The sequence below is a fragment of the Terriglobus albidus genome (assembly GCF_025685425.1).
Taxonomy (GTDB): domain Bacteria; phylum Acidobacteriota; class Terriglobia; order Terriglobales; family Acidobacteriaceae; genus Terriglobus; species Terriglobus albidus.
The window spans coordinates 1-57,671 of the sequence record NZ_JAGTAS010000051.1 but is presented as its reverse complement, the minus strand read 5'-3'; the positions used below and the strand labels follow the sequence as shown (position 1 = coordinate 57,671).

The following is a 57,671-nucleotide window of genomic DNA, read 5'->3' as shown; positions in this document are numbered from 1 at the left end:
ATAGGAACGAACGCGTGCTTCCCCGGTGGTCTGTGAGATGGAGCTTCCCGCAAAGGCAAGCCTGGAGGGATAGAGTTTGTGGTACAAGCCCTCATAAAACGCCTGATAGGCATCGGCTGTCGGTCTTGGATTCAGAAACAGCAGACCGCAGGAGTTGCAGATGACGGTCTTCAGGCCGAGGCCATGCTGGTCCTGATCAAGGATCTGCTCGTTCCTGCTTGATCCACAAAGGCCGCAAACGACCGTCTCACGCCGGGAGAGCAGTTGGGAGGCCGAGGTCATGAGCGATCCTTCCGTTCTTGGCCGATCTTTTCAAAGATGGGATAGGTCGAAGTGGGGAAGCGTGCCCGCAGGACATCGCGCCACAATAATGGCAATACGCGAGGGCACTCCAGGAGGTATCGTCGCCAGAGCCGCGAGGGCTCCAGTAAGAGACGCCAGAACCATTCCATGCCAATCTTCTGAAGCGGCACCGGGGCACGGCTTACACGGCCGGCCTCGACATCAAGAGTGCCTCCGATTGCGAGGGCGATGCGGCAGTGTAGCCGTGGCGCATACTTGGCAATCCAAGCTTCTTGTTTCGGGGAGCCGAGAGCGACGAAGAGGATGGCCGGGTGAGCTTCTTCGATGAGGCGCAATACGGCTTCATCATCATGAAAATATCCATTGCATTGACCGCTTAGTATGAGCGATGGATATTTCGTTTGCAGCGAAACTGCGGCCTCTTCCAGAACGGCCTGGGTCGCTCCGAGCAGGAAACATGGCAGTTTGCGCTCGGACGCTTTCTCGCAGAGGCTATGGAAAAGGTCGATGCCAGTCACGCGGGCCGGTAGAGGCTGGCCCATCAGGTGGGATGTCCAGATCAGAGGCATGCCGTCGGCAAAGATGGCATCGGCGGCCTGATAAGCACGGCGAAACGCTTCGTCCCGTTGTATCCGAACCGCATGATCGGCATTCGCGGTGAACACCGCAACACACTGGCCCGGACTTTCTGCTTCATGAATCAATGTAGCGGTTGCCGCTTTGTGGCTGATGCGGCAGATTGGAATATCGAAGATGGAAATCCGTTCTACGGTACGAAGCAAGGCAACATGCTCATCGGGGGACATCAGGTCCTATCCTCACTGGGCACAACACTATTCATTACAAAATTCTTCCAGGTACCACGCAGCCCGCCGGCGCTTTTCGTAAAGAACCTGAGTGTAAGGTACGCGATGCCGAGAATAATGCCGAAAAGTATTCCGGTCAACGCCCATTGTTTGCGCATCGGTCCTGACTTGCGATCAGGAACCACAGCTTGATCGACTGTCTGCAGCACCACTGCTTCATTCGCTTCGTCCAGCCGTGCGGCTTCGACCTGGCGCATCAATGCTTCGAGCAGCGCTTCATAATACTTCACCTCGCGCTGCTTGCGATAGAAGGCCAGACCGGCGCCGGGCAGATCTTTGATCCCGGTTCCCCCGGTAGCCTGAGCAACGCTCAACTGTGCCTGGAGCGCGGCGAGATCATGCTGTGCCTGCAGGACGTCGGGGTTATCGGGAGTGCGGAAATTCAACAGGTGTTGAATCTCTATCTGCTTCGTCGCAATGCGGGAACGCAGCTCCGCTTCTCCCGCAATCAGGACACGTACCTGCTGTTCAGGGGCTAACAGGTGCTTGTTCTCCTGTAGGAGCTGCAAGTCATGCTCGCTGTCGGCCAGGTTGTTGCCCGCCTTTGCTGCCTGTTTTTCGAAGAACACGCGGCGTTGTGAGGCGCCAGAGATTGCCATGCGGTCACAGAGCTTACTTAGCTCTTCGATATAGGCGTTCGCGATAGCGGCGGCCCGTTTCGGATCATGATCCTTAACGGTAATGGTGATTACGCCTTCTTTAGCGAGATCGATGACGGTATGATTCTCCAACTCGGAGATGGCCAACGATCGCAGTTTGCTGCGATAGACCTGCTGCAGCTGGAAATGGTCGACAATGGCATCGGCGATACTGCGGCTGCGCAGCAGAGCTGTGTAGAGAGCCCCAGGATTACGAAGCAGATCACGGGCTCCGGCCAGACTGGCTACATCTCCCAGCCGCCCGACCAATGCCGTCAGGGCCGGTTGGTTTTGCTGCGGCGGCAGAAGCGACGCGGTCGCGGTATAGGTGTTGTGGACAAAGAGCGAAATAACTGCCGTGAGGGCCCCGCAGATAAGCCCTGAAAGCAGGATCTGCCGTTTTTGCTGCAGCAGGTGCAGCAACAGACTACGCAGAGTATGTTTCGACGGTGAGGTTCTGGGGCGCGGGGAAGGATTGCTGTCCGAAACGACAATCCAACGGCGGCGCGGATTGGAAGCTTCTTCCGGATTGGCGCTTGTATGTGTAACCGTTTCGGGTTCTGCCGAATTCATAGAGGTGCGGAAATTATAAAGTGACTTTTCGGTGTGCAGAAAACGGAAGGCGCAGAGCATAGGCCAGCCGTTGCCGCGGAGTGAGGAGATGCCCCTGCTTATCTCCTATAGGAAGGGCCCGGCGCCAGAGTTCCCACAACCGGTATTGCAAGTCAGGTTTGAGTAGAAGTGCGTTCCACAACATGCCGATCTTTCCGCGAACGGTTGCTTCAGGATGAAGGAGGCCTCCATCCCGTGTCACGCTCCGGAGGCTTGCGGAGGTTAAAGAGTTCCCTATCCGGCTGGAAGACGGTTTGGGAAGGTCAGTCAGCAGCAGTGTGCTGATAAGTTCGTAGGTCTGTGAGACCGCACGGTTGACGCGATGCTTTGTGGCCAGCTCGAAAAGCTCCTGATGTTCCGCTGGCTCCATCCGGCGAAGGAGAGCGCCAGTGTCGGCAAGCCATTTCAAGCGGCCCCAGCGGTGCACGCTTCCATGCACACAAAGGTACAGCAGCTCTTCGAGCCTTGTGAGTGTAGGAATAGGGTGTGGCAGACCGGGAATCGTTACGCGGTCAGGCCGCAAGGAAAGCAGGTCCAGCATGTAGGGGCTCTCTACCAGACGTGTATGCAATTCAACGGCGATCTTTCGCTGGGGATGAACGTAGGTGACGTCTTTATAGGCTACAGCACGCCGCTTCCGGCCTTCAGGGGTAAGGCTTTGCCAGGCTGGAAATTTTGTTCGGTATCCCATCTCCAGCAAGATAGCTTCGACTGCAGGCGCTGCGTCAGGCGGAACAAGGACGTCGATATCTTTAAGGACACGCAACATGCCGTCCCCGTAGGCCCGTTGGGCCAGGCTTTGTCCTTTGAGGAAGAGGTGCGGAATACCTTCGGTCTGGAATCTCTCAACCAGGCACATGGTTTCGCCGGCATAAAGCAGGTTGCGCTGCGTATTGTGGAGTGACTTTGCCTGCAAAGAAGCGGCGAACTCCGAGCTCAAATGGTGTTGATGGGGGCGCAGAGCTCTCCATGCGACCGGTTCAATACCATGCTGCCGAAGCAGGTTTGCCAATTCCCTCTCGTCCCATGGCCTGTCTAGCAGGAAACTCAGGCGGTGGCGCACTTCTGTATCCTGAGGCCACGTGCAACAGGCAAGGGTAATCTGCAGCGGTATTGTCAACGCGGGAAGGATGTTGGCATCGCCGATCATGCAGAGGAGCCCTCGCGCGCGGGTAGAAGTGCACGCAGTCCATGTGGTACTTGACGAAAACCCCAAAACACCAGGATGACGCAAGATACCAGGCACCATATCCCTACTTTTGACTGGGTGGCGAGCCGGTGCAGGAGTACGGCGACGATACTCCACACCAACACTGTAGCTAGAGGGCCGGTGACGGGGGGCAGACGGAAGGTTCTGCGAAACAGGAGAAATAACGGTAAAAGACTTGCGAGTTGTCCCAGGGTGTAGCCGAGGGCTCCCGAAGCCGCGCCCCAGCGATGAGCCGTGAGCAGGATGGTTAAAGCAAGAACAATTGCCTGAATCAGCGGTACGAAGAGAAGGGCTTGCCGTGGATCCTTCGCCAGTAGAGCTCCGCTCATCACCGGCCACACGGTGGCAGCCAGAAGGTATCCCGGTACGGCAAGCAAGAGTAAGGGAGGGATATCGATCCACTTTGCGCCGAAGAGGGCGGGAATCAGCCAGGAGGAACCTCCGAGGACAACACATATGGGAGGGCCGAGTAACTGCGGCAAGATCCTCATCTTTTCAGCAACGTCGTTGTGAATGTGGTCCAGGTGCTCCATCCGTGCATAGGTTGAAAGGCTCAGGCGCAATAGCGCCGATGCGGCGAAGAAGAGATTTCCCAGAATGCTGAACGTCAGTTGCAGCAGCCCCAGGGCGCGTGGGCCGGCCAGAGGAGCAAGGATCAGGGGGGGCATTGCCATGGCGCCAACCGAGATGAGGCTGATACCCGACATCACCGTACCGAAATGTGTAATCTCCCGAAGGTGATGGAGGTCGGGCCAGGCGCCCACGGGAAACGGCTGCAACGCGAAGGCGAGTAATGCCGGCGCTATGCCGCGTAGCGCGAGTGCCGCCGCGAGTGCCTGCCAGACCGGCAGCAGATGAATAAGAAGTACTCCTGATAAGGCGAAGAGGGCGGTATCCAGTACTTCGATCGCAAGTACGCGCCGGTACGATAATCGCCGTTCGAGCATGGCGATCGAAGGAGCTCTCCATGCCGTCGCCCAGCAGGCCACGCCTCCTGCGAGCAGGAGCATGTAGATTCCGGGCACAGGATAGAAACGGGTGGCAAAAGGGCGAGAGAGGACGCACAGCAGCAGGACGAAAAGGCCGGCCAGATTGCAGAGAGCAAAGGTGCTGCGGATCTCAAATCTGGAGGGCTCTTCCGGCATGCGGATCAGATGCCCCGCGAGACCGCGGACCAGAACCTCCTGTGCCATCAGATAGAGGAATAGGGCTGCGGAAAAGGCGCCCCATAGTTGCGGCCCGGCGGCTCTTGTCAGCAGGATGGTGCCGAGGAGATTGAGTGCGATGGTGATTCCGTTGCGGGTCAGAAGCAGGGCCAAACCTTCAGCCGATCGCCTGCGCAGCTGGGCAATCCCATCACCGGATACCGAGGTCGTCGCCTGGTACGTTGGCATAAGTAAGAATGTTAGTCTACATTTCGATCACGTTTCCCCGCGCTGTTGTGTGAACATCTTTAGTTTTTTGAGGCGATTGTTGCATGCATTTCCGGTTTTGTTCCCGTGCGTTGCTTTGTGTTATCTCATTGTTGACGGTTCGTTTGGCAATCGCCCAGTCCGATTGTTCCGACCCAGCTTCGGCGGACAGCGCGGCGTGCATGGCGCGCAGCAATCCAAGTGGTAATGCCGGCGGCAATACGGGCGCGGGAGCAGCGAGCGTGCAGCGACCCTCGGTGTATGTGGACTCCGCGGGATTGCCACAGACGGACGAGCGTACTCCAGCGCGAAACCAGGATCCGCGAAACCAGGACCCGCGAAACCAGGATCCTCGGAACCAGGATCCTCGGAACCAGGATCTTCGAAACCTGGATCCGCGGAATCAGGATCGCAACCAGGACCAAATACAGGACCGATCCTTCGATCGCATTCCGAAGGGGACGTTGTTTCAGCGAGCATCCGATGGAACCGTGTTGTTTGCGGGGCAACCTTTGAGTGCGATGCAACAGATGGTGCGAGAGTCGACCGGAGAGCTGATTCCGGTATATGGGCGAGAGCTCTTCTATGGAGTTCCTTCCACCTTTGCACCTGGCCCGACTGCGCAGGTTACCGGCGACTATGTGATTGGCCCTGGGGACGAAATCCTTCTGCGGTTATGGGGAGCCGAGTCGCGGAATGAGCAGCTCACGGTCGACCGCGGCGGAAACATCTACGTTCCGCAATTTGGATCGGTACGGGTGGCGGGGCTCCGGTTCAGCGAACTACAGCAATTTCTTGAAAGCACGCTTCGGAAGAGCTTCCGCAACTTCTCGCTGTCTGTCGACCTCGGACATCTCCGTTCGATCTCTATTGTCGTTCTTGGAGACGCGGTACGGCCAGGAACATATACCGTCAGTGCCCTGAGCACACTGGTGGATGCGGTGATGGCGTCTGGCGGGCCATCGGTCCATGGTTCTCTGCGGAGTATCGAACTGCGGCGCGACGGTAAGACTGCCGCTATTTTTGACTTCTATGATCTTCTGCAGCGTGGAGATCGTCTTAAGGATCTTCGCCTTCTGCCCGGGGATATCATCTTCATCCCCACCGTCGGGCCACAGGTAGCGTTGGTGGGCGGTGTGGAGCGTCCTGCAATTTATGAGATCCGCGAGGGAGAGACGCTTTCGGCGGCAGTGGCATTGGCGGGTGGCTACTCCGCCGCGGCCGCGGGGGATGGGCGTGTCTCTTTGGAACGGGTGGAAAAGGGCAAAGGACGTACTACTACCGAGATCGCTGTGAACGATGTCGCGATGGCGAATCAGCCGTTGCGGAACGGCGATTTGCTGCGCGTCGGCGTTCTTCGCCACGAATACGACAACACCGTAACGCTGCGCGGAAACGTCGCAGAGCCCGGGCGCTTCGGATGGAAACCGGGCATGAGGCTCTCAGACATTCTTCCTGAGAAACCGGCGTTGCTTACACCGGGATATTGGGAACATCGCAATGAATTGGGTGTACCCATTCTCAGTTTTCAACGGCAATCAACCCCTGCGGCAACGGAGGCGGGCAGGGTGTCTTCCCAGCGCTCTACGAGCAACTCCCCTTCGCCTCTCGGGATCCAGACCGCAGATCCATCGGAGCGGCGTACTACAGTGACGATCGCGGCCCCGGAGATCAATTGGAACTACGCGGTAATTGAGCGTCTGAATCCTCAGACGTTGCATAGTGAACTGCTGCCGTTCAATTTAGGGAAGCTGGTTGACGAGCATGACGCAACTCAGAATCTACCTCTTCTACCGGGCGATGTGGTGACTATCTTTTCGCAGCTGGATGTGGTCGCCAGCCGGGAACAACAGACACGTTATATCCGGTTGGAAGGAGAGTTCGTCAGCTCCGGCGTTTATAGTGTGCAACCCAATGAGACACTGACCGATGTCATCAGGAGAGCGGGCGGCTTCACGCGGAGCGCTTATCTTTATGGCGCCTCTTTCACACGCGAATCGACGCGGATAATGCAACAGCAGCGGCTTGACGAATATCTGACATCGGTTGCCCTGGAGTTGGATCGCGCTTCGGCCCGTGAGCAGATGAAAGCAGCTTCTTCCGAAGAGGCGGGTCTCCGTTCCAGTGCGGTGGATGCGCAGAAAAACCAGATCGCGCGCTTGCAGGCGGTACATGCGACAGGACGGATCGTGCTTGGGCTGGAGCCGTCCGCATCGTTGCCCGATGATTTAGGAGCGGTTGAGCTGGAGAACGGAGATGTGCTGCGGGTCCCGTCGCGGCCGATGGTGGTGAACGTCGTCGGCGCGGTGTTTGCACAGACCTCGCTTCGCTATTCATCTTCATGGAAGCTCAGGGACTATCTGGAAGCCGCAGGCGATCTGCGCCCGGGTGCAGACCCGAAACATTCTTTTCTGATTCGAGCGGATGGCTCAGTTATCGGGCGTACGTCGGCGAAACGAAGGGAACACGCGTCTTTCGAAAAGCTGCCTATTTATCCCGGAGATACGATTGTGATTCCCGACAAACCGATCAAGATTTCGGGTTTCCGTACGGTCCTCGACTACTCACAACTTTTCTCGCAGTTCGCATTAGGCGCGGCGACAGTGAGTGTTCTGGCAAGCCGCTAGAGCATTCTCCCTGTAGTCCAAGGTATTCGTATCTGTGGGCGTTTTCCGCAATGAAAACGCCCTGCACTCCTCTTCCGGGATACCCAGTGAAAATGGTCCAAACAGTGTTGGAACAGGGGCGACAGTGCAGGCGCAGTTTTGGACGCCGGGCCGACTATGAGTTTGGGTTTTATCGTTGACCAACGTCTTCAGCAGGCGGCGCCGAATCCCTGTCGGAGCGGTAGAGGTACTAGTGTCCTGTCCCTGAAGTTCACGGCCTAAATCATTAAGAGTTTTTGCCGTCCGGAGCGTCGAAAAAGCAGGTCTTTCACTACGTTCAGGACGACAACATCTATGACAAGAACTTCTGAGACACCTCACTAGAAACGTTCGAGGGAAGCTCGAATTGGGTGGGAGCAGCGGGCTTTTAGCCCGCTGATTTGAGGCACAAAAATGAATGGCTTTAGCCTCCGGCTTTCGCTTATGGAATAAGAAAGCCTAGGGCTAAAGCCCAATTTTTTTAGGCCGCTGATCCGTGGGCTGAAGCCCACGGCTCCCACCGGATCGAGCTTGCGCTCGATACTTGGCTGTTCTCACGCCATGGCAGCTAGTGTCCTGTCCCTGAAGTTCACGGCATAAATCATTAAGGGTTTTTGCCGTCCGGAGCGTCGAAAAAGCAGGTCTTTCACTAAGTTCAGGACATTTATGACAAGAACTTCTGAGACACCACCCTAGGCATATACCTCCAATTCGGTCTCTGTGCTTTCTTCCACGAGAACGCTCTCCGGCTCGAATGAAATACGGTTCACGGTGCTCAGTGCGGCTCCAGCCAGAAAGAACATGTTTGCCATTGGAATCAGCGCAAAAAAAGAGGGTGAGAATACCGCGAAGATAAGTCGCGCAATCAGGGAGGTGCTGATGGCGAGGAACATACCCTTCCAGACAGGATCGTCGCAACGTCTCGCCGTCATCCAGAGCCAGCGGGAGAGCCCGATCAGGAAAGCGAGAAACACTACTAGCGTCGCGGCACCGCCTTGTGCAGCCAGTTCAAGGTATGAACTTTCCCCGATGTCGGTCAATTCATGTACTCCCAAGGAAGTGGCCCAGGCGCCGGTAGTTCCGACACCATGTCCGACCAACAGCGTGGATAGATCTTGAAGCCCCGTGGAAAGAAGGTTGAGATGCGCGATAGCACTCGACTCCTGAAAGGTGACGGTATCAACGATGAATTTAGTGACGGACGGATTAATCAGGATTGAGAGAAAAGCCAGAACACCAAGGGCGCGCAGGAAACGTGTCTCTCCGAGGGCGATGCAGAGCACCAGGATCGCAACGCAGGCTACTCCAATCGATTCGCGACCGATTGTCAGCAGCAAGGCAATCGCGATCAGGGTTGCGGCCCAGAGATAGTAAGGGATCCATTTCATCCTATCTGGATCCCGCTCCCGCCTCAGGCAAAGCATAATTGCGATTGCTGCTACCAAGGGGAAAACACAGGCGGTTCCCATGCCAAGAGGATCGGCATAAACGGAAAGTAGCCGCCGGAGACCGAAGTGAAAGAGATTCGAAGGCAAGCCATCCTGAACATTCAGGTTGCTGTCGAGCTTTTTCACGTCGAGGAGGTAGTCGCTTACGCCGATGGTTCTACTCCAGAATGAAAGTGGCAGCATGAACCGTTCGAAAATGCCAAAAACCGAAGCGGCTGCCAGCATCACGATCTGGAAGATGGCGATGGATTTCCATTGGGACCAGCGAAGCCGGGTGAAGCGTCCCCAGAGATAGAACATCACCAGCGCTGTCTGCGCGCGATAAGTGATCAGCCTGACTGGGAAAGGAACGTCGAGATGGAGCCAGTCGGGGACGAAAACATAGACTGCGAGAAGAGCCATGTAGCCGCAGGCGCAGGTGTCGATCCAATGCCACTTAAAATCTTTTCGGAAGACGCGGACGGATAGCAGCAGAATGGCGACGAACAGGATAGCGTCCTTTGCCGCCATCAGGACGTAGGTCTGTTCCAGGGAAAGCAGACCGGCGTGGTAGACATACGGCGCGACGATGTTCTGTAATGCGAGCCACGCAAAATATGTGCAGTACCACCACACAATCACAGTTGCCTTACCTCATTCCCGTCGTCATTAGAGCATTTTCCCTTTTGCTGGGTATTCCGGAAGGGGCGTGAAGCGGCATTTTCATTGCGGAAGACGCCCATGGATGCGGAAGCCCTACTCTACACCTAACAGGGAAAATGCTCTAGGTCACCCCGTATAAACGGAGAACAAAAACAGGGTATACAGGATTCCATGGATGCGTCACCCACGTGTGGGGCAGGCTTCGTATCGGTCAGTTTAATACTGGATGATGTGTGGGGTTGGGTAGGTCAATGTGCCGTCGCTGCGCTGGACCCAGAGGAACAGTCGCTTCTTCCCGTTGATGGTTGAGCCGACGATGGTGCCCGAGCCCCAGAAGCCTTCTCCGTCGGTGCGCGAGATGTCCACGTGATGACTGTGGATCTCACCTACCGGTGAGTACTGCGTCCAGTCCTCGGTGAACCGCTTCAGGGGATAGCCGCTGTATTTGCCGGGATTCGCCTTCCAGTTCTCGTCGTTGACGTAGACGCCATATGCGGTGTCGAAGTCTTTCTTCTCGATTGCGGTCAGAAAGCGGTCGACCTTGTGTTCGGCGGGAAGGTTCGAGAAGAACCAGCCATGTCCGGCGATGAAGCCGGCGACAAAGAGGATGGCCAAAAGTAACACCAGCACCCCTGCCGCGATCAGCAGGGCTGTCTTGCGCCTCTCTCTTTGCTCATCGTAGACCGGTGCATCCATCAATCCGCTCATGGCTCAAATCCCTTTCCTCTCACTAGATTAGACACCCGCGGGGCAAAATTGTTCACTCCGGAAGAATCTGCAGCAGGTGGTGGCCCATGTGGGCGATATAGTCCTCGATCAGGAAGCCAAGAGTCCAGGCACGGTCCGGGGTGATCCACTCATGGCGCAGGTGCGGCTTCTGGATGTGCGCGATGACGTGCACGAGATGCCGGTTGAGTCCTTCCCAGAGATTCAAGAGATCTTTCCAGGGACGTTCGTCATAGTGCTGCACGGCGACCCACTCGGTCTGCTTGTAGCCAGGCAGATGAATCTCGGGATCGATCTGCAGGCGGACGAAACGTTGGTGGTTGTTGCAGGCGGAGTCGATCAGGTGTCCGATGATCTGGCGCGGCGACCACTTGCCTGGCCCGCGCGGCTGCTGCGACTCCAGATCGGTCATCTGCCGCAGACGCGGCAGGGCGCTGTCGAGAGCCTGGGCAAGGTCGTCAGCCAGCCTTTCCGGCTCCAGCAGCACGACATCGGTGGGGGGCGTGTAGGTGGACATGGTTAGAAGGCTCCTTCCATCAGCTCGCAGGCGGTGTCGTTAAGGTATACCGAGACGACATCGAAGCGAATGGCGATGCTATCGCGTACCTTGTCTGGGAAATGCCGTACGTAGGCCGATGCCAGGCGGCGCAGCATTCGTTGTTTGGCGTCATCGACGGCGAACTCCGCCGGTACCAGGTCGCGCTTGCTGCGTGTCTTTACCTCGATGAAGCAGAGTATCGGTCCTTGCCAGGCGATGAGGTCCACGTCGCCGCCGGGAACACCGGCCCAGCGCCACCGCCGGGCTACGACGGTATAACCGTGCCGCCGCAGATGCCAGAAGGCAGCGTCTTCGCCACGTTCACCAACACGGAGATGCTTCGGTTGTGAGGGCCGGCGGCCCAGCGCCGTGGCAAGCCGTTCCATCCAGAGCAACGTCCGTTGTTGAAGTGCGGGCATCGTGTGAAATCATAAGGTACCGCCGATGCCTACCTCCCGGAAATTTACGGCCCAGATCATCGTGTGTTTTGCCTGCATTTATCTGATCTGGGGATCGACGTTTCTGGCGATTCATTATGCGGTAATCGATCTGGCGCCGCCGATCATCAGCGGCCTGCGGTACTTCCTGTCGGCGCCGTTCATCTTTCTGCTGTGCCGCTTCAACAAGCAATCGATCCGGATTACTTCAAGCGAGGTGTGGCGCTGTGGAATCCTGGGCGCAATCTTGCTGGTGGGCAATAACTGCCTGCTGGTATGGGCGGAGAAAACGGTCGACTCCGGTTTTGCCGCCATGGTGCTGGCTGCGATTCCGATCTTTATCGCGCTACTGGATACGCTGGTGCCCGGCGGTGATGGGCTTACCCGGCGCGGTTGGGCGGGGTTGTTCCTTGGATTCGCCGGCTTGATGACGCTGCTATGGCCGACTGTCCGTCACATCTCGTTCAGTGGTACGGGTAAGGTCTTCGGTAGTGTGTTGTTGTTGGGGGCGGCGTTGAGCTGGGCGATCGGCTCGGTGATGTCGAAGCGGTTCAAGATGCAGCGGGATCCCATGGTGCTGGCCGGTTGGCAACTGCTGCTTGGCGGTGGATTGAACCTGTTGATTGCTACAGGAATGGGTTCATGGGCAGAGGCTCGGTGGACGCGGCCCGCGGTGTTAGGGCTGGCGTATCTGACGGTCTTTGGAGCGCTGATCGGATTTACGGCGTATGTGTGGCTGCTGCATCACGTCTCGGTGGCGAAGGTGGCGACGTATGCGTATGTGAATCCGATTGTGGCGTCGATCCTGGGGATCTGGCTGCTGCATGAGGGGATGGGTGTGTATGAGTGGACGGGGATGTTCGTGATTCTGGCTGCTGTGGCGCTGGTGAATCTGTCGAAGGTGAAGAAGACGGCGTAGTAGGCGGAGTTGGGAAATTCGGCGCGGTGGTAGAGAAGCAGATTTCTTCGTTCCCGTTGGTCACTACGAAATGACAAACAAAAAGCGGTTTGCGCGTAGCGCGAATGTTTTGCTTAAGGGCACGGCCTTCAGCCGTCCCCTTAGACACGACATTCGCACCTGCTGTGCGAAACGGGATGCGCTGTGCGGGTGGGCAACGACAGTAGCGTCACACGCTGCCTCAATCTGTAAAGGATCTTTGGAGACATCGGCCGATCAAGGCGAAGGAATAGCCAACGTGGCTATCCCTGACGATAAACGCGAGCTTTTGGTTTATTTACGCTTCCAGCGGACGCCGTCTTTTGAGTCTTCGATGATGATGCCCTTTTCCAGGAGCTCGTTGCGGATGGCGTCGGCGCGGGCGAAGTTGCGTTGTTTCTTGGCCAGTGTGCGTTCGGCGACCAGCTTGTCTACCTCTTCGTCGCTGAGCGACATGGTGGCGAGCAGCTCGGGAGATGCCTGGTCGAGCTTGCCTTCCTTTTCTGCCCAAGCGAGCGCGGCCTTGGTCAGCTCGGCGTCGCGGTCGGTGAGGACGGCGAAGATGCCGTCGAAGGAGGCGAGTACGGCTTCGATCTCCGGGACATTGCCGGCGAGCAGCTTGCCGCTATCCATGGCGGAGTTGGCGGCGCGGATCAGGTCAAAGACTGCGGCACGGGCTACCGCGGTGTTCAGATCGTCGGCCATCGCTGCGGCAAAGCCTTCAGCGGCCTTCTTCGTAGCGGCCGAGATCTCTTCGTTGATGCCTTCGGCGAAGGTTCCCTTGCGCAGGCGATCGACGAAGGTGCGCAGGCGGTCGATGGCATTGGTCGATTCCGTCAGGCCATCAAAGGTGAAGTTCATCTGGTTGCGGTAGGGGACGCTCAGCAGCAGGAAGCGAATGGCCGAGGCGCGATAGCCCTTCAGCAAGAGGTCGCGCAGAGTGAAGAAGTTTCCTTCACTCTTGGACATCTTCTTGCCTTCCACCAGAAGGAAACGGACGTGCATCCAGTGCTGGGCGAAGGGCTTGCCGGTGGCGGCCTCGCTCTGGGCTATTTCGTTTTCATGGTGGGGGAACATCAGGTCTTCGCCGCCAGCGTGCAGGTCGAGAGTTTCGCCAAGGTACTTCATCGCCATGGCCGAACACTCAATGTGCCAGCCTGGGCGGCCGCAGCCGATGGCCGTATTCCACTGCGCTTCGCCCGGCTTCGGCGCCTTCCAAAGAGCGAAGTCGCGGGCGGCGTCCTTCTCGTACTCGTCGACATCGACACGGGCACCGTCTTCGATGCCGTCAAAGTCTTTTTTCGAAAGCTTGCCGTAGGCCGGGAAGCGGGCGATGCGGAAGTACCAGCTTCCGTCCTCAGTCTTGTAGGCGATGTCTTCGCTGGCCAGCTTCTCGATCAGCGAGACCATCTCCGGAATGTTCTCGGTGGCTTTGGCCACGAACTCCGGCTTCTCGATGCCAAGAGCTTCCAGGTCTTCAAAGAAGGCCTGAGTGTACTTGGCGGTGTAGTCCTGGATGGGCATCTGCGCGGCGGCGGCGTTGCGGATGATCTTGTCGTCGACGTCCGTCACGTTCATGACGTGCTCGACCTTCATGCCCGACTGGCGGGCGAAGCGGCGCAGCGCGTCGACGTGCAGGAAGGTGCGGAAGTTGCCGATGTGTCCGTAGTCATACACCGTGGGTCCGCAGGCATACATCCGCAGGGTGTTGTCCCGCTGGGGCATCAGGGGCTCAACGGTGGTGGTCAGAGTATTAAAGAGCTTGATCTCAGGCATTCCGGAGGGCACTTTCCTTGTAGATTCTACCCGTCCGGTCAACGGATGTCTTAACCAAGGCGCAACTGCGGTACGGCGTTCAGATCGTCCGAGGCGAAGAGTCCGGCGGCGAACTTGGGCCAGGCGGCAGCAGCGATCATGGCGGCATTGTCGGTGGCAAGCGCGAGCGACGGGAAGGCGATCTGGAGGTGACGGGTTGCGGCTTCGGCTGACATCCGCTCGCGCAGCGCACGGTTAGCGGCGACACCGCCGGAGACGATGATGCTGCCGGCGCCGAACTCCTCAGCCGCACGCATGGTCTGTTTGACCAGATAGCCGGCAACGGCCTTCTGGAATGAGGCGATCAAATCCAGGGTTTCGCGATCGCAGAGAGCAAGGGCAACTTCGCGGCGGTTCCCTTCTACCTGCATCAGGGCATTGTGGCGGGCGGCGGCACGCTCACGCATGCTGTGCAGCTCGGTATAGCGCAGGACGGCGGTTTTGATGCCGCTGAAGGAGAAGTCGAACTCGCCGCCGCGCGAGGCTCCGTCGCGGTGCAGCTTGGGCTTGATGCCGCCGAGCTTGAACTCCACGGCATTAGGATCGCCGTGGCTGGCGAGGAAGTCCATCAGCGGGCCTCCGGGGTAGCCCAGGCCGAGCAGCTTGGCGCTCTTATCGTAGGCTTCGCCGGCGGCGTCATCGATGGTGCGGCCGACGTTGCGGTAGTTCCACAGGCCGTCGCGCTCTTCGGCGAGGTAGAGATGCGTATGTCCGCCGGAGACGACCAGAGCGAGGACGGGAACGCCAGAGGCAAGGGAGAGGGTCTCCTTCGCCTCCATCAGGACGGCATGGATGTGGCCTTCGAGATGATTCACCGCGATGAGCGGCGTGCCGAGACCGTAGGCCAGCGCTTTGGCGTAGGTGATGCCGACCAGGAGCGCTCCGGCGAGTCCGGGACCTTCGGTGACGGCGACGGCATCGAGATCGGCGAGCGTGATGCCGGCTTCGGCGACGGCGGTGCGGACGACCGGGACGATGTTGGTGAGGTGTTCGCGCGAGGCAAGCTCCGGCACGACGCCGCCGTAGAGGGCGTGGGTGGCGATCTGTGAGGCGACGACATTGGAGAGCACTTCGCTGCCGCTGCGGACGACGGCGGCTGCCGTCTCATCGCAGGAGCTCTCAATGCCAAGAATCAGACCGGAAGCCATCTCTTTATTGTAGATAGCTTGTCGGTTGAGGGCTGTTCTCGTCCTGCTTAAGGGCATGGCTTGTAGCCGTGCCGTATAAAGTGGTTGTAATGCGCGGCTTAAGCCGCTGAGGCCTCTGTGTCGGGTGCCCTCAGGGGCTGAAGCCCCATAGTTTTGCGCCTTTGACGGCACGTGCCCTTAACTACCCCAGCCAGCAGAGCTGGCTGGGGTCCCCTTAAGCAAAAACGCAATGCAAATGAGAGGGGACCGGTTTCATCCTAAGCGGAAGACGATGCAGGAACCCAAGTTTCAGGCCGCTCTTCAGATTGCCCAGGCTCTTCATACTGCCGGGCACCAGGCGTACTTTGCCGGTGGATGTGTGCGCGATCTGCTGCTGGGGGTCTCGCCGAAGGATTATGACGTGGCCACCTCGGCGACGCCGCAACAGGTACAGGCCATCTTTCCGAAGACCGTTGCGGTTGGGGCGCACTTCGGGGTGATCCTGGTGTTGCAGCCGGGACCGGAGTATCCCGGGCCGGAAGCAGCGGATATTGCCACCGAGGTTGCTACCTTCCGTAATGACGGTTCCTACTCGGATGGACGTAGACCCGACCAGGTGACCTTTTCGACTTCGCCGCAGGAGGATGTCCGGCGGAGAGACTTCACTATCAACGGCATGTTGCTCGATCCGGCGAAGTTTGTGAATGGAGCTACGGCTGAGGAGGCAACGCTCGACTTCGTCGGTGGCCGTGAAGATTTGCGTGCGCATGTGGTGCGCGCTGTTGGTGATGCCCGGCGGCGTTTTACGGAAGACAAGCTGCGCATGTTGCGGGCGGTGCGCTTCGCTGCACGGCTGGGTTACAGCATTGAGCTGTCGACGCATGCGGCGATTCGTGAGCTAGCGCCGCAGATTCATCAGGTCTCGCCGGAGCGTGTGCGCGATGAGTTGACACGCATGCTGACCCAGGGGAATGCCGATGTCGCGTTGAAGCTGCTGGACGAGACCGGTCTGCTGACCCAGGTATTGCCGGAAGCGAAGAAGCTGCAGGGTGTGGAGCAGCCGCCGCAATATCACCCGGAGGGCGATGTGTGGGTGCATACGCTGCTTTTGCTCAAGAGGCTTCCACCCATGCCGCCGGCAACACTGGCGTGGGGAGCGTTGCTGCACGATATCGGCAAACCCGCGACCTTTCGCCGTGCTCCCGACCGCATTCGTTTTGATGGCCATGTGGAGGTAGGCGAACGGATCGCCGTAGAGATCCTGAACCGGCTGCGTTTCTCCAATGAGGAGAAGGAGCAGATCCTGGCGCTGATTCACAATCACATGAGGTTTGCGGATGTGATGCATATGAAGCAGTCGACGCTGAAGCGCTTCCTGCGTATGCCTCGCTTTGAGGAGCATCTGGAACTTCACTATCTGGATGCGTCTTCGGCGAGCGGCAACCTGGAGCTCTACGAGTTTGCGAAGAGGCACTACGAAGAGACGCCGGAAGACGAGATCAAGCCGGCTCTGCTGGTGAATGGCAGAACACTGATTGATGCCGGCTACAAACCAGGTCCGAAATTTACGGAGATGTTGCGGGCGGCGGAAGATGCACAGCTCGAAGGGCAGATTCACTCCACGGAAGAAGGGCTGGCGTTGGTGATGGCAGAGTTTGGTCCGCCGCAATAAGGGTATCCATATTCGAGCTTCGCTCGAATCGTTGGGAGCCCGCTGCTCCCAACGAAAAGCGCATGGAGATGCGAATCACATTCCGATAATTCCAAGAGCCTGAGATTTATTTATGCAAGTCGTAGAAGCTCATTTCCTCCGCAACCGCGCACAGTGTTCGGGTGTCTTTCCGGATGTAGCCTTCCATCACATCATGCGTCGTCTTCTGCTTGTCCCCGCCTTTGCTGTCACGCTTCATGCTGCTGTGCTTGGCCACATGCAGCCTGCCGAACCTCTTACGGAGGCGCGGATTCATACGCTTCCAGCCGGGGAGCAGCCGGTGTGGCTGGACTATCTCGCACGCTCGCAGAAACAGCGTCTGGCTGATAAGGCTGCGTTGGCCGCGGAGGTCAAAGCTGCGGGACTGACGGAGTCGATTCACTCCAAGGCGGGCCATGGAGCCAATTCCATGCCGTTGAATCGCGAGGCAGGATTTTATAGCTCGGCCGAGGCACATACCATCGCGGAAAACATCGTCAGCTTCCAGACTCCTGCCGGGGGATGGAGCAAGAACATCGAGGTCGATAAACATCACCGCCAGCCTGGCGAGGACTACGCCCCGGACAACACCTCGCAGCATCTTGCTCCTGACGATGCGGACAGGCCGATGGAGCCGACGTGGAACTATGTCGGCACGCTGGACAACGATGCCACCACAAGCGAGATCCGTTTTCTTGCCCTGGTGCTACCGCATGCGTCGGCTGCTGATCGTACTCGCTACCAGCAGTCCATCGAACGCGGCATCCGCTACATCCTGAGTGCGCAGTATCCCAACGGCGGTTGGCCTCAGGTCTGGCCGCTGGAGGGCGGGTACCACGATGCCATCACTTTCAATGACAACGCGATGATCAACGCCATCGAGACATTGAACCTGGCCGTGACCGATCCGCACTACGGTTTTCTTCCGGCCACTCTGCGGCAGCAGGCCGCGCAGGCGATCGCGCATGGATTGGAGTGCATCCTGAAGTCGCAGGTGACGATCGGCGGCCGGCTCACCATCTGGCCGCAGCAGGTTGATGCGCTGACGCTGGCGCCGGCGGGTGCACGCAACTACGAAATGATCTCGCTCTCGAGCTCGGAGTCGGCGGCGCTGGTGAACTACCTGATGACCCTGCCTTCACCTTCGCCCGCGGTGGTACGGTCTGTCTATGCTGCCTCTGCCTGGTTTCAGCAGCACGCGATCTCCGGCTACATCTACACCGGTGGGAAGGAGACTCCCGGCGGCCGGCGTCTCTTTGAAAAGGCCGGAGCGCCGCCGTTGTGGTCGCGCTACTATTCCCTCGATCGGGAGAACCCGATCTTTGGCGATCGTGACCGGACGATCCACGATGATCTGCTCGAAATCTCTGACGAGCGCCGCAATGGATATGGCTGGTACAACACCGCTGCGAACCAGACACTGGTAGCCTTTGCATCATGGAAGCAAAAGCATCCGATGCCGCAGGTAAACCACTAGGCGAGACGCAACATCCAGCTAGTGTGGAGACTGACGTACTGATCATTGGCGCCGGAATGGCGGGGCTTACCGCGGCCCGCACCCTGGCGGAGGCCGGCGTGCAGGTGATGTTGCTGGAGGCTGCGTCGCGTGCTGGCGGCCGCATCCTGACGGTACGCGAAAGCGACGAGGTCGTCGAGCTGGGGGCGGAGTTTATCCACGGCAAGGCGCCCGAGCTTTGGCGGTTGATCGAAGAGGCTGGCCTGGAGACCTATGAGATCGACGGCGATAACTACAGCTTCGAAGACAATCACCTTCGCAAGAACGATGAGGTTGGCGAAGGGTTCACCTTCCTGGAGAAGTGCGAAGACTGGCAACAGCCGGATCTCTCGTTCGCAGCATTCCTCGAGCAGCATCCGCAGCTCGACGAGGGGACGCGCAGGCATCTCATCAACTTTGTAGAGGGCTTCAACGCTGCCGACCATCACAAGATCTCGGTGGTGTCGCTCGGTATCCAGCAGAAGGCCGAAGGGCAGATCGAAGGCGAGCGCGCTTTCCGGGTTCGTGCCGGGTACGATCTGTTGCCGCAGCACCAGCTCGATCGCGCTCGTGCTGCGGGTGCGAAGCTTTCTCTGAATACGAAGGTCGAGAGTGTGGGCTGGAACTACCATCGGGTCCGTGTGCAGGCATTGCAGGATGGCCGTTCTGTGCATTTTCTTGCACGGCGCGTGATCGTGGCGGTCCCGCTGGGCGTGCTGCAGGCGGGACGTATTGCTTTTTCGCCGAGTCCTCCGGCGTTACGGCACGCACACGGGCTGTGTATGGGGCAGGCGCGCCGCTTCACGCTCGTCTTCCGCGATCGCTTCTGGGCTACTGATACGGAGCTGGAGAAGCTGAGCTTTCTCTTCGCCTTTGACGGAATGCCACCGGTCTGGTGGACGCCACATCCGGCGTCGAGCTGTACTTTGACCGGATGGGTCGGCGGTCCGCGCTCGCAACAGATGGCGGGATTGACGGAAGCGAAACTTGCGGAGCTTGCCTGTGTGCAGCTTGCCACGATCTTCTCGCGGCCGGTGGAGCAGATTCGCTCGCAACTGCTGCAATGCCGGACCCATGACTGGCATGACGATCCCCTCGCTGCCGGGGCATATAGCTATGTCGCGGTGGGTGGAGCAGAGTCCTCCCGCCTTATGAGTGAGCCTGCGGAGGGAACACTCTTTTTTGCCGGCGAGCATACAGATACTACCGGGCATTGGGGGACGGTCCATGCCGCGATGCGCAGCGGCCTGCGTGCGGCACAGCAGGTACTCGAGGATCGTCAAAGCGCTGACTAAGCTGCGTGTTGCTGATCGTTATCGCGATGGAGGCACTTCGGCAGTAGCTGGTTGACACGCTCCTGTAGCGCCAGGGCATCGAAGGGAGCGCGTACCTTCATGTCATTGTCGAAGTAGACATAGACATCGCGCTGCGGCCTCTTGGGTGCTTGCTCCGCACAGGCAAAGCGGCCGTTGTGGGATTCCTGTCCTGTCGCCCAGCGCACCACCCGGTCGGCCCATTGCGCGATGGCTTTCTCTTCGTAGCCGCTGGCGTATAACTGTTCGGAGCCATGCAGGCGGCAATAGACAAAGTCGCTGGTGACGTCCATCAGCAGCGGCCACTCGACCGTGTCGGCGACGACGAGGCCGATGTTGTGTCTGCGGAGCAGATCGACGAACTCGGGTACCGCGAAGCTTTCGTGACGAATCTCGATGCAGTGGCGAAGCGGCATCTTTGCCGTTCCTCGCGGAGCCTGGGTTACGGCTCGTCCCTGCAGCCGGGGCCCATGGAAGCAGGCCAGCTTTGCGGCCTGACCCAGGGTGCGCGGCAAAATCCTGAAGAAGCTGTCGAAACGATCCCGATCAAATGGGAGCTGTGGTGGGAACTGCCAGAGAATGGGTCCCAGTTTGCGGCCAAGTGCGAGCATTCCCTGGGCGAAGAAGTTTGCCAGCGCATCTTCAACGTCGCGCAGCTTCTTCATGTGGGTGATGAAGCGAGATCCTTTGATCGAAAAGACGAAGTCGTCCGGGGTCTCGGCGGCCCACTGCAGGAAGTGGTTTGGACGTTGCAGCGAATAGTGGGTGCCATTGATCTCGATGGAGCGGAAACGTTCGGCGGCAAACGCCAGCTCGCGCCGCTGTACCAGCTTCGGTGGATAAAAAACTCCGCGCCAGCCGGCGTACCTCCAGCCCGAGATGCCGATTCTTATGTCACCAGTCATGCGAAGCTCTCCAGCAGGCTAGATGCGCAATTAAGATGAGTGGCTGCCCGCCCTCTTTGCGACGGTCTTTGGTGTGAATACCACCAACCTAAGATCGGTATCATCCAAAGGAGTATGCCTGCCAAGCGCCTGCTCAATACCGAAGCCGTTCTGCCTCTCGACACTACAATCCAACTGGACGGCGCCCCGGTGCTCGCTGCGACGGGCGAGTTGCTGGTGGAGCGTATCAACCATGCGCTTCCGGACCGCAAGTTGGCACAGGTCTGCTATCACCACTCGATGGGGCCGATCGAGACCTGTGATACCTGCTTGGTTGAAGTTAATGGCAAGCTGGTGCGCGCCTGCGCAACGCCGGTTACTCCGGGGATGGAGGTCGCTACCCGTTCTCAGCGCGCGGACGCGGCACAGCGAGATGCCTTCGATCGCATTCTGCACAATCATGATCTTTATTGCACGGTCTGCGACAACTCCAATCACAACTGCACGGTGCACAACACGGCGATGAACCTGGATGTAAAGCACCAGGTTCGGGAGTTCGAGCACAAGCCCTATCCGCAGGACCACTCCAATCCGTTCTATCGTTACGATCCATCGCAATGCATTCTCTGCGGGCGCTGTGTTGAGGCGTGCCAGAACGTGCAGGTGAACGAGACGCTGACCATCAACTGGGAGTCGGAGCATCCGCGGGTTCTTTGGGATGGCGGAACGCAGATCGCCGGCTCGTCGTGCGTCTCCTGCGGACACTGTGTGACGGTGTGTCCGTGCAATGCACTGATGGAGAAATCCATGCTCGGCCGCGCCGGATATCTGACAGCGCTTCCGCAGCCGGTGCTGAACGGCATGATTGCCGCGGTGAAGGCGGTGGAACCTGCGACTGGATTCCCGCCCATTATGGCGATCTCGAACGGAGAGGCTGCCGCGCGCGAGCTGCGGAACAAACGCACGAAGACGGTTTGCACCTACTGCGGTGTCGGCTGCAGCTTCGATGTCTGGACACAGGGACGTCACATCCTGAAGATCGAGCCGGCAGATGGGCCGGCGAATGGTATCTCGACCTGTGTGAAGGGAAAGTTCGGCTGGGACTTCGTGAACTCGAAGGAGCGGATCCGTCATCCCATGGTCCGCGATGAGAAGACCAACGAGCTTCGCAAGACGACATGGAAAGAGGCTCTGGACCTGATCGAGCAGCGATTCAAACAGATCAAGCAGAATCATGGACCGGATGCCTTCGCGTTTATTGCATCCTCGAAGTGCACCAACGAAGAGAGCTACCTGATGCAGAAGCTGGCGCGTCAGGTGATCGGCACGAATAACATCGACAACTGCTCGCGCTACTGTCAGACCCCGGCAACCATGGGCCTGAGCCGCACCGTCGGTTACGGAGGAGATGCGGGATCGATTGCTGATATCGAGCAGGCTGAGCTTGTGATTATCGTCGGTTCGAATACCTGTGAGTCGCATCCAGTGTTGGCGACGCGTATTAAACGGAGCCAGAAGCATCGCGGGCAGAAGGTGATTGTTGCCGACCTTCGCCGGCACGAGATGGCAGAGCGTGCCGATCTCTTCCTGCATCCCAAGCCGTCGACCGATCCGATCTGGATCAATGCCGTTGCGAACTACATCCTGCAACAGGGATGGCATAAGCAGGAGTTCATCGACCGGTGGGTCGACAACTTCGATGCGCAACGTGAGTCGCTGGCGCAGTACACGCTGGAGTTTGCAGAACAGCGCACCGGCATTGCACAGGAGACCCTGATCCAGGTTGCCAACTGGATCGCACAGTCAAAGACGGTCTGCATTCTGTGGGCGATGGGGGTGACGCAGCACTGCGGCGGGTCCGATACCTCCACAGCCATCTCGAATCTGCTGCTGTTGACCGGCAATTACATGCGTCCGGCTACCGGAGCATATCCGTTGCGTGGACATAACAATGTGCAGGGCGCCTCTGATTTCGGGTCCATGCCAAACGTATACTCCGGCTATCAAAAGGTGGCCGACGAACAGGTACGCGCCAAGTTTGAAGCGGCCTGGCAGTGCACACTGCCGACAAAGGATGGCCTGGATAATCACGAGATGATCCGTGCCATTCACGATGGCACGTTGAAGTGTCTTTACCTCAAAGGCGAAGACACTATTACCTCCGATGCCAACGCCAACGATGTCAAGGTGGCACTCGAGCAGGTTGAGTTTCTGGTGGTGCAGGATATCTCTCTGTCAGAGACAGCGAAGTTCGCCGACGTGGTGTTGCCGGCATCGCCTTCGCTGGAGAAAGAAGGTACCTTCACCAATACCGAACGCCGTATTCAGCGGCTCTATCGGGCAATCAAGCCGCTTGGATTTTCGAAACCGGATTGGGAGATCATCCAACTGATCGCGAACCGTATGGGCGGCAAGTGGAAGTATAAGCATCCGTCGGAGGTGATGGATGAGGTTGCGGCGTTGACACCTCTCTTTGCCGGTGTGAGTTATGAGCGGCTTGAGGGATACAAGTCCCTACAATGGCCGGTGGCTAAGGACGGCACTGATTCGCCCTATCTCTTCAAGGACGGGTTCCCTTTCCCAGATGGCAAAGCGCGCTTCCATCCGGTGAATTGGGTTGAGCCGAGTGAAGAGCAGCGTGATGGCGAGTTCACGTTGCATCTGAACAATGGCCGCCTGCTGGAACACTTCGAGCAGGGAGCGATGACGTACCAGTCTGAGGGAATTCGCGCGCTGACACCGACGAACTTTGTAGAAGTCTCGCCGGAGCTGGCGGCGGAACATGGATTATCGGATGGCACGCTGGTCGAGTTGCGCAGCCCCTACGGCAACGCAAGGGTGCCTGTGGTGGTGACCAGCCGTGTTCAGGGACGTGAGCTTTATATGCCGCTGAACTCTGTCGATCAACCCGTCAATCGGCTGACCGGTGCTCACGTCGACCGTGCGACGCATACGCCGGCGTACAAGGAGCTTTCGGTCAGCCTGACGAAGCTTGGGGAGCAGAGGCCGAATCCGTTGCCGCCTGGAAATTTCCGTCATGGACATCGCACGCCGCAGCCGGGTGTCGAGGTGGAGCGCAAATGGGCCCGGCCGGATTACACGTTGCCGGGAAGCACGCTGGTTCAGATTAAGACGACTACGGTGTAGCGGTGTGGTGGCAACAATTCGAGATAGCGATTCGAGCGAAGCTCGAATCGGGTGGGAGCCGTGGACTTTCAGCCCACGGTTTATCGGCTCAATATCGAAATGGGCTTTTAGCCCTGGGCTCTTTCTGTCCGTCGAAAGAAGGCCCAGGCTAAAAGCCCATTTATTTTTTTAATCCTTTATCAGCGGGCTGAAGCCCGCTGCTCCCACCCGGTTCGCGCGTAGCGCGAATCTCCCACATCTCGGCTATGCCGAGATATGGGGCACCCGGCCTCTTAAAGGCGGAATTTCCAGCGCGTTTCCATTGGTTGCTGCGCGGCGTAAATACCTACAGGACCTGAGCAGAGGTACGCAACGATGCAAGCTGCACCGGCCAGCAGGCCGGTGTGTGGTCCGAAGAGTTCAATCGCCATGATCAGGCCGGCGATGGGTGTGTTTGCCGCCGCCGCGAAGACTGCTGCAAAGCCCATGGCTGCAAGCGCGCCGGTGCTGAGGGGAATTACCGCGGAGATGGCGCTGCCGGCGGCTGCGCCGATGAAGAAGAGCGGTGTGACTTCGCCGCCTTTAAAGCCGGCCCCCAGAGTCAATGCTGTAAGGCCGAGTTTTGCTGCCCATACCCACCATGGTTGCTGCCCGGCGAAGGAGGCAATGATCGAGGGTATGCCGAGCCCGGCGAACTGCCACGCATGCAGGCTCCAGATCAGCAGGGCTACCAGGGCACCGCCTGCAAGCGGCCGGAACGGCGGATAAGCAAACATCCTCTTGAACCATGCAGTCAGGCCATGTTCGAGCATGGAGAAGAGCCGTGCGATCGTCCCGAAGACCATGCCCGCCAGTGCCGCCCATACCCAGCTCATGAGCTGGAGCGATGGCTGAGCGCCTACGGGATACTGCGTGTGGTGAACTCCGATCAGGCGTACGGTCAGATCACCTGCAAAAGAGGCGATGAGGCACGGGCCTATTCCTTCGAGGACGGAGGACCAGCCTACCCAGCCCACAGCCAACACCTCGACGCCGAAGATGGCGCCTGCCCATGGCGTTCCAAAGACGCCGCCAAAGCCACCGGCGATACCGGCCATCAGCACGGCACGGCGCATCTGATGCTCGGTGAACAGCTCGGCAAGCCATTCCGCCAACGACGCGCCCATCTGCACGGCAGTGCCTTCGCGGCCTGCGCTGCCGCCGAAGAGATGCGTCAGCACGGTGCCGAGTAGCACCAGCGGTGCCATACGCAACGGTACTGTCTCCTGAGGGTCGTGGATCTCTTCGAGCAGGAGATTGTTGCCGCCGGCGGCACGGCCTCCGTAGCGCCAGTACACCCAGCCCACGGCGAAGCCGGAGAGCGGTAGCAGCGCCAGCAGCCAGCGATGATGCTCGCGTGTAGTATTGGCCCAATTCAGCGCGGCGATCAGAAGCGCCGATGCGGCGCCGGCGACAATACCGATGCCGGCAGATAACAGAATCGAAGGGAATAGTTTTTTTTCAGCCGATTGACGAACTCGGGACACACGATCTCCTACGGGTCGTTCTCGTAGGAGTCATCAGCTCCCCGGACTTATCGTCCGGGGGCGGTTTCAGGCGGAACCCCATCGCCTTGCAGCTTATTGAAAGCCTCGATTTAGAGCATTTTCCCTGTTGCTGGGTAGCCCGAAAAAAGTACAAGCGGAGCTTTCATTGCCTACTCTACACCTATAGGGAAATGCTCTACTGACGTGGAGCGAAGTATCCCTTACGGGCGCGCACCTTATATCGAGGATCGAGAGCCTGTAGATAAATTGTACGAAACGATCCGTCTGCCTTGAAGTCCGAAGGTACGTATTCCAGCGAATACTGGCTGCGCAGCTCTTCTTCAATGGAGCGGAATCCGTTGGCGACCTCTTCGATGCGTGTTGGGTAGAAGGCTCGTCCGCCGGTTGCCTCGCTGATGGCCTTCAGGATGTCGTCGCCCTTGTCCTTGGTGGGGCTCACGTTGGTGCTGATGCCGTAGACCATGGTCTCGGCGCGCTGGCACATCTTGATGGCGTCGGTCATGAGCGCGTGGCTGTAGTTGTCATCGCCGTCGGTGACCATGATGATGGCTTTGCGATATCCGGAACCCTGCATCAGCATCTGATCGCGGCAAGTGGTGTACAGCGCATCAAATAACGCGGTACCGCCGCCGGGACGAAGCTTGTGAATACCCTGGTTCAACAGGTCGACGTTGTTGCTAAAGCCCTGCTCGAGGTCGATCTGCACATCGAAGCCTTCCACGAAGGCCATATCCTGGCGATGCAACACCTGTAGCAGAAACTCGACGGCCGCCTGCTGCTCGAACTCGAAGCGTTGGCGGATGGAGCTTGACGTGTCCAGCATGATGCCGACACGCAACGGGAGATTGGTCTGCTGCGTGAAGCGGATGACGCGCTCCGGGCGCTTTCCGTCGTCGAGAAGGCCGAAGTCCTGTTGCCGCAGGCCGGTGATGAACTTCCCCTTCTTGTCCGTGACGGTAAAGATCTGGTTAACTTCGCGAGCACCGATACCTTTGATGGTGGTTACATCAAGCGGCGACTCCTGACCCGGTTGGCCGGGCAGCACAGGTTGCGGTTGCGCAGGCTGTTGCAGCGTAGGCTGTTGCTGCGCAGGCTGTTGCTGGGCCTGTTGGGGCGCCGGGGTCTGTTGCTGGGCCGCGGTCTGTTGCTGCGGTTGCGGCGTTTGCTGTTGGGCCTGCTGCGTCGGCTGTGTGGGGGTGGGAGAAGGCTGCTGAGCGGCGATAAAGGCGCAGCAGGCGAGCAAAAGAAACGCAATCGAAGTACCGCGTTGAATATTTTTGAACATCGTCGGAGTCACTGGCCCAAATTCTACCGGAGACCTACCAGATTGGACGCTGAAACACGCCAATATGTCTGCCTGTAGTCCTGTTACGGGCTTTTTGCCTTAAGAGCATTTTTCCTGTTGCTGGGTATCCCGGAAGAGGAGCGCAGTGGCGTTTTCATTGTGGAAAAACGCCCATAGATGCCAAAGCCCTATACAACACCTACAGGAAAAATGCTCTAGCGGCTTTTTACCCGCTCCTTCACGATATTCAAGATATTTACCAGCTCGGCAGGCAACTCCGCCGTGAGCTCCAGCTTTTTCCTGGTGGAAGGATGAGAGAAGTGCAGCTTCCAGGCGTGCAGGAAATTCCGTTCGAGCGGAATCCGCTCTTCCCCATCACGCAAAGAGCCAGAAGCGCCGTAGAGCGTGTCGCCGACGACGGGATGTCCAAGTGCTTGCAGGTGGACACGAATCTGGTGGGTGCGTCCGGTTTCGATTTTGACTTCGACCAGGGTGAACTTGCCGTAGCGGCCTTCGATACGCTCCACGACCTTGATGTGACTGACGGCGGCTCTTCCGTCGGGACGCTGGGTGGTCATGCGGGTGCGGTGTACCAGGTCACGGGCGATCGGCAAGTCGAGCATGACCGCATCTTTCTTGAGCCAGCCCTGCACGAGTGCCAGGTAGGTCTTATCCAGTTTGCGGTCGACGAAGAGCTGGGCCAGCTTGCGATGCATGACGTCGTTCTTCGCAACGACGATCAGGCCGCTGGTCATCTTATCGAGACGGTGGACGATGCCGGGGCGCTCCTCGCCGCCGACGCCGCTCAGCTTACCAAAGTGGCCAAGCAGAGCGTTCACCAGCGTGCCGCGGTTGCGAGCGTCATCGGTAGCGCCTGCCCCGGCGTGGACCATCATGCCGGCAGGCTTGTCGATGACGGCGATGTCTTTGTCTTCATAGACGATGGTGAGCGGGATATCTTCGGCAAAGGCGCGCAGCGGCTCCGGCCGGGGTTCGCCTTCGATGGAGATCTGATCGCCGCCCTTGAGCTTAAGACTGCTCTTGGCCCTTTGGCCATTGACGGAGATCTGGCCATTATCGGCAAGAAGCTGGATGCGCGAGCGTGAGATATCCGGAATGGCTTTGGCGAGATATGCATCCAGGCGCATGCCGTTTGCGGCTGCATCGGCGGCGAAGCTGCGAACGCCATCTTCTGCTTCCAGGTCTTCTTCTTCGAGTTGTGGAATCACGCGTTCCGCGATGGGAATCTCGTGCTCTGGAGCAAGGACATGTTCAGGGTCGATGCCTTCTTCCAGACCGGCGGCGCGCGCGGCATCGCGGGCGATGCGGTAGTCATGCTTGACGGTGCGGCGGCGCTGACCTTTGGGCAGCATGTGCTTAGAGGGCATGCGCGTTCTCCTTATTAATAGGCCACTTCAGCCAGAAGGCTGCCGCTGCAAGCATGACAACGACCATGACGACCTGGTCCGGATCGAGGCCGAAGGGCGTTGCGATCTCAAAGATGGTCTCCATGCGGTAGCAGTCCACCCAGAAGCGTGCGACGGCGGCAAGCCCAAGGGCAAGGCCGAAGACCTCTCCCTCCTGTCCACGTCGTGGAAGAAACCACAGCAGCGTGAAGAAGATCAGCAGCGATGCAAGCGCCGCATAGAGTGCCACCGGATGCAGGCCAACGTGAGCGAAGACACCTTGGCCGCGCTGCAGGCGCCCCGGAAGGCTCAAAGTAGCAAGACCGATGTCGTCGCCGGAGAAGAAATCGCCGAGATGTACAAAGACCAGAAGCAAGGTTGCGCAGATGCCCGCGGCGTCGAGTGTCTTCAGTATCGGCATGCCGTTACGGCGCATGTACAACAGGCAGATCAGACCGGTGAGCAGTAGGCCAAGGGTGCTGACGGTGGGCAGCGCGAGAACGATTGCCGGCGATTGCAGAAAGACCTTCCAGTTCACCAGCACCAGCTCCAGGCGCGAGAGCACGAAGACCGTGATGACGGCGAAAAAGCCGAGATCCCAGAACTTTTCAGGATCGACACCTGAGCGGCGAGCAACACGCTGCCCCAGCGCCAGGGCCGCAATGATGCCAATGGCCGCGCACGCGCCGCGCGTCGGCAGACCGAACTTTCCCCACCGAAACAGCCACGGGTGCATGCTTAACAGTTTAATGCAGTGCGAACATGGGCGTTCCCAGGAGAGACAGGAAAGAGACGTTTGCCGCTTAAAAAATGAAAACCGACCCACGTGGCCGTGCAGCGAAGCGCCGGTGAACCCGTCCTAAGACGTTCGGAGATCAGCCGTGGCTCTTTAGGCTTTCCGGACTGGCGGACTTAGCGCACCGAGCCATATATACGAGCCGAACCCCTGGTTCAATGAATGTTGGTTCAACCAGCGTAGATCGCCGCACCTGCTTAGCAGGCCGGTCTCATTCTTGGATGCTATCGCCCGGCCCGCCTGTTGGCAAGTTGACTAACAGTGGAGAACTCTGCTCCAGGTTTTATGGAAATTTCTCTTGCCCGCTCGCATGGGCGGCGTTAGAACAGACACTTCACGAAAGTAAGAGACTTTCCCAACTCAACCGGGTCGCACGAAGACCCGGGTTCCCCACGTCTGTTGCCAAAACAATTTCGTAGAGGTCCATGGCATTGAAGAAACTTCTGTCTCGATTCATCGCTGTCTTTGTGTGTCTATTTGCCGCGGCTCATCTTGCGGCTCAGGACAAACTCGTTATTTCTCAGGTATACGGCGGAGGTGGAGGTTCAACGGCGACCGTTCCCTATAAGAGTGACTTCATTGAGATTTTCAATGCGGGCACCACGTCTGTGGATTTGAGCTCGTATACCGTCTTCTATGGTTCAGCTTCGAATGCAAACTGGAGTTCCTCGAAAACCCTGGCTTCGACGCTTGCGCCCGGTCAGTTCTATCTCGTTGCAGGTAGCTCGGGATCTGGTGTCGCGAATCTCCCGACACCGGATGCATCGAATTCCAGCATTACCATTTCGCAAAGTGCCGGTAAGGTAGCCCTTGCGAAATCTACGTCCATTACCGGCTGCAGCGATTCAAATATCGTCGACCTGCTCGGATTTGGTACGGCAACCTGCTACGAAGGCAGTGTCGGCCCCACTCTGACGAACATGACGGCCGCAATTCGCAGCAATCTTTGTTCAGACAGCAATAACAACGGATCCGACTTTGCAGCGGGTACTCCCAATCCCAGGAATACGGCTACGACTCCGACCCCATGTGTGACTGGTACGCCTACGAGTCCGACGGCATCGTCTGCCGCGTCGCCGAGTTCTGCTGTGTCTGGTTTAACATCCGTCACGCTCTCAGTCACGGTAACTCCGGGAACGAACCCAACTTCAACGGGGATCTCCGTCGCGGCTGATTTGTCCTCGATTGGCGGGAATGCAAATCAGGTATTTGCCCTCTCTTCCGGAACCACGTACGCTTTCACGATCACGCCTACTGTCACTGCCAGCGGTAGCTTTTCGCTGCCGATTACGATTACAGACGCGCAGACACGGACCGGGACAAGCTCCATAAGCCTAAGTGTGCAAATACCTGCACCGCACCTTGCAATTCACACCGTGCAAGGAAGCAAGCCACTGAATGTGACAGCGGCCTCTCCATATGCTGGGCAGAACGTAGAGGTAACAGGTGTTGTGATCGGCGTGGGGAGCGCAGGCTTCTTCATCCAGGCACAGGATTCGGACGCCGACAGTGATCCATCTACTCCTGAAGGTATCTACGTGTACACAGGGTCAGGAAAAGTTCCTGCAGAGGCGGTTATTGGAAACCTTGTCTCAGTCACGGGCACCGTTGCGATCTATCCGGCAGTGACGGATAGCCATACTCCAGCATCGGAGTTGACGTCTTCGACGACCACGTTGGTCTCGTCCGGAGTGAATCTGCCAACGGCAATCACGCTGACAGCTTCCATGCTGACACCGAGCGGCGGTATTTATCAGATGGCTCGCTATGAGGGTATGCGTATCTCTATCCCGACACTGAATGCGGTTACCGGGACAGATGGCAGTATTACTGAAGCGTCAGCGACGGTAAGCTCGAATGGCCAGTTCTATGCGGTGCTTCCGGACTATCCGCGCCCGTTCCGTGAGGCGGGAATCGACATTCGTGATGCTGCCGTGCCGAATACTCCAGCAAATGTTGCTCATTTCGATGACAATCCCGAGCGTCTGCTGATGGATTCGAAGTTCCTGGGAGGCAGCGTGATCAACCTCGAGACCGGCACGGTGGTCAGCAATGTGACCGGTATTGTCGATATGACGTACAGCTCGGATTCGTACTACGATCCGGCGCGCATTCTTATCGATAAGAGCTATACGCCGTCGCTCACGGCTCCATCGAAGACCTATACTGTCTCGGCGCAGGGCGCTAGTGAGTTCACGGTGGCCACGTACAACGTCGAGCGCATGTTCAATTCGGATTCTAGCGACAACAAGTACTACGATCCGGTCTCGCAGTCGGTGAAGACCTCGTCGGCTGTGAATCTGAGCTCCACCGCTTTCGATAAGCGCATCACCAAGATCGCGATGGGCATCCTGCAGAACCTGAAGGCGCCCGATATCGTCGGTCTGGAAGAGATTGAAAACCAGGGCGTGGCCCAGGCAATTGCGGCGAAGACCTCGACATTGGCTTCCACTCTGAACATGGCGGACCCCGGCTATATCGGCTATGGTGTCTCGGCGAGTGCCGGCACTTATACCTCTGACATAGGCGGTATCTCTACCGGCTTCCTGGTGAAAGCGAGCAAGGTCCATGTGACCAGCACGCAGCAGATAGGGCAGAACGAGACCTTCCAGAGCCCGGTCGATAACTCCACCACTGCGCTGAATGATCGTCCGGCATTTGTGCTGAAGGCGGGCATCAGCCGTGGCACGGGCGTGAAGGATTACCCGGTGACGGTGATCGTCAATCATCTGCGCTCGCTCTCAGGCATCTCGGATGCGAGCAACTACACCCGCTATAAGAAAGAGCTGCAGGCCGAGTCGCTGGCGAAGATCATTCAGGCAGCGCAGGTGAACGGGGAGCACGTGATCTCGGTAGGCGACTACAACGCCTTCGAGTTCTCCGATGGATACACGGACACGCTGGGAACGGTGACCGGACGCATTCTTCCCTCGGACCAGGTCGTGCAGCCCGGTACAGCGATTACGAATCCGCAGGCAACGGATCTGATCACGTTGCGTCCTGCCGCGGAGCGCTGGACGTACAGCGAGTTCGGCAGCGCGCAGGTGCTCGACCATATTGTTGCGACGCAGGAACTGGTGGGCGGAGCCCGCGTTGAAGTTGCTCACATCAACGCCGATCAGCCGCTGATGAACTATGCCGACGGCACGACTGCTTTCCGTGCGTCGGATCACGATCCTGTCAACGGCTACTTCACGCTGCCCTCTCCGGTACTCAGCGGTACCATCACGCCGAGTTCGGTGAGCTTCGGAGCAATCAACCTTGGGGCGACATCGGCTGGGCAGAATCTCGTTCTCACCAATACGGGTGAGTCGATGTTGCTGGTGACCAGCGGAACCATCACCGGCGACTTTGCCTACTCCACGACCTGCAACACCACAGGCGCCGCCATCAACAGCACCTGCGGTGTGAACGTGACCTTTACACCCACGGGGATTGGAACGCGTACCGGAACATTGACGTTGAAGACCAATGGAGGGCAGACCTTCACAATTCAGCTCAGCGGCGCCGGCACGGATTTCAGCTCTTCGGGAACGTCGGGGACCTCTGTCTCACTTACTGTTTCGGCAGGTGATACCGCAACGCTGCCGCTGACCTTTACCGCAATGGGTGGGTTCAGCGGAACCGTCAGCATTAGCTGTGCGCTAACGAAACCTGCTCCGGGCGTGGTGTGCAACACGCCTGCTAACTTCACGCTGACCGGCACCACGACTCAGAACGTGACCTTCAGCACCACGACGCGCAATGTGGCGAGCGGCGTGGCGAGCGGCTCACGCTCAGGGATCGGAATGGCTCTAAGCATTGCATTTGGCGCCGTAATGATGCTGCTTGCCGGACGCACGCGCCGTTTCGCGCGGCAGGCTGGTCTGTTGCTGGTGTTGCTCGGCATCAGCTTTACTGCCATGGGATGCGGTGATAACAAGCCGTCCACCAACCCTCTTGGAACACCCGCAGGGGCTTACACCTATACGGTGACCTCAACCAGTGGCTCGCTTTCACACTCGGTTGTTGTAACTCTCAACGTGCAATAACAAAACGCATTAAACAAGAAGTCCCAGAAAAAGGTGCGCCGGAAAGGCGCACCTTTCTACTTTTCAGATGAGGAAAAATTCCTTTCTTCACCGTAGGCAAGCGTCACCGGGCTCATGTACTATTCCCGCTCAAACTGCTTCCCGGAGGGATGCGCTTCTGACCCCGCAACGCCATCTCCGCTGCTACTTCCCCGTCTATGCACTTCCCGGCATGGGTCCATTCCCCTATGGCGCCATGCAGGCTATCCGTGATGCCGGCTATGAAGGCGTACAGTTTCACGATCCACTTCACGGACCTGAGCTCGAACAGGCGCTAAATCTTGGCCTCGGAGCAGCCGGCACGGGTCATATTAATCACGCACGTGACGCCATTCGTCTCGCCTCAGAGGCACGATTGGCCGGTCTGGAAAGTGTTACGGTCGGTCTCGGCACAGGCCTGGAAGAGGACGATGTGGCGGTGCGTCTGATTGAAGCTGTGCTGAACGCCTCTGCCAAGTACAGTGTGCCGATCTATGTGGAAACGCGGCGCGCGACGCTCTTTCAGGATATGTGGCGAGCCGTGACATTTCACCGCCGCTTCCCGACGCTGGAGTTCAATGGAGACTTCTCGCACTGGTATACCGGCCAGGAGATGGTCTTTGGTGGTTTTGAGGAGAAGGTCGCGTTTCTGCAGCATCTTCTCAGCAGTGTGCGTTTCCTGCATGGCCGCATTGGAGATTCTGAGACGATGCAGGTCGATCTTGGAAGCGGCGACATTGATATCCATCCCGGCATTGCCCACTTCCGCGCCCTCTGGAGACGCGTGTTTCGAGGCTTCCTGACATCAGAGACAACGCGTCAGCCCTTCCTGACGTTTGCTCCGGAGCTGTTGCCCCCGCGAAGCATCGCCGGCGAGGGGCGTGAGGAGTTCGACCGCTGGCAGCAATCGCTGCTGCTCTGCCGCATTGCGAAGGAGTGCTTCCAGGAATCGGTGCTGGAGCTTGGCCGGCCTTCGGCTGATGCCGTGAAGCGTGTGCGACGTACGGCGTAGTGACGCGGCGGCGCGAGTTGAAGCAAGTCGGATTTTCGTCAAAATTATTGAGTGGGGAAGTGGTAGGAGCAGCGGGCTTCAGCCGCTGATAAAGGATTAAAGTAAATGGGCTTTCTCTGCCCATCGGAACGAAGCCCCAGGGCTAAAGCCCGACTTTTCTTGCACTCGATAGACCGTGGGCCGAAAGCCCACGGCTCCCACCGATTCGAGCGTCGCTCCAATGCCCATGTCCCCGAGGGACATGGGCACCCGGCGTATGGTGCCTAATTCTTCGGGATCTCGCTGGCTGGGACTTTCATATAACGAATGGTGAGGCGGTGCCAGGTGTAGGTGATCTGCAGGTCCCCGTTTGAGTCCACGATCATCGCGGGGTAGCTGTACTGGGATGGTCCCTGTTCCAGTACCTTGAACATCCGGAAGTGTTCGCCGTCTGTACTGACAGCCAGATTGATGGGTGACCTGCGGTTATAGCTATGGTTGTAGATCAACACGATACGGCCGTCGTTCAGGCGTACGGCGTCGATGCCCGAGCTGGGATTTGGGAGATCAATATAGCGCGCCTGTGTCCAGGTCACACCGTTGTCAATCGAATCGGCGACTGCGATCCTGGACGCCTGGCTGTGACTGCGGGCATACAGTCGGAGATGCTTCTTCCCCATGTCCACGATCGCGGGCTGAATGATGCCGATGTTGGTAGATGGCGGCGGATAGAGCTTTTCATCGGCGCCGTTGACGCCTTCTCCCTTGGCGACATTGCCAAGCGCCTGGGCTGCCTTCGACTCTGCACTCGGAAGATCCAGCGAATCCGGAACGGTAATGGGGCCGATCTTCGCCCAGGTTTTGCCGTTGTCGGTGGAGCGCTCAATCCACGCAGCCCAGCCCGCGGCGCTCTCAATCGAGCTGCCGGCAACGATGGTTCCATCGGCCAGGATGAGGGGCTTGGCACGTACCGGGCCGATCAGGCCGGCAGGCAGCTTCTCTATCTTCGACCAGGTCTTGCCTTCATCGTTGCTGGACATACGGGCTGCCGCCCATTCCGCCGGCGCTTTGCCGTATTTGTAATAAAGCCAGAGAACGCCATCCTTCGTATGGAAGAGCACCGGGTTCCAGCAGGGCGTATTCGGCTCGCGAGCCAGCTCGACGGGTTTGGACCAACCGGAAGCGTTGCGGACTGCTCCCCAGATGGCAACGTCGTTCGCACCCTCTCTGGTTCCCCCGAACCACGCCGCCATAAGAGTGTGATCCTTCAATTCCACGATGGTCGAGGCATGGCTCTCAGGAAAGCTGGTCGAGCCTGGCTGAAAGATGAATTCGCTGACACCTTGGGCAATGGCTGGAAGGAACGAGGCGACAAGAACGGCAGCGGAAAGCAGATGGCGCAGACGCAAGGCAGGTGGACCTCCGCGTATCAGGATACAGTCGGAAGGCCTACGTGTTCACTATCATTTGTCGACAAATGATCGGCAAATTGGACGCAGTTGCGTCCGTTCACTTTCGCGCGATAAAGAGCGCTGTCGGCACGGCCCAGAGGGAACTCCACATCGCCGCTCCATCCCAGACTGTCCATGGTGAATGCCCCGGCGCTGATGGTGATGTGCAGCGGGCCGGCCGAGGTCTCAATCGGCTTCGACCGCACGGCATTCAGTATGTCGCTGGAACGGTGATGAAGCTGTTCGCTTCCGCAGCCGCCCAGAACCAGAACAAACTCCTCGCCGCCGTAGCGGCCCACTCCGTCAAATGGACGGACGGCCTGTTTGAGGCGCTCGGCAAGTTCGCGAAGGACCTGATCGCCTACCAGGTGGCCATAGACGTCGTTCACCTGTTTGAAATGGTCGACATCGCAAAGAAGGATAGAGAGCGGCGTGCGCTCGCGCCGGCAGCGGGCCATTTCAACTTTCATGAGGTTCAAGACTGCCCCACGGTTCAGCAAGCCGGTCAGGGCATCGTGCGTGGCACGTATGCGCATCTCTTCCCGGGCTTCGACGAGTTTGTCCTCGAGCGTAAGAATCCGCAGACCGGTGCGCAGGCGGGCCTTTAGTTCTTCCGGGTTGCATGGTTTTATGAGGTAATCATCCGCGCCCGCTTCCAGACCCTGAATAACATCGGTGCGGTTCTGACGCGAGGTAAGCAGGGTCAGGTAGACATACGACGCTTCCTGGCGGGCGCGAATCTGACGGCAGACCTCGGGGCCGTCGAAGCCGGGCATCATCCAGTCCAGAAGTGCCATGCGAGGTCCATCTTTCTGTGTGAGGGCATCGAGCGCACCGCGGCCATCGGCTACGGTCATCACCTCGTAGCCGCTCTGTGTCAGAATCTTTTCCATCAGGCGACGCGATACCGCGTCGTCATCAGCGACCAGAATTCTCAACGTGCTGCCTCCTGGCACATTCCTTCGAGCGCAATCTCTACACGTGGCAGCTCGGCTTCAAGTTGATCGGTCATTACCGTTGCGCGCGCCATGTCTCCTGCTCCGCCGGCGGTTTCGATGCCGGACGCAAAGTGATAAGCCTGCATCGCGGAAAGGTTACCAAGCGCGCTCTTGAGGGCGTGCCCGGTACGCTTTACCTCTTCACGATCGCTCAGGGCGAGAGCGCTTCTGACGGCGGCGAGCTGGCCCGGCCATGTATCACGGAAGATGGCCAGAAGTTCGGCCAGAAAGGCACGATCATTATCGATACGTTCCATCAGCTCATCTTCATGCACAGAGGCTGGAGACACGCTCGACGCACCGTCCTCTGTTTCGACATCACGGGCGGAGAAAAAATTATCCAGAACTTCATCGAGCTCCTGCTGGCGTAACGGCTTGGAGAGATAGCTGTCCATGCCGGCCTCAAGACAGCGCTCTTTGTCGCCCTTCATAACAAGCGCGGTCATGGCGATGACGGTCTGATGTGCGCCGGTTCCGTCCTCACGCCGGCGAAGCTCGCGGGTCGCCTCCAGGCCATCCATCTCAGGCATCTGTACGTCCATCAGCACCAGGTCGAACTTCCTATGGCTCAGAGTTGTCAGGGCTTCGCGGCCGTTACCGACAACTACAACCCGATGACCGCGCTTCTGCAGCAGACGTGTCGCCAGCATCTGGTTAACCTGGTTGTCCTCCGCCAGCAGGATATCCAGACTGCGGGCGGGATCCAGCTCTTCCAGCAGCGAAGTGCGGGTAATCACCTGTGTCTCCTTTCCGCGGATACCATCATGTAACACGCGCGCGATGGCGGCGCGCAACTCGCTCTGGCGAATGGGCTTCAACAGATACGCCGAGATGCCGAGTTGTTCGCAACGAACTGCGTCGCCTTTCTGCCCGCCGGAGCTCAACATCATGATGGTGGCTGCGTGGCCGGGGTCCAACTGCAGCCGTTGCGCAAGGTCAAAACCGTCCATTTTCGGCATATGCATATCGGTCAGCAGAAGCTCATAGGGACGCTGGTTCCGGTTCGCTTCCTCGATCAAGCGCAGCGCCTCTTCGCCGCTGGCAGCGGAGTGCGGCTGCATGCCCCACCGCAGCAGCATTCCTTCCAGAATGCGGCGGTTGGTGCGGTTGTCGTCGACGACGAGAGTGCGGGCTGGAGGCAGCCGATCGTCTGTGACAGGGACGGCGGGCGCCTGCGGAAGGTCTTTCGCCAGACGCAGCACAATGCGGAAGTGGAACCTGGAGCCCATCCCCGCTTCGCTCTCAACCCACATATCGCCACCCATCATGCGGGTAAGGCGGCGTGAGATCGTCAGGCCAAGGCCGGTGCCGCCGTACTCTCGCGTGGTGGAGGTATCCGCCTGGGTAAAGCTCTCGAAGATGGCCTGCTGTTTCTCAGGAGCAATTCCAATGCCGGTATCCGTAACGGTGAAGTGCAGGCGGACATGGTCCTCATCCGCACCGAGAGCCTCAACGTGGAGTGAGACTTCGCCCTCATGGGTGAACTTGACGGCGTTGCCGAGAAGGTTAATCAGGATCTGCCGCAGTCTGCCAGGGTCGCCATGGACGCTTTCAGGAGCGTTGGCATCCACATCGCACAGCAGTTCGAGGCCCTTTTCGTCGGCACGGAGAGCGAGCGTCTTGAGAGCGCCTTCCATGCATTCACGCAGATCGAAGTCGATCTCTTCCAGGTCGACCTTGCCTGCTTCGATCTTCGAGAAATCGAGAATGTCGTTGATGACGTGCAGAAGGGCATCGGCGGAGAGTTTGACCGTCTCAAGATATTCGCGTTGTTCGCCGGTGAGCTCCGTCTCGAGCGCGAGTTCGGTCATACCGATGACGCCGTTCAGCGGAGTACGGATCTCGTGACTCATGTTGGCGAGGAACTCACTCTTGGCGCGGTTGGCAGCCTCTGCCTGTGCCTTGGCGGCTTCGCGTTCCCGCTCGACCTGCTTTCTCTCGGTATCGTCGCGAACAAAAGCTGCAACCAGCTTCGAGTCGCCCCATGTGATCTCTGAGAGCGTCATCTCGGCCGGAAAGATATGTCCATCGCGATGACGGGCGCTTACTTCGAGGCGCGCCTGGATACCGCGTTGCTCCCGTTCGGCCAGAAGTTCGCGCAAAGCTCCGGTCCTGTGGTCGTCGTGAACGATGAGATCGCCGATGGTCTTGCCCAGTGCTTCTTCGCGGGTCCAACCGAAGGTGCGCTGTGCCTGTTCGTTCCAGTCGGTAATCGTTTCGTTCGGATCAATCTCGAGGAAAGCATCGAATGCAGATTCGACGATCAGACGATATCGTTGTTCGCTGCTCTGCAGCTGCAACGCTTGCTGGGCAAACCGGCGGTCTACGGTTGCGGTCAGGAAGACCAGGCCAAGCAGCAAGACGGCAGTCAGGGTAATGGTCAGTACCCCGAGATCGGAGATGTTGATGGCATGACGGAGATCAACCTCTCTCATGGGGATGGGCATAAATCTGGCAGCCGCCATGCCGGTGTAGTGCATGACCGGAATAGCCCCGCCCATGACAATAGCAGTGAGAACCTTGCGCCATCTCCAGCCGCTGGCCGTGGCGCCGCGAAAAAAGTAGCCCATACAGATGGCGACACAGGCGATGACGATTGCGATGACAACGGAAAGCGCGAGCAGACCCAGGTGATAGTGGCACATGGCCGGCATACGCATGGCCTCCATGCCGATGTAATGCATGGAGGCGATGCCGCTTCCCATCAGAGCGCTGCCGATGGCAACGCGCAGTACGCCGATCTTGTCCCTGCTGACGATGAAGAGTGCGATCCACGAGGCAACAACCGCAGCCGTCCAGGAAAGCGTGACCAGGGGCCAGTCATACAGCACTCTGAAGGGCAGGGTGAAGGCCAGCATACCGATGTAGTGCATGGCCCAGATGCCGGTTCCCATGGCGATGGCGCCGCCCAGAAGCCAGATCTGGCGTACTGTGCCCCGTGAAGAGCTGACACGTCCGGAGAGATCTAATGCGGCCCCGGCGGAGAGAATCGCGATAAATACAGAGAGGACGACCAGACTCGGGTCATAGTGACCGGATACAACTGCCGACATATTCATTTGGGGATGTTTCCTCTTACACCTCTCCCGCACGTTGAAAACAGCAGGACTCTCAACTAACTAAAACAACCGCCCGCGGGGCAGACGCTGGCGAGGGGAGGGGGTTGCGATTCCCATGCTATATGCAGCTGTGCTTCTTCGGGGAACCATTCGAAGGGACTTCTCTGCATCCATTCCCAACACGGCACTCGTCCGGGTGATCCGGAGAGGCCTGGCGGAAATCTATCAGTCCGCCTGCGGAGATCGGGACGGATAGCAAGTGAAATCTCACGTTGACGATAATTTTGCTTGCTGTAAGGCACCGGGCGTACGTAGCCTCAAGGGTAATTCTTCACCTGAGCTATGCACCGTCGCGTTGTTCCTGCCCTGCTTTTGTCTATTGCGACACTTTGGAGCCATGCCCAAAGCCCGTCGACCTGCACCGGCCTCTGCCTGCAGCAGGTGACCTGTCCGTCCGGACAGACAACCTCCATCAGCGGGAAGATCTATGCCCCCAACGGCACCGATCCCCTGCCGAATGTGACGGTGTATATCCCCAACGCGCCGGTCGACCCCTTTACCGCAGGTGTCTCGTGTCCCGTGGTGGGCACGCCGCCCTCCGGGTCTCCACTGGTGGGAACCGTGTCGGATGTGGATGGCTCGTTCACGTTGACGAATGTTCCCGTCGGCGCGAACCTCCCTCTGGTCATCGTCTCCGGACGCTGGCGCCGTCAGTTGACGGTGCCGGGCACAACGGCATGCGCCGACACCAGCTTTGACGCAAGCATGCCCAAAGATCACACGGAAGGCGATATTCCGAAGATCGCCATCGTGACTGGCGCTGCTGACTCCGTAGAGTGTGTTCTGCGGAAGGTAGGAATTAAGGATTCGGAGTTTACGGATCCGTCCGGGGCTGGACATATTAACTTCTATTCGGCCAGCGTGAACCCTGGAGCCCGTGCCAGTACCGCCACTCCCAATGAGACGGCGCTCGACGTCAGTTCTTCCACCTTAAACGCCTATGACGTACTGATGTTGCCTTGTCAAGGAACGAATCTCAATACCAGAAATTCAGCCCAGCTGGCTGCTTTCCAGAACTTCGTCAATTCGGGCGGGCGTGTGTATGCAAGCCACTACAGCTATGTGTGGATGTATCACAATCCACCTTTTGACGGCGTGGTGAACTGGAGTCTTGGCCACTATCCACCGGCCGACAACGGCACGGCCACCGTAAACCAGACCTTCGGCGGGGGGCAGACGCTGGCCCAATGGTTACAGCTTGTAGGCGCGTCCACGACGCTGGGGCAGATGAATATCTCCACCCTGAGGTTTGACTTTACGACCGTAAATCCACCCACCAAGACATGGTTGACCCTGAATAATACGGCCCTTAGCAATCCGGTGATGCAGTTTACCTTCGATACACCGATCAGCAGCAGCAATCAGTGTGGCCGTGTGCTGTTTGATGAGTATCACGTCGAGAATCCGACGATCCCGAATCAGAATGTGATCTTCCCGAACGAGTGTCCTAACACTCCAATGACACCGCAGGAGAAGCTGCTGGAGTATTCACTGTTTTCGCTGACCAGCGATGGAGGGTCCCCGACGCTCGATCCATCCTCGTATGACTTCGGCGACGAACCGGTCGGCTTTACCAGCGCTACGAAGTACTTCACGTGGACCAATAATTCCAGCTTTAACAGCACAGTGACCTCTGCAACCGTGACCGGTGATTTCGCCGCCAATCCGATCAACTGCACCAATGTCGCCTCCGGGGCTTCCTGCCAGATCGCCGTGACCTTTACGCCAACTGTCCTCGGCGCTGCTACGGGAACGTTGTCGGTGAAGTCCAGCGGTAAGGCATTGTCGGCCACACTGACCGGCACAGGCGTGCCGGGCCTGACCTCTGCGCCCACGTCGCTGACCTTTGGCAGCCTGGACGTCGGCGCCTCGGCAACACAGGCCATCACGATTACGAACCTCGCTTCGGGAGCCATTCCGACTCCAGCGTTTGCCGTGACCGGTGATTTTGCCGCAACCTCCAACTGCGGTACTTCGATTCCGGGGGGAGCAAGCTGCCTGGTCACGATTACCTTTCGTCCCACCGGGACGGGGAGCCGTACCGGCACATGGGCTTCCGCGTCGACGGCTCCTGTTTACTCCGGGCTGACTGCGGCACTAAGCGGCACGGGCGTGGATTTTACGCTGTCGCTGGCTCCGGCCAGCGGTTCGACCATCGCGGGGATCGATAGCTCCACGGTTGCGACGGTGACCCCAATGGGTGGATTTGCCAATCCCGTTACGTTGAGTTGCACGGATTCGGTGACTGGTTCGACCTGCAGCTCATCGAAAGCAACGTTTATCCCAACCGCCGCAACGACAGCGCAGCTCACGATTAAGACGACATCGCACTATCAGGTCATTGGATATGGCGGTTTTGGCGGAGGCAGGTATCTCTGGCTTGTTGGGTTTGGGTCAGGACTGCTGCTTCTGGTCTGCCGCCGCCGCGCGGGACAGGTTGTACGGGTTTCGTTGATGCTGGTTGTACTGGCGACGCTCAGTTTGGGAGCGGCCGGTTGTAGCGGAAAAGCGCCTGCGGCGAATGCCACCTATACCGCTCCGGGAGACTATAGCTATACCGTGACCGTGACGGATGGCTTCCTGACCCATACGGCAACTTACAGTCTGCACGTTAGTGCTAAGTAAGTAGCGGGCCGAGTGAATAGATATCGACGAATTATTCACTGAATAGACCGTGGAACATGGCTGAAACCGGATGGAAGCAGCCGGGTCCCCGGCCAGCTTTGCTGGCTGGGGTGGTCAGCGGGCTTCAGCCCGCTGATAAAGCGGTAAAGTAAATGGGCTTTATAGCCCTGGGCGTTCTCTGTCTAACAAGAAAAAGGCCCAGGGCTGAAGCCCATTTACTTGTTGAACCGCTAGACCGTGGGCTGAAAGTCCACGGCTCTCACCTATTCGTGCTTCGCTCGAACAACCCATGTCCCTAAGGGGACATGAGGCACCCAAAGCATGGGTGCACGAACTTCTATTGCAGCTCCGCCTGCGACGGAGCCGCCTTTGCTTCAATCATTGCAGTGCTATCGGTGAGTCCCATACTTGTGGCGGTCAGTTTGATGGCTCCTGCTTTTCTGGAAGTGCGAATTACCACCAGGGCGCGGCCCTGGTACAGCTTTCTCCGTTCAGCGTGATAGGAGTCCGCGTCCTGTCCGTCTCCGTTTCCGACAGCCGCGATCGTCCCGGGGCCGCTGATAGAGAACTCGACTTCCTGTTCTGCGCGGGGTTGGAAACGGCCCTGATCGTCCACCGCTTCTACGGTCACAAACGAGAGATCTTCGCCGTCGGCCTGCAGTACGGTCCGGTCTGCCGTGAGCCGCAGCTTCGTCGCATTGCCCGCCGTAGTAAGGATGCTTTGGGCGACCTCGCGGCCGCCCCGCACGCCCACCGCTTTCAATGTGCCCGGGGCATAGGGTACGGAGAAGACAGCCTTGAACTCCTGCTCGCGGCCTGTCGGTTTTTCTCCGATCAGTTTGTCGTTCAGGTACAGCCGCACCTTCTCCGCGCCGGAGTAGACCTCGACCTGCATCTCCTTGCCGTCCTGGCCCGGCCAGCTCCATGTGGGAAGTGTGGGATAGGTGGCCCACATGATGGCGATGATCTTTTTGCCTTCCGGTTCGGGCAGGCGGACGGTAGCGTAGACATGATCGCCGCCGTTCCAAAGGATGTCGCGATAGTAGGACTGCGGCTTGCGGAAGCCGGTCAGGTCAAGATCGCCGCAGACCGCGGCGTGCCATGGGTATGGGTGGAAGAACAGCTCCATAGCCGCCTTTGCCATTGGGTCGGAGGAACCTCCTTTGGCCATCTCGGCCATCACGTCCACACCCTTCGCCATTCCGGCGAAGAGTTGATCGACCATGCCGGTATTCGCCATCATGTTCCCCGCCTGGTCTGCCGCCTTGGCCTGCTCCGTTGTCCCATACTGCCATGCGCCGATGCCGGATTCGCCAAGGTAGTCCATGGCCGTCCATGTGAGGTCACCGAGAACGTAGGGATTGTCGTGCGTGATCGCCCATAGCGGAAAAGCCTTCGCCGGCCACGACTCAGTGGTCAGCATCAGGCGTGAAGGCAATCGCTCATGGTCCTTGGCATAGGTAGGGATCAGGTTGTAGTTGTAGCCGGTGATGTCGAGCTGTGAGAAGACAGCCTGTGCCGTGGGCATGGTGGTTGTTCCGGGAAATGCAAGCGTAAGCGGCCGGGTGTTATCGAGCGCCCGTACCTGCTCCGCAAGCTGTTTGGCGAGCGGAGCGCCTCGATCCACTTCGAGCTCGGGAATCTCATTGCCGATGCCCCAGATCACGATCGAGGGATGATTGCGGTCACGAAGCACCATCGATGAGATGTCCCGCTTCCACCACTCATCGAAGTTGCTGCCATAGTCGAACTTGACCTTGTGCGCCTGCCACACGTCGAACGGCTCATCCAGCACCAGGAGGCCGAGACGATCGCACGCATCGAGAAACGCAGGCGAGGGAGGGTTGTGGGCGGTGCGCACCGCGTTCATGCCCGCAGCCTTCATGAGTTGAACCCTGCGTTCCTCGGCACGATCGAAGGCTGCCGCACCCAGCGGCCCGTTGTCATGATGCACGCTGCCACCGGTGAGCTTGATGGATTTACCGTTCAGCAGCAGGCCCTTCTCTGCCGACCATGTGAGGGAGCGGATGCCGAAAGAGGTCGTGACCTGATCGACGATCTTGCCGTCCTTGCGAATCGTGGAGATGGCCCGGTACAGCGCGGGTGTCTCGGGCGTCCATAAGCCGGGGTTGGCGACGGCAATCTCCTGCGCTGTCTCGTCTTCTTGCCCGGAGGCAAGGTTCAGGTTGGAGTGGCCTGTGCCAACGGTTTTGTTGGCTTTGTCGAGCAATATGGTCTCGACGGTGACTCCGGCGGCGGACGATTCATTCGCGACGCGCGTTTTGATGGAGACTTTGGCAGAGGTGGCCGAGACCTCCGGTGTCGTGACGAAGACACCCCAGTGCGCCACATGCGTCAAGTCGGTCACGATGACGTGAACATGCCGGTAGATGCCCGATCCGCTGTACCAGCGGCTGTTCGGCTCCGCCGAGTTGTCGACTCGCACGGCCAGCACGTTTGTGCCAGAGAGCTTGAGATCGGGCGTGAGATCAAAGGTGAAGGAGGTGTAGCCGTAGGGATGTGTTCCCAGCTTATGGCCGTTCAGGTACACCGTGGCATCGCGGTAGACACCGTCGAACTGAACTGTCACGCGTTTGCCGCTCCATTCGCGAGGCGCGGTGAAGGTCTTGCGATACCAGCCGATGCCGTTGGGAAAGAAGCCGCCGCCTGTACCGCTGGGGTTGTCCTTGTTTGGCCTGCTCTCGATGCTCCAGTCATGGGGCAGATCGACGGTGCGCCAGGACGAATCGGCAAAGGAGGGGTTCTCTGCGCCGGCGGCATCGCCGAGCTGGAACTTCCAGCCTGCATCGGCAGCGAGATCCTGACGCGGTGTCTTTGAAGTTACAGCGGCTGCCGCGGGAACGAGGACAGCAAGTATGGCGGCGAGACCGATCTGGCGGCAGGACAGGCGATTCATGATGACCTCTTTCTGGCGGTGCGTTTCCGTGTATTCGAGGACTTTATGGTTGAGGCTTCCGGGGCCCGTAGACCGAGCAGGAGAATACGCAGGGTCTCGCGAAACAGTCGATCGACCGGTTGCCCGTACTCGACCTCGACTTTTCTGCCGAGCGAAGCCAGTCTGCGCTGCGCTCCGATGACTGCGTTCATCACCGCGTGCATCGTCAGCTCCGGATCGAGGTCGGCGCGCAGGGAGCCGTCGGCGATCCCGCTACGAATGAGATCCGTGAAGAACCGGAATGGCTGGGGATCGATCTGCGACTCAAGAGTGAGCAGCCGTTCCACCGGCCAGTCATGCGCATATCTGGCATCGAACTCCGCCAGAAAGCGAACCGCTGCCTGGTTGCCGGAGAGCTCGTCGGCCATGAACTCCAGAAACGCAGTGATGACGGCGAGTGCATTGGGCGCGCCTTCGATGCGCTGCTTTACCCGCGTAGCCGTCGCTGCCAGCAATTCGCTGATGAGCTCCCAAGCGATGTCGTCCTTGCTGGAGAAGTACTGATACATGGTCGAAGGCTGCAGACCGCTGGACAGTGTGATCTCGGCCATGGTGACCCGTTCGATGCCTTGCTCAATAAACAGGGACTGTGCCGCATCCAGAATCCGGCGGCGCTGACGCTCGCGATGAGCGTGGTAGGTGCGGGCTTTTGCCTTCTTCTGCATCGTCTGTCGAATACCTTAAATTCGAAATGGTATTTCGAATTTGAGGTAGGGATACGAATTTATAAGAGAAGGATAAAAAGAGGCAAGCAGAACTTTCCAGTCGGTGTTTGTTGTAGGAGCGTTCGCAGTTCCCATTGGCATGCCCCGCATGGCACGGGTTTGCGGACTTTATGGCGAAGTACGTTGCTCCGCATCTATAAAATTTGCGCTGCTGACAGGATGGTGTCAGCAGGATGGCGGTAGGCTCATCTTCGTTGTGTAAAAGGAGAATGAGCCGATGACGACAAAGAGTCTGTTGCTGGAAGCATTGAAGCGCGAAGAGGCTTCAACGCGCAAGACATTGGAGCGCGTGCCTGAGGGGAAGAATGACTGGGCTCCGCATGAGAAGTCGATGAAGCTGGGGTACCTGGCGTCACTGGTGGCGTCGATGCCGGGGTGGATCGACATGATGGTTAATCAGCCTGGGATTGATTACGCACCAGTCGATCCGGCACAGAGGCCGAAGCCGTTCGTGTGGACGAAGAACGCGGAGCTGGTGACGCTTTTCGACGAGAGCATGAAGAAGGCCGTGGCGGCGCTCGAAGGGACGACGGACGAGCACTTAATGACGAACTGGCAGCTGAAGGCGCACGGCCAGTTGATTACCGAGGAGCCCCGCTACATCAATATTTTGAGTGGCATGTTGATGCACTGGGCGCATCATCGTGGCCAACTGACGGTGTATCTGCGGCTGAATGAAGCGGCGGTGCCGGCGATCTATGGGCCTTCGGCGGATGAAAGGTTTTAGCGGCATCGACGCAGGTTGCGGAGATGGTGAGGGCGCGTAGGAAATTGACTGCTCCTCGACTACTGAATCTGGACGCCGGCCGATGGGGGCTTGAGCGTGCTCGGGCAACTGCTCGTGCTATTGAGGCGGACCGTCGTGCGTTGCGGTTGCTTGTAGGCGCAATGTTCGGCGAGGTGGAACTACGGAAGCGGGCGGCTGACGTTGCGCGCCGCGTTACGGAGAACGACGCCAAAGCGCTATGGCCGTTTGCCGATGAGCTTGCCGGGCTGCTGGCTGAAGTGCCGATGGAGGAATCTAGGACGCGATGGCATCTGGGTCTCGTCGTGGCACGCACGGCGCATACGCGCGAGCAGAGGCTCCGTGCGGCGAGGCTGATGGAACTGCTTTTCGAGGAGGAGAGCAATGTGACGCGCTGCTCGGCCGTAGAGGGGATTGGATTGCTGGCGGATGAAGAACGGTCGCTGCGCGCGATTGCTGAGGAGATGATTGAACGAGCTCTGCGTGAAGGTACGCCCGCGATGAAAGCGCGCGCCAGGCATGCGAAGCGCCGACTGGAGAAGGCGGGGTGGAGGGAGCATGGGCCTTCAGGCCCGTGAAACGACCGGTTCCATGGAAGGGCTTTAGAGCATTTTTCCCTGTAGGTGTAACCCAGAGCATCCACATCTATGGGCGTTTTCCGCAATGAAAACGCCGCTGCACTCCTTTTCCGGGATACCCAACAACAGGGAAAATGCTCTAGGTGTAGAGTAGGCTTCCGCATCTATGGATGTTTTTCCGCAACCAAAACGCCGCTTCACACTCCTTCCGGAATACCCATCCAAAACCTATTCGAGGACCAAACCTATTCGAGCTGCCGCTCGAACACATCCCACCCATGGCTTCGCCATGGATGGGCACCCAGGATGGTGACTCGCACTTAGATCTTGATGAAGATCCGCTTCCGGTAGAGCGCCAGCATGGGCAGATAGCAGACGCCGACAAACAGAAGGGCATAAGCCAGCGCGGCGATATAGAGGTTCGGGAAGACCAGAGTCAGCGGATGGAAGAGCCACTGTTGGACGGTCCGGTGGCTGGGCAGGCGGATGGCATCCAGGGTGCCGGCGAAGAACTCGGAGAAGGCGTACACCGCCAGGGAGTTGGTGCCGAAGACCAATGCCGGTTCGATGAAGCGCTTTTTCCCCGGGCGAAGGTCGATGATCCGGAAGAAAAGCCACAGGACCAGCAGGCTGAGACCGGCGTTGAAGAGCACGAACGAGCTGGTCCAAAGTCGCTTGTTCAGCGGGAACCAGATGCTCCACAGGCCGCTCAGTGTCAGAAGGGAGACAGAGGCGGTCAGCAGGCCGCGCGCCGTGGCGGAGGTAACTCCGTGGCGGGTGATCCAGATGCCGGTCAGAACTCCGAGCAGGGCGGTGGCGAGCGAGGGAACGGAGCTGAGCAGGCCCTCCGGGTCATAGAAGCCTATGCGGTAAAGATGGCTGGCCGGCAATAGGTGGCGATCCAGCCATGCCGGGAAGTTGCCGACCGGATCGAGGAACGGCACATCGACGCCCGGCATGCCGAAGCCGGGTACGGGAACCCAGCGCAGCAGGATCCAATATCCGAGCAGGATCGAGACGGTCACGACGACCAGCGTCCTTGGTTTCGCCTTGAGGTAGAGGAGGGTGGCAACGAAGAAGCAGATGGCGATCCGTTGCAGCACACCGAAGACCCGGAAGGTGTGCCAGGTGTAGTGGGGGAAGGAGCTTACGGCCAGCCCGATGGCAAACAGGACCAGCGTACGCTTCGCAGCCTGCAGGATGATGGTCGATGACGGGACGCCCTTTCGCAGTTTGCCGCGGAGGGAGAAGACGATGGAGATGCCCACCATGAACAAAAAGCAGGGAAAGACGACGTCGGCCAGGGTGCAGCCGTTCCAGGCGGCATGGGAGAGGAAGGGGAAGGTATGAGCTCCGTCACCGCTGGTGTTCACCATGATCATCAGGGCGATAGTGAGTCCGCGCAGGACATCGAGGGAGGTGAGCCGGGGGGAGGAGGAGGGCGCCTGGCCTTCGTTGCTGACTTCGGGACGGGGTATCGAGGAGGAAAGCGTCATCCGTAACTCTTCCGACAGGGTTCTGTAACGGACCATGCCGTGCAATGTACACAAAGCGTCGCCAGCATCCGTCAATCTCGTTACAATGTATCTGTCGCCTCCTGCCTTTGGCCAAACGCTTTCACGGATGTCCGCTGATTTCACAGTGAATTGCGAGTGAAGAAGGCATTGAGGGGAGTAGGTATGTCTACCGCGAAGCCTGTTGCCGACCCTCCATCGATAGAACAGCAGCGGCTTCTTGTCTCCCGTATCCTCTCTTCGGCGCTCTTTCGCAAGTCGCGCAAGCTCGCGACCTTCCTCCAGTTCATCTGCGAGCAGCAGCAGATGGGTAAGGCTGACTCGATCAACGAGCAGCGTATCGGTACGGAGGTCTTCGGCCGGAACGAGGGCTACCACATGGGAGAGGACTCCATCGTCCGCTCCCAGGCACGCTTCCTGCGGATTCGCCTGCAGGAGTACTTCGCGACTGAGGGTAAGGACGAGCCCATCATCCTGACGATTCCCAAGGGAAGCTATGTGCCCGAGTTTCACTATCGGGAGCTTGCCCCAGGAGCGGTACAGGAGACGGTTAGCATTTCAGTCCCCCTGGTTCCTTCTTCGACCGACCATCCCCCGTCACCCGTCGGCAATGGGGATTCGGCGGACGTTCCCTCGAAGAAATCGCATTTCTGGGTGTATGTCGCGGCGAGTGTCGGCGTAGTCGTGTGTCTGGCACTGGGCATCGGCTGGTGGCTACGGGGAGAGGAGCATCGGCACACCGGAGTTCCGGTGGAGGTACGCTTCTGGGCCAGCATCTTCGATTCGAACCGGACGACCATTCTTGTTCCGGCCGATAGCAGCCTGGTGCTCATGGATGAGCTTATCGGCAACGAGATTACGTTGTCGGACTACATGAACCGGAAGTACCGCAGCACAGTTCCCCCGCCGGAAACGAGCCGGATCTGGAACCAGTTGCTGACGAGTCAATATACGAACGTGGTGGACCTGAGGTTGGTCTCTGCCCTGGAGCGTCTGCCAGAGGTTGACCACAGCAAGACGCAGGTTCGTTTTGCGCGGGATGTCAGCGTAAGCGAGCTAAAACAGAACAACGTCGTCTTAATTGGCAGTACACGTGCGAACCCATGGGTCGATCTCTTCTCCTCCGCCGGGCGCTTCCGTGTGGGCTACGATTCGAAAACCCATACCAACCTGGTGGAGAACCGCAATCCCGGAAAGGGTGAGCAGGCACGTTACGATGAGGCCGCCGACAGCGCCGACCACCTGGCCTATGGCGTGATCTCCTACCTTCCGAGCCTGGATGGGGAAAGCTCTTCGCTTCTGATTGGTGGAACCAGCAAGGCCGGGACAGAAACAGCCGCGGAGTTTCTTCTGAGTCCCCGGTTTATTACCTTCCTTCACACGCTGGATAAGGGTGGAGCGTTGCCTCACTTTGAGATCCTGCTTTCGGCGCAGAATCTGAACGGTAATTCCTATCAGCGCAGTGTCGTCTGCTATCACGTTCTGTAGAAAAGCGAGTGTCCTGTCTCTAAAGGTTCGCGGCATGAATCGTGAAGAGTTTTTGCCGCCGCCGAAACTCAGCTCCTTCGCCGCGTTCAGCGATGACTACATCGATGACGAGACCTTCTGAGAGTGGACAAAACTTGGTCGCTCCGGTCTGTTCGCGCTACGCGCGAATGTCGTGCTTAAGGAGACGGCTTTCAGTCGTCCCGTAGCAGGGGCTGAAAGGGGTGGCTTCAGCCGCTGAGGTCAGATTCATCCACTTGAAGCTTCCTTCTTGTCACTCCCAGCGTAAGCGGAATCTGTTTCGACCAAATACATAGCCTCCTCAGGGGCTGAAGCCGCGATCTTTCGTCAGCGAGGTATGGGACGGCTGGAAGCCGCCCCTTTAAGCAAGACGATTCGCACCTTCGGTCCGAATCGTTGCGCTGCGCGCAGGAGATTTAGAGGCGGGAGAAATACAAAGAAGCTTCAAGCCTGCTTTTTCAGCTCTCCGATGAAAACGGTGCTTTCCTGAACTTCACGTGGAACGTAAGCACTTTAAATTGACTGGCTTGCGGTGGTATTCACGGTGAAACCGGGCTATCACAGTTAAATACTTTGCCAATCATTTTTGCACCTTCGATACTCCCGACACTCGTCTGCTGTAGTTTGCGGCAGACATGGAGGCCGTAATAAATGAACGAAAGAAAGATAAATCCAATTAAGCGGATTCTCGGACGCAAGGCACTCGCCCCGTTGAGTCTGTGTTTTGTGTTGAGTCTGGCATTTCTGAGTGGAGAGCGTTTGCTTGCGCAAGGTATTACCGGAACGATCGCCGGAAACGTAACAGACGCTACCGGAGCCACCATCACCCAGGCAACCGTAACCATTACGCAGACAGAGACCAACACTGTCCGCAAAGTTACCACCTCTGATACTGGAAGCTTCACCGTCACCCAGCTTCCTCCGGGGCATTACACCGTTCAGGTGGACCACGCGGGATTCCAGACCTTCCGTCAGGTAGGAATCACGCTGGTGATCGACCAGACGATTCAGCTCAATCCTGTTCTTCCCAACGGTGAGGTCACGCAGACGGTCGAGGTGACCGGCGCCGGCAACACCATCCAGACGCAGGACTCTTCGATCGGAACTGTGGTGGAGAGCCAGGCGATTCAGAACACGCCGCTCAATGGCCGCCTTGGCCTGATGGGCCTGATCTCGCTTGCGCCTGGTATTCAGGGTGTGGGAGCGCAGGATCAGCTTGCGACCCGAGGTATTACCTTTGCAGCCGGCACCGGCTCTCGTAGCTCCTACGGTGGACTCACCTCCACTCTGGACGGCGTTACCAATCAGGAGGTGACGCTGCAGCGCGCCGAACCTGAGGTACCGTCGCTCGATGCCATCTCACAGTTCAAGGTGCTCTCCAATGGTGCGCCTGCCGAGTTCGGCCAGCCCGCTGCTCTGATTGTTGTTTCGGCCAGCGGAACCAACCAGTTCCATGGCGGCGCGCTCGAGTACAACCGTTCCAAGGGCATGGGCGCCAAGGCGTACTTCAGCGGAGCGAATCCGCGGCCGCCGTACCAGCGCAATGAGTTCGGCGCCAACCTCTCGGGCCCGATCCTGATTCCTCATGTTTATAACGGCCGCAACAAGAGCTTCTTCTTCGTGGCCTATGAGGGCTTTCGCCTGACGCAGTCGTACGCTGACAACACGCAGCAGCCGACGGCGCTGATGCGGCAGGGTATCTTCACGGAGTTCTCCGGCAACATCACGAACCCATCGACCGGAACGGCCTTTGCCAACAAGACCATTCCGACGGCGAATCAGAATGCTGTTTCTCTGAAGCTGCTGAGCCTTCTCTATCCGAATCCGACGACTTCCGGTACGGGCGTCAATACTTACGAGCAGGTGCAGACGACCTCTACCGCGAGCCGCGTTTCGGTTCGGCTCGATCATCAGCTCACCGCCAACGATCAGCTCCGCTTCACCTTCCTGCGCGCCTTCTACGGCCCCAGCCCGACGAACGGTACGACCAGCCTGCAGGGCGGTAACGCACAGGACGGCGAGCACAACATGAATATCATCCTGGGATGGACGCACGTGTTCTCTCCCAATCTGCTGCTCGATACTTATGGTTCGTTCTTCCATCTACCGATCTATCGCACGCCGCAGAACTATAAGACCGACTTCTCCAGCATTATTCCTGGACTGGGAACCGGTCTGATTCAGGGTGCTCCGCAGATCACGATCACGAACATCGCGAATGTTGGGGAGTCCGGATCGAAGGACCTGGAGCAGGTTGGCCAGATCGGAACGTCGCTGACCAAGATCGCGGGAAATCACACCATTAAGACCGGTTTCTCGTATCTGTATGACAACCACTGGAACATCTCCGCGACCAGTCCGCAGCGCGGCTCGTTCCGTTTCACGGGCCAGTACTCCGGCAACGCCTTTGCGGACTTCCTGCTGGGCTATCCGGTAACGGCAGTCAAGCCGGTGCCGAACGACTATGTGAAGCGCGATATCTCCGCCCAGTACGCGGCTTATATCCAGGACGACTGGAAGATCCTGCGCAACCTCACTATCAATGCCGGCCTGCGTTATGACCTGCAGTTGTTCAGCGACAACCTCTATCGCAACACCGCTCTTTATATTCCTAACCTGAAGCAGGTGGTGGTCTTCGGCAATTCGTATCCGTCGGCGGCGATTCCCAGCTTCCTGAGCTCTATTCCGATCACGCTATCGAGCACCGCCAATCTGCCCAACAATGTCTTCAGCTATCTAGGGCAGAACAAGAAGAACTTCGCTCCGCGTCTTGGTTTTGCGTATGAGGTAAAGCCGAACACGGTACTGCGCGGCGCCTTCGGTATCTACTACAACCTGCTGCCGGCTTCCTATGTCACCACGGCGCCGTTCGCTAACCTGCCATTCTCGGGCTCGCAGACCTTCAACAACTCTTCGGGTTCCACGCCGTCGTTCTCAATGTCGAATGCGTTCTCCGGAACCGGAAGCTTTGCGGCCAATCCCTCGGTACTGGCGCAGGCCTCAACGACGACGCCTTACACCGAGCAATACAACCTCGCGCTGGAGCATCAGTTCGCCGGCAACTGGACGGTCCGCGTTGGCTACGCGGGGCAGCACAACCTGAAGCAGAACAACTATGGCGGATCGGGTAACTACGCTCCGAATATTAACCTTCCGTCGAAGCCGGTGTTGATCAAGAACGGTTCGGTGACGGCGCAGAGCCTGAACCTGGTACAGCCGTTCTCGACCATCAGCTTGAACATGGCTCCTATCTTCCACAGCACGATGAACGCGCTGCAGGTCGGCGCTCATCGTCAGTATCACAACGGCGTCTCCTTCGGCGCTGAGTATCAGTGGACGCGCGTGATCGGTACGGAGAATCTGCAGAATCCATCCGGTGCGACGCCGAACGACTCCTACGGCAACGTCGGCGGTATTACGCCGCAGGCGCTGACGGTCAACTACTCCTACCTGCTGCCGTTCGGCAAAGGGAAGGCGTTCCTGGGAACGGCCGGCAATGTCGTGGATAAGATCGTGAGCGGATGGCAGGTCTCCGGCATCTCGGTCTTCCAGACGGGCCAGCCCTTCTCGGTCACCTATACGGCTCCGGGCTCCTACACCGATGGCAACGGCAACAAGTGGACGAATCTGGTCAGCGGCCGTGCCAGCCGGGTTGCAGGCGCCTCTCTGTATCCCACAACGAAAAACAAAACACAGTGGTTCAATCCAGCGGCCTTTACTGCACCGACGGATGCAAACGGCATTCCCGGTGGAGCTTACGGTAACTCCGGCTATAACATGCTGCGGGGACCCCGGTATCAGAACTGGGATATCAATCTGCAGAAGAACATCGTCTTCAAGGAGCGGTATCGCGTGCAATTGCGTGCCGATTCTTTCAATGTCTTCAACCATCCCAACTTTGGAACTCCCAACGCGAACATCAGCAACACGTCCACGATTGGGTCCATTACATCCACGAGCAGCACGCCCACGTACCAACAGCGTACGGTGGAGTTCGCGGCTAAATTCAACTTCTAAAAAACAAATTAGAGGTTGAGTTCTTACCGGGCGGTGTTCTCTTATGAGGACATCGCCCGTACGAATGCATGGAGGTGTTTGTGGTGCGCAAGCTTATCGCAGTGATGGCGCTTTGTGGAGCAACGTCGTTTCTCTATGGGCAGGACCAACCACCACATGCCCGGCATGTCTCTCCCGTTTCTCTCAATCGAAATACCGGTGAGCTCTTCCAGGAGTCGATGCATTGGAATGAGTACTTCTATGACCCGGCAGTCTCTCTCGTTAAGAGTCCGTCCGGAGGTGCTACGCACGGAACTCAGGGCGAGGGCCGCAGATACATGGTTCGCGAGTCGAGCTGGTACGCCTTAGGTCTGCTCTTTCGTGACCAGCCCGGCGACCGCGAACGCGCCGCAAAGATCCTGGATGCCGTGCTGAAGCAGCAGTACACCGATCCGAATGTCCCCTGGTACGGGACTTATAAGCGAACTCCCGCGGAGCCGATGCCGCCCAGCAAGAGCGAGCTGTGGCGTGACTATGACCCGAACTGGCGTGTCTTTATCGGGACGACCTTTGCGATGATCCTGATTGAGTATCCGGATCGTATCCCCGCTGAGTTGCGGCAACGGATGTATAAAGCGATCGATCTGGCCATCGACGGCGAGATGCGTGAGGGGCGGCTAATTCCGGCGTATACCAATATCGCGCTGATGTATGGCTTCCTCTGGGATTTCGCAGCCATTCACGATCACAACGCGGCGTGGAAGAAGAAGTCAGTTGCCTGGAACGAAGCGGTGTATCGTCTGTTCGAGAAGTACGGAACCTTTCCGGAGTACAACTCACCGACCTACAGCGGTGTCGATATCTATGGCCTGGCGCTGTGGCGCGATTATGGCTCCTCAGCACATATGCGTGAGATGGGCGGGGCGATGGAAGCCAGTTTGTGGCGTGAGCTTGCCAACTACTATCAGCCTGACCTGAGAAACCTGAGCGGTCCCTTCGATCGCGCCTACGGCATGGATATGACGCATTACGTCAGCGTAGTGGGTGTGTGGATGAGGACTGTTCTCGATGCCGCTACCGCTCCCCTGCCGCCGATCTCCGCGACGACCGATCACCTGGCGGATATCTGGTTTGCTTCGCATATCGCCATTCTGGGAACGGCGATCCCATCGGATGCGCTGGCAAAGATGCAGCATTTCGCTGGATCCCATGCCATTCGCCAGAACATCAGCGGGGAGCGGACCGCGACGGCGTGGATCGGTGATCGAGTGCTCGTCGGCGGAGAGCTGACCTCGAAGACGAAGGACGCTGGTGGGCCGAGTTCACAGTTCCATCCCGCGACGGTTCACTGGCGTACACCCGCCGGTGAGATTGGATGGGTGCAACTGGTGGCGTGCCCGCTGGTCGATGCCAGCGCCGACGAGAACGGCCTGGATATCGACACGAAAGGCGCCATTCGTCTGCGGGTTCATGTGGCCGGTCTGAAGAAGGGGCAGCTCAAAAATCAGCTCAAGGATCAGCTCAAGGCCGAGGCTTGGAAACTGCCGGGTTTACAAGTAGGTATCGTGACGGATGCTTCCGGGTTTAGTATCGACGACGGAGCAGATTCGGTGGATCTGGTCTATTCCGGTTTGAGCCACCTGAGACTCAATATCAAGCCAGTGGAATGATGCCGAAAGCAGAGCCCGTACCGGCATCGTCGCCGGTCTTCCTGTGCCGTTGACTGTGCAGGAGTTCTGTACAGATTGTTGGAAGGAACCAAACGAATGCCCTTGATGCGAACCGCGAAAGCCATCCTTACCGATATTCATTTCCTGATCCCGTTGATCGTTCTTTGCCTTGGGATCATTCTGCTGATTCAACTTCACTAATTGAGAAAAGTATTATGCCGATGGCATCTCTCGACAAACCACATGCTCTGGAAGAAGCCAGCCGTCTGCATTGGGCTGGTGTGATCTGCGGTCTTAGTGCCGGCGTCTGGCTGGGCGCGGCGGAGGCTCCGACGAAACTCGTCAACGCCGGACTGTCACCGTTTGCGGTGTCGCTCTGCATGGTCTCGGGCGTCTTTGCCGCGCGATGGACCGTTCCCACGCTGCTGAAAGGCACAAGCCAGGTCACCAAGGACCTGATGCGGAAGAAGTACCTGATCCTCTGGGCGCTGCTCGCCGGCATGCTGTGGGCTGTTGCCAACACGCTGACGGTCTTTGCCATCCGCGATGTGGGACTGACGATCGCCTTTCCTCTCTGGAATACGAACTCACTGATCGGTCTCCTTTGGGGACGCCTGCTCTTTGGAGAGCTGAATAACGCCAGCCGGTCGAACATTCTTAAGGTGGTGGTGGGCACCATCGCTATCGTCTCGGCGGCGACGCTGCTTGGCTTCAGCACCATGCATGGCGATAACGGGCACGGCCATCGCGCTGTGCAGGGTATCCTGGCGGCGCTCGGAGCCAGCCTGCTGTGGGGAACGATGTATATCCCTTACCGCAAGGCATACATCAGCGGCATGAATCCGCTGTCATTCGTCACGGCGTTTACCTTCGGTGAGCTGGGCACAGTCTTTGCGCTGGTATGGTACTTCGATGGCGGAGCGCAGGCGCCGATCTTCCATAAGGAAGGCTTGAGCCACCTGCTCTTTTGGCTCTTCCTCGGCGGCTTCGTCTGGGTGATCGGCGATATCTTCCAGCAGTTCGCGACCAAGTATCTGGGCATTGGCCGCGGCATTCCCCTCTCCAACACGAACCAGTTGTGGGGCCTGGCCTGGGGAGCATTGGTCTTTGGCGAGTTGGCGAACGCCACCTCCGGCCAGCGGGTGATGGTCATTACCGGGTCGTTGATCATGATCGGCGGAGCCATTGCGATCAGCAGCGCGGTCGCGACGCAGCGCGAGCATATCTCGATGAACGATGCCCTGCAACGCGAGTGCGACCGCTACAATCTCGACATCTCTGAGGTGCTGCGAGATTATGCCACTCCGGAGATTGATCGCACGACGCCGCGAAAGTGGTGGGACTACGCGATCATCGCTGCTGCGGTGAGTGTCTTCATTTATCTCGGATGGAAGGCCAGAGTGCCGCAGCTTGCAATGAACCTGGAGTGGACCGGGATCTTGGTATGTCTGCTGATCGCATCCGCAGTCGCGGGCCTGGTTGCACTGCGTAGGTTGTCGAAGACGTGAAGGAAACGGGTCCCTAGTGAATGTTCGCTGGGGACCCGAAGTTTCCGCCTTGGCGATCGACCCCGTTTCGCACCGCAGGTGCGAATGCTTTGTTTAAGGGCACGGCTTCAGCCGTGCCGAAGAAGGCCTCGTGACGAGAGCGGCTTCAGCCGCTGAGGTCACATCAAAGTTCAATATTCTCCCGCATTTTTCTTTTGTCATTTCGTAGCGAAGCGGAGAAATCTGATTGGAATCAAAATCTAAGTGCAACATCTCTAAGTTTGGGGGTGTTGGATGGGTTGCAGCTACAGTCAGCTGGATGATTTTGAACGAGTAACGATTCAGATCCAGTTGCAGCTTGGG

General features: G+C 58.4%; 38 protein-coding genes and 1 riboswitch (1 of these 39 running past the window's edge). Of the genes, 15 read left to right on the top strand and 23 right to left on the bottom strand.

The window, feature by feature from the left end; translation table 11 throughout:
- The 5 genes from OHL21_RS10635 to OHL21_RS10615 form a co-directional block, all read right to left on the bottom strand.
- Window positions 1–282, bottom strand: partial view of a class I SAM-dependent methyltransferase gene (locus tag OHL21_RS10635; protein WP_263417250.1) — the 5' portion only. It extends 714 nt beyond the left edge of the window; 282 of the gene's 996 nt are visible here — the first part of the coding sequence; it begins with the start codon at window positions 280–282; the stop codon falls past the left edge of the window.
- Complete coding sequence (locus OHL21_RS10630) at window positions 279–1,109, bottom strand: WecB/TagA/CpsF family glycosyltransferase (RefSeq protein WP_263417249.1); 831 nt, start codon at window positions 1,107–1,109, stop codon at window positions 279–281. Before OHL21_RS10630 ends, OHL21_RS10635 begins: the two co-directional genes overlap by 4 nt.
- On the bottom strand, window positions 1,109–2,380 hold the full coding sequence (locus OHL21_RS10625; RefSeq protein ID WP_263417248.1) for a GumC family protein: 1,272 nt from the start codon (window positions 2,378–2,380) through the stop codon (window positions 1,109–1,111). The genes OHL21_RS10630 and OHL21_RS10625 overlap by 1 nt, the downstream gene beginning before the upstream one ends.
- Window positions 2,381–2,393: 13 nt before the next feature.
- Window positions 2,394–3,431 (bottom strand): nucleotidyltransferase domain-containing protein, encoded by a 1,038-nt coding sequence (locus tag OHL21_RS10620; protein ID WP_263417247.1) that lies wholly within the window; start codon window positions 3,429–3,431, stop codon window positions 2,394–2,396.
- A 134-nt stretch (window positions 3,432–3,565) separates the two neighbouring features.
- Complete coding sequence (locus tag OHL21_RS10615) at window positions 3,566–5,023, bottom strand: oligosaccharide flippase family protein (protein WP_263417246.1); 1,458 nt, start codon at window positions 5,021–5,023, stop codon at window positions 3,566–3,568.
- A gap of 200 nt (window positions 5,024–5,223) precedes the next feature.
- Between OHL21_RS10615 and OHL21_RS10610 the strand changes: the two genes are divergently transcribed.
- Window positions 5,224–7,668: a polysaccharide biosynthesis/export family protein gene (locus tag OHL21_RS10610; RefSeq protein WP_263417245.1), complete on the top strand. Its 2,445-nt coding sequence runs from the start codon at window positions 5,224–5,226 to the stop codon at window positions 7,666–7,668.
- Between the two features lie 710 nt (window positions 7,669–8,378).
- Here the strand turns inward: OHL21_RS10610 and OHL21_RS10605 are convergent.
- From OHL21_RS10605 to OHL21_RS10590, 4 genes are all read right to left on the bottom strand, one after another.
- Entirely contained in the window at window positions 8,379–9,644 is a 1,266-nt protein-coding gene (locus OHL21_RS10605; RefSeq protein WP_263417244.1) for a hypothetical protein, read from the bottom strand.
- Between the two features lie 348 nt (window positions 9,645–9,992).
- Window positions 9,993–10,484 carry a hypothetical protein gene (locus OHL21_RS10600; protein ID WP_263417243.1) on the bottom strand — a complete coding sequence of 164 codons (492 nt, stop codon included), beginning with the start codon at window positions 10,482–10,484 and terminating at the stop codon, window positions 9,993–9,995.
- 52 nt (window positions 10,485–10,536) lie between these two features.
- Window positions 10,537–11,019: a DinB family protein gene (locus OHL21_RS10595; protein WP_263417242.1), complete on the bottom strand. Its 483-nt coding sequence runs from the start codon at window positions 11,017–11,019 to the stop codon at window positions 10,537–10,539.
- Between the two features lie 2 nt (window positions 11,020–11,021).
- The gene (locus tag OHL21_RS10590; protein ID WP_263417241.1) at window positions 11,022–11,459 is read right to left on the bottom strand and encodes a YraN family protein; all 438 of its coding nucleotides are present in this window, start codon (window positions 11,457–11,459) and stop codon (window positions 11,022–11,024) included.
- Between the two features lie 25 nt (window positions 11,460–11,484).
- On the opposite strand from OHL21_RS10590, the gene OHL21_RS10585 reads away from it, so the two are divergent.
- Window positions 11,485–12,396, top strand: coding sequence for an EamA family transporter (locus OHL21_RS10585; protein WP_263417240.1), 912 nt, complete (start codon window positions 11,485–11,487; stop codon window positions 12,394–12,396).
- Between the two features lie 312 nt (window positions 12,397–12,708).
- On the opposite strand, the gene cysS is transcribed toward OHL21_RS10585, so the two are convergent.
- Complete coding sequence (gene cysS / locus OHL21_RS10580; protein ID WP_263417239.1) at window positions 12,709–14,190, bottom strand: cysteine--tRNA ligase; 1,482 nt, start codon at window positions 14,188–14,190, stop codon at window positions 12,709–12,711.
- A gap of 50 nt (window positions 14,191–14,240) precedes the next feature.
- Window positions 14,241–15,377: a tRNA (adenosine(37)-N6)-threonylcarbamoyltransferase complex transferase subunit TsaD gene (tsaD, locus tag OHL21_RS10575; RefSeq protein WP_263417238.1), complete on the bottom strand. Its 1,137-nt coding sequence runs from the start codon at window positions 15,375–15,377 to the stop codon at window positions 14,241–14,243.
- A 271-nt stretch (window positions 15,378–15,648) separates the two neighbouring features.
- Between tsaD and OHL21_RS10570 the strand changes: the two genes are divergently transcribed.
- The 3 genes from OHL21_RS10570 to OHL21_RS10560 all read left to right on the top strand — a co-directional run bounded on the left by OHL21_RS10570 (window position 15,649) and on the right by OHL21_RS10560 (window position 19,836).
- Window positions 15,649–17,028: a CCA tRNA nucleotidyltransferase gene (locus OHL21_RS10570; RefSeq protein WP_263417237.1), complete on the top strand. Its 1,380-nt coding sequence runs from the start codon at window positions 15,649–15,651 to the stop codon at window positions 17,026–17,028.
- A gap of 112 nt (window positions 17,029–17,140) precedes the next feature.
- Entirely contained in the window at window positions 17,141–18,523 is a 1,383-nt protein-coding gene (gene pelA, locus OHL21_RS10565) for a pectate lyase (protein ID WP_263417236.1), read from the top strand.
- Window positions 18,484–19,836, top strand: a complete 1,353-nt coding sequence (locus OHL21_RS10560; protein ID WP_263417235.1) for a flavin monoamine oxidase family protein — start codon at window positions 18,484–18,486, stop codon at window positions 19,834–19,836. The genes pelA and OHL21_RS10560 overlap by 40 nt, the downstream gene beginning before the upstream one ends.
- Here OHL21_RS10560 and OHL21_RS10555 read toward each other — a convergent pair.
- Complete coding sequence (locus OHL21_RS10555; protein ID WP_263417234.1) at window positions 19,833–20,759, bottom strand: DUF72 domain-containing protein; 927 nt, start codon at window positions 20,757–20,759, stop codon at window positions 19,833–19,835. The two genes, OHL21_RS10560 and OHL21_RS10555, sit on opposite strands and share 4 nt — an antisense overlap.
- Window positions 20,760–20,873: 114 nt before the next feature.
- On the opposite strand from OHL21_RS10555, the gene fdhF reads away from it, so the two are divergent.
- On the top strand, window positions 20,874–23,885 hold the full coding sequence (gene fdhF, locus OHL21_RS10550) for a formate dehydrogenase subunit alpha (RefSeq protein ID WP_263417233.1): 3,012 nt from the start codon (window positions 20,874–20,876) through the stop codon (window positions 23,883–23,885).
- A 272-nt stretch (window positions 23,886–24,157) separates the two neighbouring features.
- On the opposite strand, the gene OHL21_RS10545 is transcribed toward fdhF, so the two are convergent.
- The 4 genes from OHL21_RS10545 to OHL21_RS10530 form a co-directional block, all read right to left on the bottom strand.
- A complete protein-coding gene (locus OHL21_RS10545; protein WP_263417232.1) occupies window positions 24,158–25,390 on the bottom strand; it encodes a chloride channel protein in 1,233 nt (410 codons plus the stop codon).
- A 17-nt stretch (window positions 25,391–25,407) separates the two neighbouring features.
- A riboswitch (Fluoride riboswitch) is annotated at window positions 25,408–25,485 on the bottom strand.
- A gap of 101 nt (window positions 25,486–25,586) precedes the next feature.
- Window positions 25,587–26,708 carry a VWA domain-containing protein gene (locus tag OHL21_RS10540; RefSeq protein WP_263417231.1) on the bottom strand — a complete coding sequence of 374 codons (1,122 nt, stop codon included), beginning with the start codon at window positions 26,706–26,708 and terminating at the stop codon, window positions 25,587–25,589.
- 203 nt (window positions 26,709–26,911) lie between these two features.
- Complete coding sequence (locus OHL21_RS10535) at window positions 26,912–28,084, bottom strand: RluA family pseudouridine synthase (protein WP_263417230.1); 1,173 nt, start codon at window positions 28,082–28,084, stop codon at window positions 26,912–26,914.
- Entirely contained in the window at window positions 28,074–28,838 is a 765-nt protein-coding gene (locus OHL21_RS10530) for a prolipoprotein diacylglyceryl transferase (RefSeq protein ID WP_263417229.1), read from the bottom strand. The genes OHL21_RS10535 and OHL21_RS10530 overlap by 11 nt, the downstream gene beginning before the upstream one ends.
- Before the next feature lie 485 nt (window positions 28,839–29,323).
- Between OHL21_RS10530 and OHL21_RS10525 the strand changes: the two genes are divergently transcribed.
- Both OHL21_RS10525 and OHL21_RS10520 read left to right on the top strand, forming a co-directional pair.
- Complete coding sequence (locus OHL21_RS10525; RefSeq protein ID WP_263417228.1) at window positions 29,324–32,929, top strand: choice-of-anchor D domain-containing protein; 3,606 nt, start codon at window positions 29,324–29,326, stop codon at window positions 32,927–32,929.
- A gap of 211 nt (window positions 32,930–33,140) precedes the next feature.
- On the top strand, window positions 33,141–33,959 hold the full coding sequence (locus OHL21_RS10520; RefSeq protein ID WP_263417227.1) for a sugar phosphate isomerase/epimerase family protein: 819 nt from the start codon (window positions 33,141–33,143) through the stop codon (window positions 33,957–33,959).
- Window positions 33,960–34,222: 263 nt separating this feature from the next.
- Here OHL21_RS10520 and OHL21_RS10515 read toward each other — a convergent pair whose 3' ends face one another.
- From OHL21_RS10515 to OHL21_RS10505, 3 genes are read right to left on the bottom strand one after another with little or no spacing between them, the layout of a single operon-like run.
- Window positions 34,223–35,347: a sialidase family protein gene (locus OHL21_RS10515; RefSeq protein WP_263417226.1), complete on the bottom strand. Its 1,125-nt coding sequence runs from the start codon at window positions 35,345–35,347 to the stop codon at window positions 34,223–34,225.
- Between the two features lie 20 nt (window positions 35,348–35,367).
- Window positions 35,368–36,327, bottom strand: coding sequence for a GGDEF domain-containing response regulator (locus OHL21_RS10510; protein ID WP_263417225.1), 960 nt, complete (start codon window positions 36,325–36,327; stop codon window positions 35,368–35,370).
- Window positions 36,324–39,446, bottom strand: coding sequence for a response regulator (locus OHL21_RS10505; protein ID WP_263417224.1), 3,123 nt, complete (start codon window positions 39,444–39,446; stop codon window positions 36,324–36,326). Before OHL21_RS10505 ends, OHL21_RS10510 begins: the two co-directional genes overlap by 4 nt.
- 342 nt (window positions 39,447–39,788) lie before the next feature.
- Here OHL21_RS10505 and OHL21_RS10500 point away from each other — a divergent pair, with 342 nt between their 5' ends.
- Entirely contained in the window at window positions 39,789–42,131 is a 2,343-nt protein-coding gene (locus tag OHL21_RS10500; protein WP_263417223.1) for a choice-of-anchor D domain-containing protein, read from the top strand.
- A 337-nt stretch (window positions 42,132–42,468) separates the two neighbouring features.
- On the opposite strand, the gene OHL21_RS10495 is transcribed toward OHL21_RS10500, so the two are convergent.
- The gene (locus OHL21_RS10495) at window positions 42,469–45,048 is read right to left on the bottom strand and encodes a sugar-binding domain-containing protein (protein ID WP_263417222.1); all 2,580 of its coding nucleotides are present in this window, start codon (window positions 45,046–45,048) and stop codon (window positions 42,469–42,471) included.
- The gene (locus OHL21_RS10490) at window positions 45,045–45,752 is read right to left on the bottom strand and encodes a TetR/AcrR family transcriptional regulator (protein ID WP_263417221.1); all 708 of its coding nucleotides are present in this window, start codon (window positions 45,750–45,752) and stop codon (window positions 45,045–45,047) included. The genes OHL21_RS10495 and OHL21_RS10490 overlap by 4 nt, the downstream gene beginning before the upstream one ends.
- Before the next feature lie 277 nt (window positions 45,753–46,029).
- On the opposite strand from OHL21_RS10490, the gene OHL21_RS10485 reads away from it, so the two are divergent.
- Together OHL21_RS10485 and OHL21_RS10480 are read left to right on the top strand one after the other, a co-directional pair.
- A complete protein-coding gene (locus OHL21_RS10485) occupies window positions 46,030–46,539 on the top strand; it encodes a DinB family protein (RefSeq protein WP_263417220.1) in 510 nt (169 codons plus the stop codon).
- A gap of 44 nt (window positions 46,540–46,583) precedes the next feature.
- Window positions 46,584–47,135 (top strand): hypothetical protein, encoded by a 552-nt coding sequence (locus OHL21_RS10480; protein ID WP_263417219.1) that lies wholly within the window; start codon window positions 46,584–46,586, stop codon window positions 47,133–47,135.
- Between the two features lie 320 nt (window positions 47,136–47,455).
- Here the strand turns inward: OHL21_RS10480 and OHL21_RS10475 are convergent, their stop codons facing one another.
- Window positions 47,456–48,631, bottom strand: coding sequence for an acyltransferase family protein (locus tag OHL21_RS10475; protein ID WP_263417218.1), 1,176 nt, complete (start codon window positions 48,629–48,631; stop codon window positions 47,456–47,458).
- 183 nt (window positions 48,632–48,814) lie between these two features.
- Between OHL21_RS10475 and OHL21_RS10470 the strand changes: the two genes are divergently transcribed.
- From OHL21_RS10470 to OHL21_RS10455, 4 genes are all read left to right on the top strand, one after another.
- Window positions 48,815–50,137: a hypothetical protein gene (locus OHL21_RS10470; protein WP_263417217.1), complete on the top strand. Its 1,323-nt coding sequence runs from the start codon at window positions 48,815–48,817 to the stop codon at window positions 50,135–50,137.
- A 669-nt stretch (window positions 50,138–50,806) separates the two neighbouring features.
- Entirely contained in the window at window positions 50,807–54,172 is a 3,366-nt protein-coding gene (locus OHL21_RS10465; RefSeq protein WP_263417216.1) for a TonB-dependent receptor, read from the top strand.
- An 83-nt stretch (window positions 54,173–54,255) separates the two neighbouring features.
- Window positions 54,256–55,821 (top strand): hypothetical protein, encoded by a 1,566-nt coding sequence (locus OHL21_RS10460; protein WP_263417215.1) that lies wholly within the window; start codon window positions 54,256–54,258, stop codon window positions 55,819–55,821.
- A gap of 215 nt (window positions 55,822–56,036) precedes the next feature.
- A complete protein-coding gene (locus OHL21_RS10455) occupies window positions 56,037–57,329 on the top strand; it encodes a GRP family sugar transporter (protein WP_263417214.1) in 1,293 nt (430 codons plus the stop codon).
- A 93-nt stretch (window positions 57,330–57,422) separates the two neighbouring features.
- Here the strand turns inward: OHL21_RS10455 and OHL21_RS10450 are convergent.
- Window positions 57,423–57,671 (bottom strand): hypothetical protein (locus tag OHL21_RS10450; protein WP_263417213.1); only part of this gene is annotated, 249 nt, incomplete at its 5' end.

What these genes read in the sequence shown, in the direction of transcription:
- OHL21_RS10595 (WP_263417242.1), bottom strand. Translation starts at nt 11,019, where the DNA reads ATGTCCACCTACACGCCCCCCACCGATGTCGTGCTGCTGGAGCCGGAA.
- OHL21_RS10530 (WP_263417229.1), bottom strand. Translation starts at nt 28,838, where the DNA reads ATGCACCCGTGGCTGTTTCGGTGGGGAAAGTTCGGTCTGCCGACGCGC.
- OHL21_RS10555 (WP_263417234.1), bottom strand. Translation starts at nt 20,759, where the DNA reads ATGACTGGTGACATAAGAATCGGCATCTCGGGCTGGAGGTACGCCGGC.
- OHL21_RS10615 (WP_263417246.1), bottom strand. Translation starts at nt 5,023, where the DNA reads ATGCCAACGTACCAGGCGACGACCTCGGTATCCGGTGATGGGATTGCC.
- OHL21_RS10605 (WP_263417244.1), bottom strand. Translation starts at nt 9,644, where the DNA reads ATGGCGGCAAAGGACGCTATCCTGTTCGTCGCCATTCTGCTGCTATCC.
- OHL21_RS10495 (WP_263417222.1), bottom strand. Translation starts at nt 45,048, where the DNA reads ATGAATCGCCTGTCCTGCCGCCAGATCGGTCTCGCCGCCATACTTGCT.
- OHL21_RS10610 (WP_263417245.1), top strand. Translation starts at nt 5,224, where the DNA reads ATGGCGCGCAGCAATCCAAGTGGTAATGCCGGCGGCAATACGGGCGCG.
- OHL21_RS10585 (WP_263417240.1), top strand. Translation starts at nt 11,485, where the DNA reads ATGCCTACCTCCCGGAAATTTACGGCCCAGATCATCGTGTGTTTTGCC.
- OHL21_RS10475 (WP_263417218.1), bottom strand. Translation starts at nt 48,631, where the DNA reads ATGACGCTTTCCTCCTCGATACCCCGTCCCGAAGTCAGCAACGAAGGC.
- OHL21_RS10525 (WP_263417228.1), top strand. Translation starts at nt 29,324, where the DNA reads ATGGCATTGAAGAAACTTCTGTCTCGATTCATCGCTGTCTTTGTGTGT.
- OHL21_RS10470 (WP_263417217.1), top strand. Translation starts at nt 48,815, where the DNA reads ATGTCTACCGCGAAGCCTGTTGCCGACCCTCCATCGATAGAACAGCAG.
- OHL21_RS10500 (WP_263417223.1), top strand. Translation starts at nt 39,789, where the DNA reads ATGCACCGTCGCGTTGTTCCTGCCCTGCTTTTGTCTATTGCGACACTT.
- OHL21_RS10535 (WP_263417230.1), bottom strand. Translation starts at nt 28,084, where the DNA reads ATGCCCTCTAAGCACATGCTGCCCAAAGGTCAGCGCCGCCGCACCGTC.
- OHL21_RS10455 (WP_263417214.1), top strand. Translation starts at nt 56,037, where the DNA reads ATGCCGATGGCATCTCTCGACAAACCACATGCTCTGGAAGAAGCCAGC.
- OHL21_RS10465 (WP_263417216.1), top strand. Translation starts at nt 50,807, where the DNA reads ATGAACGAAAGAAAGATAAATCCAATTAAGCGGATTCTCGGACGCAAG.
- tsaD (WP_263417238.1), bottom strand. Translation starts at nt 15,377, where the DNA reads ATGGCTTCCGGTCTGATTCTTGGCATTGAGAGCTCCTGCGATGAGACG.
- OHL21_RS10600 (WP_263417243.1), bottom strand. Translation starts at nt 10,484, where the DNA reads ATGAGCGGATTGATGGATGCACCGGTCTACGATGAGCAAAGAGAGAGG.
- OHL21_RS10505 (WP_263417224.1), bottom strand. Translation starts at nt 39,446, where the DNA reads ATGAATATGTCGGCAGTTGTATCCGGTCACTATGACCCGAGTCTGGTC.
- pelA (WP_263417236.1), top strand. Translation starts at nt 17,141, where the DNA reads ATGCAAGTCGTAGAAGCTCATTTCCTCCGCAACCGCGCACAGTGTTCG.
- fdhF (WP_263417233.1), top strand. Translation starts at nt 20,874, where the DNA reads ATGCCTGCCAAGCGCCTGCTCAATACCGAAGCCGTTCTGCCTCTCGAC.
- OHL21_RS10490 (WP_263417221.1), bottom strand. Translation starts at nt 45,752, where the DNA reads ATGCAGAAGAAGGCAAAAGCCCGCACCTACCACGCTCATCGCGAGCGT.
- OHL21_RS10485 (WP_263417220.1), top strand. Translation starts at nt 46,030, where the DNA reads ATGACGACAAAGAGTCTGTTGCTGGAAGCATTGAAGCGCGAAGAGGCT.
- OHL21_RS10520 (WP_263417227.1), top strand. Translation starts at nt 33,141, where the DNA reads ATGGGTCCATTCCCCTATGGCGCCATGCAGGCTATCCGTGATGCCGGC.
- OHL21_RS10625 (WP_263417248.1), bottom strand. Translation starts at nt 2,380, where the DNA reads ATGAATTCGGCAGAACCCGAAACGGTTACACATACAAGCGCCAATCCG.
- OHL21_RS10570 (WP_263417237.1), top strand. Translation starts at nt 15,649, where the DNA reads ATGCAGGAACCCAAGTTTCAGGCCGCTCTTCAGATTGCCCAGGCTCTT.
- OHL21_RS10630 (WP_263417249.1), bottom strand. Translation starts at nt 1,109, where the DNA reads ATGTCCCCCGATGAGCATGTTGCCTTGCTTCGTACCGTAGAACGGATT.
- OHL21_RS10590 (WP_263417241.1), bottom strand. Translation starts at nt 11,459, where the DNA reads ATGCCCGCACTTCAACAACGGACGTTGCTCTGGATGGAACGGCTTGCC.
- cysS (WP_263417239.1), bottom strand. Translation starts at nt 14,190, where the DNA reads ATGCCTGAGATCAAGCTCTTTAATACTCTGACCACCACCGTTGAGCCC.
- OHL21_RS10560 (WP_263417235.1), top strand. Translation starts at nt 18,484, where the DNA reads ATGGAAGCAAAAGCATCCGATGCCGCAGGTAAACCACTAGGCGAGACG.